Origin of the sequence: Dactylosporangium sp. NPDC006015 (genome assembly GCF_040614215.1) — a bacterium.
Lineage (GTDB): Bacteria > Actinomycetota > Actinomycetes > Mycobacteriales > Micromonosporaceae > Dactylosporangium > Dactylosporangium maewongense.
Window position 1 is genome coordinate 57,672 of the sequence record NZ_JBEXUD010000025.1, and the last position, 57,021, is coordinate 114,692.

Consider the following 57,021-nt stretch of genomic DNA (forward strand, 5'->3'; position numbering starts at 1 on the left):
AGGCGAACATGTCACCGGTACGCCCCAGCCCGGTCTGCACCTCGTCGGCCACGAACACGATGCCATGCCGGTCCGCCAGCTCACGGACCCGCGGAAGGTACCCGGGCGGCGGCACGATGAACCCGCCCTCGCCCTGGATCGGCTCCAGGACGATGGCGGCCACCCGATGGCCGCCGATCTGGGTCTCGACGAGGTCCCGGAGGGCTTCGGCGGCCTCCTCCGCGCAGCGCTCGGGGCCGCCCTGCCAGCGGTAGGGGTAGGGTGCGGGCGCCCGGTAGACCTCCGGTGCGAACGGCCCGAACCCGTCCTTGTAGGGCGCCACCTTCGCGGTCATGGTCATCGTCATCAGCGTCCGGCCGTGGTACGCGTTGCCGAGGACGACCACCGCAGGCCGGCCGGTGGCCACACGCGCGATCTTGACTGCGTTCTCGACGGCCTCGGCGCCGGTGGAGAACAGTGCGGTGCGCTTTTCGTGGCTTCCCGGTGTGATCCGGTTCAATGCCGCGGCGACCTCGACGAACCCGTCATACTGCGTGACCAGGAAGCAGGTGTGCGTGAACCGCTCGGCCTGTTCGCGAATCCGGCGCACGACGTGCGGATGGGACGCGCCGACGGCGGTGACGGCGATCCCGGAGGCGAGATCGACGAGGTGGTTGCCGTCCACGTCCACCACCACGGCGCCACCGGCGCGTTCGACGAAGACCGGCATCGTCTGCCCCAGGCCCGCGGCGACGTGCGTGTCACGGGCCGCTTGCCGTTCGCGGGAGCGGGGGCCCGGAATCTCGGTCCGCAGGATTCGCCGCTGTTGCGGCAGACCTGCCGTGCCGGCGGTCGTCATGCTGCTGTCGCCTCCTGCTGCAGGTAGCGGGGTTCGGCGAAGACTCGGCGCAGCGCCGGTTCGAACGCCTCCAGGGCCAGTGCGTCGTATCCGGGATCGAAGCTCTCCTGGTCGTACAGTTCGCAGAACTCGGCGCAGTCGTCGAACCAGGGAGCGTCGCGGTACCGGTCGCGGGCGTTGCGCGCCTCCGCGGGGAGGTTGGTGTAGTAGTACTGCTGGAAGATCCCGTGGTGGCTGGCGATCCACGTGAGCTGCGGTCGCACGAACGGCCGCACCAATGCTCCCGCCAGCTCGCTGTGCGTGTACGGCGCGAGATTGTCCCCGACGTCGTGCACCAGCGTCATCACGACGTACTCGTCGTCACGGTCGTCCCGTAGCGCGCGGGTCGCCGCCTGTAACGAGTGTTCCAGCCGGGTCACGCGGTGGCCGCTGAATGATCCCGCCAGCTCCCGCAGCGCGCCGAGGATCCGGTCCGGCAGTCCTTCGTTGAACACGCGCTCCTGGTGGTCGAGGTAGTCGTACTCATCCGGGCCGCCGTCCTTCATCCGGACGAACTGCACGGTCATGCGGCTGCCTTCGCGGCCCTCGGCCGGCTGTCGCCGTGGGGGGTCAGCCCCTCGTCGAAGATCCTCATCCAGTTGCCGCCGACGAGCTTGTCGACCTCGGCGTCGTCGAAGCCCCGGTCCCGCAGCCCCTGCTCGAGCGCGGGAAACATCGCGGGGGTCTTGAAGAAGTCGGGCCAGGGCAGCCAGCCCTGCGCGTCCGCGGTCGCCGGGCCGAGCTGGGTCACGTGCGACCACCGGCCCTTGCGGATCCACTGGAGCTTCTCGTCGTTCCACCCGTGGCTGGCGTCGCTGCCGATGCCGACATGGTCGATGCCCATCAGGTCGACCGCGTACGCGACCATGCCGGTCCACTCCTCCAGGCCGACCGGGCCGCCGCCGGTCAGGTGGGCGTACGGTGCGACGCCGAGGACGCCGCCGCGGGCCGCGAGCTTGCGCAGCACCTCGTCGGACTTGTTCCGCGCATGGGGCCAGACCGTCGCGGGGTTCGCGTGGGTGATCGTGACCGGTCTGGCCGAGCGGTCGATGGCGTCCAGCGACGTGCGCTCCCCCACGTGCGACAGGTCGACCAGCATGCCGAGCCGGTTCATCTCCTCGATGACGTACCCGCCGAAGCGCGTCAGGCCGGCGTCCTGCGTCTCGTAGCAGCTCGCGCCGACATGGTTCTGGATGTTGTACGTGAGCTGGGCGACCCGGATGCCGAGGTCGAAGAAGACCTCCACCAGGTCGAGGTCGTCCTCGAACGACGAGGCGTTCTGGAACCCGAGCACGACCGCGACGCGCCCGCCGGCGACCACGTCGCGGATCTCCTGTCCGTCACGGGCCAGGGCGATCAGATCCTCGTTCGCGCGGAACATCCGGTTCCATGCGCCCAGCAGGTCGAGCGTGGTCCGAGCGTCCTCCCAGATGACGACCGTCGCGTGGATGCAGTCGATGCCTCCCGCACGGATCTCCAGGAAGCGTTCTCTGGTGAAGTTGCTGCTCTGCAAGCCGTCGACGACGATCCGGTTGTTGGCGTTCATGACAGGTCGGGTCTCCTCGAAGGGGTTGGGTCGGTCTTGCGGATCAGAAGCTCTGCAGGGGCTGGGGATTGTCGGCCTCGGCCGACAGCCCGTACTTCTCCAGGATCTTGCGGAACTCGCCACTGTCACGCAGCGCCTTGAGACCGTCGTTGATGGCCTCGTTGAGGGTCGTGTTCTGCAGGTTCACGGGGAAGTTGGTCTGCCCTGGCTGCAGGGTCGCCTTGACGGCCTGGTTCGGCTTCGGGACCACCACCTGGACGTCGTTCTGCAGGCCGGCCATCTCGATCTGCCGCACCGCCGTGGGCTGGGAGTTCACGATCGCCTCGATCCGCCCCGCCTTGAGGTCGGCGTAGGAGGCCTCGAGCGTGTCGTAGAGCTTCTGGTTGTTGCCGATGAGCTTGTTGACGTCGTCCACCCAGAGGGACCCGATCGCGGACCCTACGGTGTGACCTCGAAGGTCATCGATCTGCTCGATGCCGCTGCCCTTGCGCGACGCGATCGCCAGGTAGACGGTGATGACGGGGTCGCTGAGCCGGACGACCTTCGCGCGTTCGGCGGTGCGGTACCAGCTACCGAGCGTGGTGTCGGCCCGCCCGGACTCCACCGACGGGATCATGCTCGCGACGTTGCCCCGCACGATCGTGATCGAGAGGCACTCCCGCTCGGCGATCCGGGCGAGGATCTCGCCCTCGGCGCCGGTGAGCTTGTTGCCCTCGCTGTCGGCGAATGGCGGGTTCGGGAAATGCGCGACGGTCAGGGTTCCTTTGGCGACCGTCTGCACGTTCGGGTGCACGGGTGTGCAGTTCTTGTCCGGTGCGGCGGACCCGTTGTCCGCGGTGGGGTCGGCGCAGGCGGCGAGGGCCAGCGAGGACAGCAGGGCGATGACGGCGAGGGCGGTACGGGCTCTCTTCACGGTGGTCTCCAGATATGGCGCGAAGTCGGATCGGAACCACGGCGTCAGGACGCCGTTGGGGGAAATCCCGTCCATGGGGTCAGAGGTGACGGCTGAGCTTCCGCTCGAACCGCCGGACCAGCACCGATGCCACGATGGCGATGGCCGCGTACAGCACGGCCGCGGCGACGAAGGTGCGCAGGTACTCGAACGTCACGCTGCCCCGCAGATACGCGGCCTGCATGACCTCCGAGAGGGTGATGGTGTAGGCGAGAGAGGTGAGCTGGAATGCCTTGATGGCCAGGTTCATCAGCGGTGGGATGGCGATCCGGGCGGCCTGCGGCAGCAGGATGTCGCGATACGCCGACCGCGGCGTCAGCCCCAGCGCCTTCGCGGCCTCGCGCTGCCCGGGCGGGACCGCGTTGAGGCTGGAGCGCATGATCTCGCACGCGTAGGCGCCGATGGACCAGGTGAATCCCACCACTGCCGCCGGCATGGGGTCGAGGGAGACACCGGCCTGCGGCAGGCCGCGGTAGATGAGGTACAGGATGACGAGGAGCGGCAGTCCGCGACCCACCTCGACGACGGTCAGGGCGACGATCCTCACGGCCCGCCGCTTGGCGTCGACGAGCAGTGCGAGCACAAGGCCGAGCACGAAGGCGAGAGCAAGGCTCAGGCCGGCCAGCTGGAGCGCCGTGCCGAGCCCGGGGGCCAGCGTCTTGAAGTCAACGAGAAGTCCGTGCATCGTCGTCTCCTCAGCCGACCGAGAACTTCGCCCGCAGGCGGCTGTCGACGCGGCGCGACCCGTACGCGAGCGGGAGGCTCAGGAGCAGGTACACCACGCCGACGACGACGAATGTGGTGAGGCCGTCGCCGGTCCGCTGGGTCACCAGCCCGCCACGGAAGGTCAGCTCCATCACGCCGATCGCCGACGCGAGCGCCGACTCCTTGAGCAGGCTGATGGCGTAGGTGGCCATGGTCGGGCTCACCACCCGGGCGAGCTGCGGCGCCAGGACGTACCGGCCACGATCCCAGGTGCTCAGGCCCAGTGCTTTGGAGGCCAGCCACTGGCCCTGTCCCAGGCCGCTGAGGCCGCCCCGGTAGATCTCGCCGAGGTAGGCGGAGCTGGTGACGCCCAGCGTGAGGATGGCGGTCGTCCACGGCCCGAGCCGGATGCCGATCTCGGGCAGCCCGAAGAAGACCAGGAAGAGCCAGACGAGGTTCGGGACCGACCTGAACACCTCGATCAGGCTGATGGCCGGCCAGCGCAGGAGCCGATGGGCGCTGCGACTGGCCACCGCCAGTGGCACGCCGAGCACGGCGCCGATCAGGAAGGCCGCCGCAGTGATCGTGACGGTACCGATCGCGCCGGTCAGGATGTATCCGGTGTATTGGAACATCAGCGGTCCAGCACGGCGCTCAGGAAGGTCCGGGTGCGCGGATGGCTCGGACTCGCCATGATCTGGTGCGGGTCGCCCGCTTCGACCACGCCCCCGTCGACCATCACCACGATCCGGTCGGAGACGTCGCGGGCGAACGCCATCTCGTGCGTCACCACGATCATCGTCATGCCGTCGGCGGCGAGTTCTTTCATGACGGCGAGGACTTCGGCCCCCACCTCGGGGTCCAGGGCCGAGGTGGGCTCGTCGAACAGCATCACCGCCGGGTCCAGCGCCAGGGCACGGGCGATCGCCACCCGCTGCTGCTGCCCTCCGGAGCAGCGCCCGGGATAGGCGCCGGCCTTGTCCGCCAGCCCGACGCGTTCGAGCAGCGACATCGACCGCGCCTCGGCTTCGGCCGGGGAACGGCCGAGCACCCGCTCCTGGGCGAGCGAGACGTTGCGCAGCACCGTGAGATGCGGAAAGAGGTTGAAGTTCTGGAACACCATCCCCAGCCGCCGGCGCAACGCCTGAATGTCCCGTTCCCTGGGTGTGGCGCCCGGGCCCACGCTGAGCGAGGTGTCGCCGACCCGCAGCGTGCCCCGCGTCGGGATCTCGAGGAGATTGACGCAGCGCAGGAACGTGCTCTTGCCGGCACCGCTGGGACCGATGATCGAGACGACCTCTCCCCGGGCCAGGCCGAGCGTGACGTCCCGCACGGCGACGTGGTCGCCGAAGCGCATGGTCACGCCCGATGCTTCGAGAAATGCCGGCTCCGCGCGGCGATCAGGCTTCACACTGGTCTCCCTCGTGTCGAGTCCGGGCATCAGCTCGCCCCCGCCGTGCCGAACTCCGTGTAACGGTCGGGGTCGGTGCGATCGGCGAGCAGCCGCCGGGCGGCGTTGCGGCCCGGCAGCCCCGAGACGTAGTTGCCCGGCCAGGTCCCCACGCTGCCCAGGTAGAGACCCGCGACCGGGGTGGCGTAGTGGCTCAGCCCGAACGTGGGCCGGGCGTCGAACATCTGGAACGCGGTGATGTCGCCGTGGGAGACATGGGCGCCCATGAGCCCGAAGTCGCGCTGGAGGTCCTCCGGCGAGAGGGCGCGATACCCCACGATCATGTCCTTGAGACCCCGGAAGTACACCGCGTCGAGATGCTTGATGATGTGGCGGGCGAACCTGTCCTTCTCGACGTCCCAGGTGCTCCCCGACAGCCGCAGCGGCGCGTGGAAGACCGTCAGACTCAGCACGTGCCCGCCCTCGGGCGCCAGCGTGGGATCGATGGAGGACGGGATGAGGCCCCAGATGATCGGCTCGCGCGACCATTCCCCGGCGAGCGCCGCGTGGTACCCCCGGTCCATCCCGGAGATGGTCGTTCCCATGCGGAACCCGCACCGCAGCAGCCTGTCGTTCTCGGCGTCGTCCACGGCGCAGGTGAAGCGGGGCGTGCCGTCCACGGCCAGCATGAGCTTGAAGGCGGTGCCGTCCATCTTGATGGCGCCCGCCTGGGCAGCCAGGTCCTGGCCCAGTTCGTCCGGCGTCAGGAACTGGGTCAGGGTCAGCTTCGGGTTCACCGCCGACAGGACCGCGCCGGCGGTGTACTCCTCCCCGTCGTTCGTCACCACGCCGGCGACGCGGCCGTGCTTGACAACGATGGAAGCCACACCCGACCCGGTACGGATGACCGCCCCGGCGGCGCGAGCGGACGCCGTCATCGCGCGAGCGATCTCCGCCATGCCGCCGATGGGCGCGACCTTGCTGGTGCCCAGGGTGTGGAAGCGTTCGCCGCTGCGGGTCGCCGAGGAGCCTCGGTACAGCGGCCGGTGGAAGAGCATGTAGGCGGACCCCGGCGTGCTCGGACCCAGGTAGTTGCCCGAGATGGCGACCATGCCCAGCAGGGACATCACCTCTTCGGAGGTGATCCGCTCGGCGAGGAAGTCGGTGGCGCTGCCGAACATGAGCCGGTTGAACAGTGCCCGATCCGCGTCGTTGTCGAGCCGGCCGTAGAGGTCGGCGACGCTCGGCGGGGCCTCGTAGAAGGAGACGTCGAGCTTCTCGGCCAGGGTCGACATCGCCTGGAGCGTGGCGAAGTAGCCGTCGACGTCGCCCGCGTTGAGCGACTTGAGCTCGTCGGCCAGGCCGCTGCGGGAGTTGGCGGCGACGAACCGGCGCCCGTCGGCGAAGGCCATGACCGAGCTTGGATCGGGGTGGGCGAACCGGAGCCCGAAGTCCTGCAGTCGCATCTCGGAGACGATGGAGGGCTCGAGGTTGTGGCACGAGTTCGACACCGCGTTGGTTCGGTACCCGGGAACGATCTCGGCCGTCGCCAGGAGCCCGCCCGGATCGTCGCGCTGCTCGAGCACCAGCACGTCGAGGCCCGCCCGGGCCAGATAGAAGGAGGCGACCAGCCCGTTGTGGCCGGCGCCGATGACGATGGCGTCGAAGTTCCTGCTTATCCGGTCCTCGTCAGGCACCGCAACCTCCTCTGAGTAGCGAACGGGATCACGGTAAACCGCCAAGAGGGCTTTTGCTAGACTTTTGACACGACCGATCTGGACCAGGGTCCCGAATCGGGAAACTGCCATGTAGCATCCTGTACTGCTCGGGTTCGCTGCAGAGTTCACCAGGATGGGACTTATGTCTGACTTCAAGGCAGCGGGACGCACGTGACCAACAACGGGGCGGGACTCAAGCGCGTCCGCAAGGCCTATGAACAGATCGCGGACCAGCTCCGCGACAACATCCTGCAAGCGAAGCTGCGCGCCGGTGAACGCCTGCCGCGGGAGGTGGACCTCGCCGAGACCTTCGGCGTCAGCCGGGCCACGGTCCGGGAGGCTCTTCGCGTCCTCGCGAGCGAAAATCTGATCCGCACCTCCAAGGGCGCGACCGGCGGCTCCTTCGTGACGCGCCCGACGATCGACTACGTGTCCGAGTTCATGACGACACAGATCAACCTGCTGACCGCGGCCGAAGAGGTGAGCATCGCCGAAACCGTGGAGTTGCGGGAGCTGATCGAGGTCGAGGCCACTCGGCTGGGAGCGCTGCGCCGCACCGACGAGCAGCTCACGCGGCTGACTGAGACCGTGCCCGATCCCGCCGCCGGCCTGTCCCACTCAGAGATCAGCGACCTCAACCGCGCGTTCCACCTGACCGTGCTGGAGCTCGCCCACAACCGCCTGATGGTGCTCTCCGCCCAGCCCGTGTATGCCGTCCTCGAGGCCCGCTCGGAGCGCAGCCTGCTCAACACCCGCGAACACGACGCCATCCTGCGGGAGCACGCGGAGATCCTTGCCTGCATCCGCGACCAGGACGGGCCTGGTGCAGCCGAAGCCATGCGGAACCATCTCGTCCACCTTCGCCCGCTCTCCGAACGGACCTGGCGAAAGGCCCTTCCCCTAACATGACATCGCAGCTGTTGGAGCACTGCGCGGCGGGCTGACCAGCACGCGAGCGACAACAGCCTCGTCGGCGTACGCGACCTGGCCGCCGGAGCGGACGAGCGCCTGGCGTTCCAGAACGCGCACCCGGGCCGAGAACTGACCTCAGCCGGCCCCGGGGTGGAACGCCGCGGCCGGGGCGAGGCCGGCGAAAGCGAAGCACGTACCGTGGGGTCATGGCTCTGACCGTCGGGGACGTTGAGCGGTTCGAGGTGGCCCGGCCACGGCTGGAGGCCATCGCCTACCGCATGCTCGGCTCCGCGGCGGAGGCCGAGGACGCGGTGCAGGAGACGTTCCTGCGCTGGCAGGGCGCGGACCACGGGCGCATCGAGGTGCTCGAGGCGTGGCTGACGAAGGTCCTCACCAACCTGTGCCTCAACCAGCTCACGTCGGCGAGGGCACGGCGTGAGGTGTACGTGGGGCAGTGGCTGCCGGAGCCGCTGCTCGCGGGGGATCCGATGCTCGGTCCGGCCGACACCGTGGAGCAGCGCGAGTCGGTGTCCTACGCGGTGCTCACGCTGATGGAGCGGCTCACGCCGAACGAGCGGGCGGTGTACGTGCTGCGCGCCGCGTTCGACTACCCGCACCGGGAGATCGCCGGGATCCTCGACATCACGGAGGCCGCCAGCCAGCAGATCTTCCACCGGGCCAAGCAGCACGTCGCCGAGGGCCGGGCGCGCACGGAGATCGACGAGGCCGCGGCGCGGCGGATCGTCGAGGAGTTCCTGGCGGCCGCGACCAGCGGGCGGACCGAGCCGCTCGTGCGGCTGCTCACCGGGGACGCCGTCTCGATCGGCGACGGCGGCGGGAAGGTGCCGGCGCGGGCGAAGGCGTACGAGGGTGCCCTCGCGGTGGCGAAGTTCGTGCGGGGGCTGTTCGCGCCCGGCGAGGCGAAGCGCGCCGCGGCCGGCGGGTCGCCCGGGATCTACGCCACGACCGCCAACGGGGAGCCGGCCGTCGTGGCCGTCGTGGACGGGCGGGTCGTGGGGGTCATGTGCCTGGAGGTCACCGCCGGCGGTATCGCGGCGCTGCGCAACCAGGTCAACCCCGACAAGCTCGACCGCGCGACCGAGCGCTGGACGGCCGCCGGCGACCACGGGAAACCCCTGTTCACCGCGTTTCAGTGAGCATGTGAGCTGCTTCACACCACGTTCCTGTCAGCAAACGGCGGGCCGCCCGGTTCAAGGGGCACACCGCCAGACAGGAGCAGGGACATGCAGCAGCACCGCATCATCGTTCTGGGCGCCGGGTACGCCGGGGCCATCGCCGCCGGCCGGCTCGCCAAGCGGCTGCGCCGCGAGGACGTCGCGATCACCCTCGTCAACGCCGAGCCGGACTTCGTCGAACGGGTCCGCATGCACCAGCTGGCGACCGGCCAGACGCTCAAGCCGCGGCCGTTCAGCGCGATGCTCGCCGGCACCGGCGTCCAGCCGCGGATCGCCAAGATCACCGCCGTGGACGTGGAGCGCAGGACCGTCACAGCCGGCGGCGAGGAACTCGGATACGACACCCTCGTCTACGCGCTCGGCAGCGGCTGGAACGCCCAGGGCGTCCCCGGCACCGCTGAGCACGCCCACGAGCTCGCCAGCCGCTCCGGCGCGCTGCGGCTGCGGGACCGCCTGGCCCGCCTCGACGCCGGGCAGCCCGTGGTCGTCGTCGGCGGCGGCCTCACGGGGCTGGAGGCCGCCACCGAGATCGCCGAGGCCCGTCCGGACCTCGAGGTCGCCCTCGCCGCCCGCGGAGAGCTCGGCGACTGGCTGTCGGACAAGGGCCGCACGCACCTGCGGAAGGTCGCCGCCCGGCTCGGGATCACCGCGCACGAGCACACCGCCGTCGCCCGGGTCGAGGCCGACACCGTCGTCACCGCCGACGGCCGCACCATCCCGGCCGCGGTCACGGTATGGACCGCCGGGTTCGCGGTCCACCCGATCGCGCAGGCGAGCGGCCTGGAGGTCACCGACACCGGCCGGATCGTCGTCGACGGCACCATGCGGTCGGTGTCCCATCCGGAGGTGTACGCCGTGGGCGACGCCGCCTTCGCCATGGGTGCCGGGGACAAGCCGCTGCGGATGTCGTGCGCGTCCGGCACCCCGATGGCGTGGCAGGCCGCCGACGCGATCGCGGCACGCCTGACCGGCGGCAAGCTGCCGAACGTCCCGCTGCGCTACTTCAACCAGTGCATCTCACTGGGCCGCAAGGAGGGCCTGATCCAGTACGTGACCGCCGACGACCGTGCCGTCTCCGCGGTCCTCACCGGCCGGCTCGCCGCGCTCTACAAGGAGCTGATCTGCAAGGGCGCAGCCTGGGGCGTCGCCAACCCGACGCTGGGCCTGCCCACCCGCCGCCACCCCGTCACCGTGGAAAGCACGGTCGGGGCGACGGCGTAGCGCTACCAGAGCCGGGCTCTACCGCGTCTCAGCAGTACACGTTGCCGCGGGTACTGAATGATGAACCCGCTGGACGTCTTGGTGGCGCTCTGCCGCCCTCACCCCGGGACCGTACCTGCACATCGGCGGCGACGAAGCGTCGAGCACGCCGGCGACGGACTACATCGACCTCGTATAGCTGGCGGTCGATGAACGGACACGCCATGTTCATCTTCGGCTACCCGTAGGCAATCCGGCGCTGTAAGTGTGGGCGCGGAAGTGCTCAATGAACGACCATCCGGGCGCTTCGCACGAATGTACGCGAAAGGCTGCGCCCAACGTGAGCTCTGGCGATGCCGCCCGCGACCTCGGCGAACAGCGCGCCGCCCTGCACCGCTACGTGACCCGGCTCGTCGCCCCCGACCTGCACCAGGCCGAGGACATCGTGCAGGAGACCCTGCTGCGCGCGTGGCAGCACGCCGACCAGCTCGACTGGTCCGAGCGGCCGATCCGGCAGTGGCTGTTCAGGATCGCGCGCAACCTCGTCGTCGACGCCTGGCGCAAGGACCGCAGCGTGCCGATCGGGATCGCGGCCGACCTGTTCCCCGAGCGGGCCGACCGCGGCGACCTGGCCGAGACCGTCGCCGACCGGCACCTCCTGGTGCACGGGCTGCGGCAGCTGCCGGCCCGGCACCGCGAGATCCTGGTGCACGTCCACCTGCTCGGACGCGGCGGCGACGACACCGCGGCGGCGCTCGGCATCCCCGGCGGCACCGTGAAGTCCCGCACCCACCACGCGCTGCGGGCCATGCGCGTGGTCCTCGGGGAGGCGGCATGATCGCGTACCTGTCGGCGCACCGCGGGCCGATCAGCGCCCTGCTCGGCGGTCTCGGCCTGCTCGTGCTCGCCCTCGTCCTGCTCCAGCGCGCGGTGCGGCGGGCCGGCGGCTGGCGGGTGGTGCGGCGCCGGTTCGCCCGCGAGGTGCGGCGGACGGCGGCGGCGTTCGGGCGGCCCGTCCGGCGCTGGTGGCGGTACCGGCGACGCCTCGAACTCCTCAGCGGACTGCTCGCCGACCCGCAGACCTGGACGACCGCCGCGGCGGCGCTGCGCGACATTCCGCTGCCCGGCCGGCGGCAGCCCTACGCCGTGATCCTCGCCGGCGACGCCGTCGGCGTGTACTTCGCCGGGGCGCCCTGCAAGGTCCCCGACGACTTGCCGTGGACCGCCGACGAGGACGACCCGCTGCTGTGGTGGACCCCACGGGACCCCGACGCGCCCGGCGACGCGGCCCCGGTGCTGGTGGCGGCCGGCGTGGAGGACGCCCGCGGCGGCGTGGTGTTCCTCGACCTGACCGCCGGCCCCGCCACCGTCGCCACGACCGGCGACGACCGCACCGGCCGCGCGCTCGTGCAGTCGATCGCCGCCCAGCTCGAGGCCCGCCTGCCCGGCGGCGCGGTCACCATCGGCCCCGGCGTGCATCCCGGGTTCGACGGCGAGCTGACCTCGCCGGCCACCGAGTTCCTCATCTGCGCGGGCGTACCCGGCAGCACGCGCACCGAGCTGCGCACCGTCCGCATCGGCGGCGCCCAGGGCCATGCCAGGCTGCTCCTCGCCGACCGCACGGGACTCGTACGCCCGGCCGGCACCCCGCTCGTCCTCGACGTCACCGCGCTGCCGAGATCGGTCGTCCGCACGCTCGCGACGATCCCGCCCGCGCCCCGGCGCCCAGACACCGGCCCGCTCCTGGACGAGGACGCCTTCGTGGCCTCCCTCGACGCCCCGCCGTCCCCGCTGCCGGTCCGAGCGGCGCCGGCTCCGGAGACGGACCCGGAGGCGGCAGCGGCGCCGCCGGGGGACGCGGCGAGTGCCGGAGCGCCGCCGCCCGTCCGGCCGCTCAGCGCCACCACGCACGACGAGGACGAGTTCGACGAACCGGAACGCCCCGCCCCCGGCGTGTCCGCGACCAGGGGGATGCCGACGTGAACCTCACCCTCACCACCGTCGACGGCATCGACGGGACACGCCGGGACCACCTCGTCGACCTGCCCGGCGCCTGCACCGTGGCCGAGCTCAGCGCCGCCCTCGACCGGCCCGCCGACGACGGGGGCGCGGCCAGGTTCCTGGCCGGAGCCGGGCCGGCCAGGAAGGTGTACCTCGACGGCGTCGAGGTGCCCCTCTCCGCCCCGGTGCACGGCTCCGGCATCCGGTCAGGAGCGGTCCTGGGTCTGGGCCGGCCCGTCCGGCGACGGGACCTGGTCCGGCCCGACCCGGCCGACGCCGGCCCGGTGCTCGTCGAGCTGCACGCGGTCTCCGGGCCGGCCGCCGGCCGGAGCTGGCGGCTCACCCCGGGCAGCTGGGAGATCGGCACCGCCGATCACTGCGCGATCAGCGTCGACGGCCCCGACGCCCCCACCGGCGGGCTCTGGGTGACGGTCTCCACCCGGGGAACCGTGACCTGGCACCGCGAGCCCGGCGACGACGGCGAGGTCAGACCGGCGGTCGTGGAGCCGCCGTACGCGTTCGACCCGGACACCGGCATCACCGTCGAGACCGCCGGGCGGCCGTCGGTACCGGACGCGCAGGACGACGACGAACCCGCCCGGCGCTGGGAGCCCGGCACCGATCTCGCCGTCGGTCCGGTCCTGCTGAGGCTCGTCGCCCCGGTGGCGGCCGACGCCGCGGTCACGGACGCCGCCGACGGGATCGGCCTGGACTACAACCGGCCGCCGCGGATCGCGCCGCATCTGGACGCCGAGCGGGTGCGGCTGCCGAACCCTCCGACCAAGCCGCCACGCCAGCCCTTCCCGATGCTGATGCTCGTCGCCCCGATCGTGCTCGGGCTGGTCCTCGTCGGGGTGTTCCGCTCGTACTTCTACCTGGTCTTCATCCTGTTCACGCCGGTCATGGCGGTCACCAACTGGATGGTCGGCCGGCGCGGCAACCGCAAACAGCACGAGGACCAGTGGCGGCGGTACCGGCTACGGATGGACTCCCTGCAACGCGAGATCCACGACGCGGTCCGGCAGGAGCGGCACGTGCGCTGTGTGACCGGACCCGACCCGGCGACGCTCGGCCTCGTCGCGACCGGCCCCGGGGTGCGGCTGTGGGAGCGGCGCCGGCGGGACCCCGACCACCTGCTGGTCCGGCTCGGCACCGCCGACCTGCCGTCCGTGAAGGAGATCGACGACCCGGGCCGCGACGAGAACCACCGCACGGTGCGCTGGAACATCCAGGACGTGCCGGTCGGCCTGGAGCTCGCCGAATACGGCGTCATCGGCGTCGCCGGCCCGGCCGCGCCGGTACAGGCGCTGGCGCGGTGGTTCGTCGCGCAGAGCGCCGTCCTGCACAGCCCCCGGGACCTGCGGGTGGTGGTGCTCACCGAGCCCCAGCGCAGCGACGGCTGGAGCTGGGTCCGGTGGCTGCCACACCTGCGGCCCGCCGGTGGGGGCGGCCCGATGGTCAGCGTCGGCAACGACCCGGAAAGCGTCGCCAACCGCGTCGCCGAGCTGGTCGCCCAGGTGCAGGCGCGCCAGCGGGCACTCGGCTCGTCGCTGGGCAAGGCCATGTTCACCGACCCCGACGTGCTCGTCATCCTCGACGGCGCCCGCCAGCTGCGGGATGTCCCGGGCGTCGTGCAGCTGCTCACCGAGGGCCCGCGGGTCCGCCTGTTCAGCATCTGCCTCGACGAGCAGGAGCGGCTCCTGCCGGAGGAGTGCACCGCGGTCGTCGTGGCCGCCGCGACGACCGTCACGCTGCGCCGCACCGGCAGCGCCGACCTCACCGGCATCCGCGCCGACCTGGTCGACGTCGGCTGGTGCGAGTGGCTCGCCCGCGGCCTCGCCCCGCTGCGCGACGTCAGCCCCGAGCACGACGCCGGGCTGCCCCGCGAGGTGCGGCTGCTGGACCTGCTGGACCTCGAGCCGCCAGACCCCGCCGAGCTGCTGCGCCGGTGGGAGAAGCGGCCGGCCAGCACCACGTTCGCGCTCGGCCGCGGCTACGACGGGCCGCTCGCGCTGGACCTGGTCCGCGACGGGCCGCACGGGCTCGTCGCCGGCACCACCGGGTCCGGGAAGTCGGAGCTGCTGCAGGCGTTCGTGGCGTCGCTCGCCGCGGCGAACCGCCCCGACGAGCTGACCTTCGTCCTCGTCGACTACAAGGGCGGCAGCGCGTTCCGGGAGTGCGCCGAGCTGCCGCACACCCTGGGCATGGTCACCGACCTCGACGCGCACCTCGTGCAGCGGGCGATGGACTCCCTCGGCGCCGAACTCCGCCGCCGGGAGCGGATCCTCGCCGGCGCCGAGTGCAAGGACCTGCCCGCGTACCGGGCGAAACGCGCCGCCGACCCGGCGCTGCCCCGGCTGCCGCGGCTGCTGCTGGTGATCGACGAGTTCGCCACCCTCGTGCGTGAGGTGCCGGACTTCGTGCCCGGCCTGATCGGCATCGCGCAGCGTGGCCGGTCCCTCGGCATCCACCTCGTCCTCGCCACGCAACGGCCGGCCGGGGCGGTCACCCCCGACATCAAGGCCAACACCAACCTGCGGATCGCGCTGCGGGTCACCGACACGGTGGAGAGCCAGGACATCATCGACACCGGCGAGGCCGTCACCATCTCGCCCGGCAACCCGGGCCGGGCGCTGGTGCGCGCCGGGCACCGCACGACCGTGCCGTTCCAGGCCGCGTGGGTCGGGGCCGGCCGGCACCCCGAGGGCACCGCGCCTGTCGCCGCGGCGCCGCTGCGCACCGCGGAGCTGTCGTGGCAGCGGCTCGGTCGCCCCGTCGACCTGCCCGTCGCCGACGTCGACCCGCACGCCCCCACCGCTCTCGTGCCGACGGACCTGCAGGTCTTCGTCGCCGCCGTGAATGAGGCCGCGGCCGGCCTCACCGACCTGGTGCCGCAGCCGAGCCCGTGGCTGCCGGCACTGCACGAGCGGGCGCTGCTGGCGGAGCTGACCGTCCAGCGGGAGACGCCCGTGCACGAGAGCGTGCCGCCGCTGATCCCGTACGCGCTCGAAGACGTCCCGCAGCTCCAGCAGCGCCGGGTCGCGACGGTCGACCTCGGCACGTTCGGCCATCTCTACGTGATCGGCGCGCCGCGCTCCGGACGGACCCAGGTGCTGCGGACCATCGCCGGCGCCGCCGCGCAACGGACGAAGGTCCGCGACGTGCACCTCTACGGCATCGACGCCGCGGGCGGCGGCCTCACCGCCCTCGAAGCGCTGCCGCACTGCGGCGCGGTGGTGTCGCGGCACGACATGGAACGCCTCGAACGCCTCCTGCGCCGCCTCGGCCGGGAGCTCACCGAGCGGCAGGAGCGCTGCGCCGCGCTCAGCTGCGCCGGGCTCGTCGAGCTGCGCCGGCGGCTGCCCGCCGCGGAGCGGCCGCCGCACATCCTGCTCTTCATCGACGGCTGGGACGCCCTCGCCCCGGTCCTCGACGAGCACGACCAGGGCCGGCTCCTCGGCGACGTCACCAGGATCGTGCGGGAAGGCGCCGCCGCCGGCATCCACGTCGTCGCCACCTCCGAGCGGGCCCTGCTCGGCGGCCGGCTCGCCGCGCACAACGACCACAAGCTGCTGCTGCGCCAGGCCGACCGCAACGACTACCAGCTCGTCGGCATCCTGCCGAGCAAGGTCCCGGCGACGATCGTGCCCGGCCGCGGCTGGCACGTGCTGTCCCGCACCGAGACGCAGGTCGCGCTCCTGGACCCCGACGACAGCGGCCAGGCCCAGGCCGCCGCCCTGCGCAGGATCGGGGCCGCGGCCGGCGCCCCCGGGCGGGAACGACCGTTCGCCGTCGCCGGCCTGCCGACGACCGTCGCCTTCACCGACGCCTACGAGCAGGTCCCGGCGCCCCTGCGCCGCCCGATGTGGGGGCTGCTCGGTGTCGGCGGCGACGACGGCACCGCGGTCGGCGTCGACCTCGCCACCACGTCGGCGTTCTACGTCGGCGGCCCGCCCGGCACCGGCCGCAGCAACGCCCTGGCCACCCTCGCGGTGTCGCTGCTGGCCGGCGGCACCGGCCTGATCGTGTTCACTCCGCGGGAGTCGCCGCTGCGCGCCCTCGCCCGGCACGCCCAGGTCCGTCTCTTCACCGAGCCGGACCCGGCCAACGACGCCGTGCAGGCGGCGCTCACCGATCTGCGCGGTCCGGCGGTGCTCCTGGTGGACGACGCCGACCTGCTCACCACCCCCGCCGCCGACAAGGTCCTGCGGGCCGTCGCCACCTCGGGCCGCGACCACGGCCAGTCCATCGTCTACGCCGGTGCCGCCGACGCCCTCTCGATCGGCCTGGGCGCCTGGCTCACCGCCGCCCGCCGGGCCCGCCGCGGCCTGCTCCTGTCCCCCAGGTCAGTCACCGAGGGCGACGCCATCGGCGCCCGCCTGACCTCCAGCCAGGTCCGCGGCGCCGCCCCGGTCGGCCGCGCGTACACCTCGGGCCCCGCCGGCACGGCAGTCGCCGTCCAGGTCCCCCTGACCGTCCTGCGGGACTGAGGGGAGTCCAGCGATCAGCGCCAGAACCATTTCTGGTTGTCCTGGCCGTTGCACCAGTAGAGCTTGACGGGGCTGCCGGTGGTCGTGCGGCGCTCGATGACGTCGGCGCACTTGTCCGCGTTGACGTTGACGAGGTCGTTGGAGGCGTTGAGGCGCCATTGCTGGGCGCGGTTGCCGCTGCAGTAGGCGACCTGGACGACGGTGTAGACGTCCGTGCCGGCCCAGGCGGCGTCCATGCAGAGGCTCACGGAGCGGATGGTGCCGTCGGGGAGGGTCTCCCAGTGCTGGGCGGCGGAGCCGTTGCAGGTGGCGATCACCAGGGCGGTGCCGTCCTTGCCCGCGGCGGCGCTGAGGCAGAGGCGGGACTGGACGCCGACGATCGCGCGACCGGGGATCGCGGGCGGCGGGGCGGCGGCCTTGGCGGTGGTCTTCGCCGGGGCGGCGGCCGTGGTCGTGGTGACGCCCGCCTGGGCTCCGGTCGCCGTGCCGCCGGAGCCCGACCCGCCCGCACCCGACCCGCCGGCACCTGACCCGCCGGCACCCGCACCGGAGCCCGACCCGCCTGAGCCGGGCCCCGGCCCGGTTGAGCCGTTGCCGCCCGAGCCGCCGGGGGGCGTGGGAGAGCTGGAGGCGGCAGGACCGGCCGTGGGAGCGGGCGGCGTCGCGGAGGTGGAGGTCACCGCCGCGGGGCGGGGAGCGGAACCCGGGCCGGCGGTGCGGCCGGCGTCGGCCGCGGGACCCGAGGGTAGGACGAACGGCAGGGCCGCCACGGCCAGTACCACACCCGACACCACGAACACGCGGGGTGCCGGGATGAAGCCCCGGCGGGGCACGGTGGGACGGCGGGTGAAGGCGTCGGCGAACGGGGACATGGCTGCTCCAGTCGGGGCTATCGGGTGGGCAGGTCTTCGGGGGCGAGCAGGACGAGGTCGTCGCCGGTGGCGTCGGGGAGTTCGGCGACGCGTTGGGCCTGGCGTTCGGTCATCTCCTGGAAGACCTGGCGGGCCAGGCGGCCGTTGCCGAAGCCAACGCCCCGGGGCAGGGCGGTGAAGTAGTCGACGAGGCCGCCGCGGGCGGCGTCGGTGAGCTCGTACCGGTGTCCGGCGGCCTGGTGCTCGACGATCGCGACCAGCTCCGGGGTGTCGTAGTCGTCGAAGTGCAGGGTGCGGGTGAAGCGTGAGGCCAGGCCCGGGTTCGCGCCGATGAAGCGGTCCATCTCGCCCGGGTAGCCGGCGACGATGACGATGACGTCGTCGCGGTGGTCCTCCATCATCTTGACGAGGGTGGCGATGGCCTCCTGGCCGAAGTCGTTGCCGCCGTAGCGGGGCACGAGCGAGTAGGCCTCGTCGATGAACAGGACGCCGCCGAGGGCGCTGGTGACGGCGGCGGCGGTCTTCGGGCCGGTGTGGCCGACGTATTCGCCGACGAGGGCGCTGCGGTCGACCTCGACGAGGTGGCCGCGGCGCAGCAGGCCGAGAGCCTTGAGCAACCGGCCGTAGAGGCGGGCGACGGTCGTCTTGCCGGTGCCGGGGTTGCCGGCGAAGACCAGGTGCCGGCTCAGCGGCGGGGCGGGCAGGCCGGCCTCCTCGCGGCGGCGGACGGTCTGCATGAGCTTGACGAGCGTGCCGACGTCGCGTTTGACGCGGTCGAGGCCGACCAGCTCGGCCAGCTCGCCGAGCAGGTCGTCGAGCGACAGCTCGTCGGGGGCGGGGACGGCGGTGACCGCCGGGGAGCTGGCCGGCGACGCGAGCGCGGTGACGGCGTCGTGGATGCGGCAATCCTCAAACATCGGGTCGGCGGCGGTGTCGACGTGCAGGCCGGCGAAGCCGGTCGCGGTCACGTCGCACCGGGTGAACTGCCCGCCGGCGCCCTGGGCGACGTAGATGCCGTTCTTCGCGACGCCGTCGACGCGCAGCCCTTCCACCTGTGGGCGGGAGCCGGTCCACGCGACCAGTCCGGAGCCTCCCCCGCCGGTGACGTCGGCGGCGGTGATCAGGACCGGGGCGGCCGTGTCGATCACGATGCCCGCGGCGCCCGCGTCGGTGACCCGGCCGCCGGTCAGGGTGAGCGCGCCTCCGGCGACGACCTCGACGCCGACCTCTTTGGGTCGCAGGACGGCGCACTGGCGCAGGTCGGCGGGGGACGAGGAGGCGATCCGCACGCCGGTGGCGACGTCGGCGATCGTGCAGCCGGCCGCGGTGAGGGAGGCGCGGTCGCCGACGTGCAGGCCGGTCAGGGTGAGGTCGCGCAGGTCGCAGTCGGTGAGCGTGACCCTCGACTGCTCCACGGCGTGGACGCCGTGCTCGGCGCCGTGCCGCACCCGGCAGGCGGTGAGCTGCACGTCGGCGGTGCCGCCGGTGTGCACGGCGCTGAACCCGGCGCTGGTGAGGTGGCAGCCGTCGAGGACGGCCCGGGCGGCGCCGACGGCGAGCAGCGCGTTGGCGGAGGTGTCGCGGACGGTGCAGCCGGCCGCGGTGAGCTCGGCGTCGTCGGTGACGACGAGACCGCTGGCGCCCGGCCCGGTGATGCGGCAGTCGGTGAGCCTGACCCGGGCGGCGCCGGACACCTGGACGGCGGCGGCGCCGGACATGTCGATGCGGGACTCGTCGGCGACCACGGCCGCGGCGTCCTCGACGAGGAGCCCGTCGCGGCCGGCCCGGTCGATTCGGCAGTCGGTGAGACTGAGCCGGGCGGTGCCGCGCACGCGGATCCCGGACCCGTCGGTGGCGCGGACGAGGAGCCGGACCGCGGCGAGCTGGGCGGCGCCGGACAGCACGATCCCGACCCCGGCGACGGCCTCCAGGCGCACGTCGGACCCTTCGGCCTTGACGTCGCCGGCGAGGTGCAGCGCCGTGCCGGCGGCGCCGTGCACGGCGACGTCGCGCAGGACGACGGCGGCGACGGCGTCGACCGCGCGGGCCTCGATCCGGCCGCCGTGCACCTCGACGTGGTCCAGGATCGCGCCGGCGCCGTCCTGGACCGACACGGCGGGGCGGGACGGGTCGGCACCGCGCACGACCAGCCCGGTGACGGTGGCGGCCGCGGCGGTGAGGGTCAGGGTGCCGATCTCGACGCTGCCGGTGCCGTGTTCCGGGCGCAGGTGCACGTCACGGTCGAGCTGGACCGGCTCGGGATAGCGGCCCGGCGCGACCGCGATGGTGTCGCCGGGCGCGGCGGCGCGCACGGCCTCGGCGATCGTCCGGTGGGTGCCGCGGCCGCCGCGGGCGCCGGAGACGGTCAGGACCCTGGTCATTTCGCGTAGTACCAGGGGTTGTCGTGCATGCGGAACTCCTTGAGGAGCTGCGACGTGACCGTCTTCTCGATGATCTTCCAGGGCAGCTGGAGCGCGAACTCGGCGACCCCCTGGCGGTGGAACGCCCGGCCGCCGAGGCCGGAGTTGAAGAGCGTCTTGGCGATGCTGGTGGTGACGGCGCCGGTGACGCCGGCCGCGGCGGACAGCAGGCCGTCGTAGACGGCGGCGCCGCCGGTGAGGTAGACGGTGTTGCCGTTGGCGTCGGTGATGCCGAAGACGGCCGCGTTCATGCTGCCGTTGACGAAGCCGGTGAGCCCGGCGACGGGCACGTTGAACGCGAAGTCGTAGGTGCCGCCGCGCCAGCGGGTCGCGGTCTCGTTGCCGGCCCACTCGTTGGACCAGTGCTTGTCGTGGTTGAGCGGCTTGCGGTGCCAGCCCTTGCCGCCGTCGATGTTGGCGAGACCGGCCTTCCAGTCGCCGGAGCGTTGCATGGCGCCGAACTTGTTGTCGTGCACGAGCGAGCCGACGGCCTGTTTCACGGCCGCGCCGACGGCGGCGTTGGCGAACGCCTTCAGCACGTCCTTGCCGTTGAACTCGGTGCCGGCGATCGCGTCGACGATGCCGTTGACGGCGAGGTTCGCGGCGAACTCGAGCAGGAACTCCTGGGAGAACTCCAGGGCCGCCTTCTGCAGGGCGAGTTTCCAGTACGGCTCGTACAGGGCCTCGGTGTGCGTGCCGAGCCGCAGCTCGCCGCCCCACTCCATGCGGTTGGCCTCGCGGATGCGCCGGTTCCAGCCGCGCACCTCGGTGACGCCGCCGCGGTGGTCGAGCTCGCGGCCGACGCGCTGCCAGCCCCCGCCGGCGCCGCGTTCGAAGACGTAGCCGTCGTCGGTGCGGCGGGCGATGGTGAGCCCGGTGGCGTCGTACTCGCGCCACTGCCCGCGCCAGGCGTCGCGCTCCAGGAACCCGGTGCCGAACTGCGAGCGGTCCCGGACGGTGGCGCCCATGTCGAACTCGCGCCACGCGCCGGGGGTGCCGAGGGTGTACTCGCGGATCCGCCCGATCTCCGCGCCCGCCGGGATCTCCCGGACCACGACCGCGGCGCCGGCGCCGTCGGTGACCTCGTCGCGGAAGCGGGTCGCGCCGCCGAACCAGTCGGCGACCCAGCCGCCGGCGCCGTTGCCGGCGTTGGTGTCCCACCAGCGGCGCAGCGGGTTGGCGCCCGGGGCCGCCGCGACGTTGCCGTACTTGTCGATCTTCCGCCACTGCCATTCGTGCCCGCCACCGGGCAGGTCGACCCGCCACGAGTCGACGTAGCCGCCGCCGTCGAGCATCCGGCGCTCGCGGATGAGGACCTGGTGGCCGTCGGCGCCGCGGACCGTGTCGCGGAAGGAGTCGTCGTACGTGGTGTGCGGGCCGTTGAAGCCGCGCCCGTATTCGCGCGTGCCGGTCTGGCCGGCGCCGTCGCGCCACTGCCAGGTGCGGCTGTCACTGCGCGCGTCGTAGCCGGACCAGCTCCATGTGCCGGCGCGCTCCGGGGCGTCGGCCTCGACCCGGTGGACGCCGCCTGCCGGGTCCGGCCATTCGTCGGCGCGACCGATGACCACGCCGTGCGGGTCCTTGCGCACCCAGACGCCGGTGCCTTCGTGGGCGGCACCGCGGCTGGCGGACCCGCCGTCGGCGGCACCGGCGGCGGGCGGGCGGTGGAACTCCTTGATCGAGCCGTCGGCGTACCCGGCGCGGGCGACGGAGTGCTGCTGGCCGCCGAACTCGTACCAGTTGCCCTGCTGCTGCCCCGGGACGAACCGGTCCTCCCAGATCCGGCCGTCGGGGTGTGGGCCGACGTTGACACGGTGCCCCGACAGGTTGCCGTTGCCCTCGGTCCACGGGATGCGGTTGGCGTCGCGGACCGCTCCGTTCGGGAGCGGGACGGTGTCGTGGCCGACCTTCAGGGTGTTGCCGTGGTCGAGCTTGGCGCTGGAGCGCACGAACCGGCCGGCGTTGGTGAAGTCGTAGGAGGCGTCGTTCATGCCGACGAACCGGAAGCCCTGCGCCCGCACGTTGCCGTGGGCGTCGAGGCGGCGCCACTCGTAGAGCTGGAAGCGGGTGTCGGTGCGCAGGTGCGGGTTGGCGCGGAACACGTCCTCGTCGACGCCGGCGAGGAACCTGCGGGCCCACTGCGGCGGCCGCTGCTCCGACCACCGGCGGGTCTCCAGGCGGTCGCCGCCCGGCAGCGCCTCGAGCTTCCCGGCGTCCTTGCCGTGCGGGGAGTGCGTCTGCCACGTGTCCCGGCGCACGCCGCCGGCGCCGAGGTCGAACTGCTGATACACGCCGGCGTTCGCGGGGCCGTGCGCGGTGCCCCACTGGCGCTGCACGACCAGCCCGGGGTTGCCGCCGGCCGGGGGCAGCCGGTCGGTCCAGCCGCCGTCGCGGTCCAGGGTGCGGGGGCCGTGGCCGAGCCGGTTGCCGGCGTTGTCGAAGCGGTGCCAGGTCCAGTCTCCGAGGGCACCGCGCAGCCCCACGACGTCGCCGCCGCCGAGGCCCTGCCGGAACTCGTGCACGAGCCGGCCGCGGTGGTCGACGTCCCGCCAGCCGACGGCGTTGGTGTCGAACCTGCGGACGCCGTGGTCGACGACCCGGCCGTCGGGGGTGAGCTCCACCCAGTGCGGGCGCTGCGCGGTGCGGCCGAAGTCGCCGTCGATGCGGCGGAACACGTCGAGGCTGGTGCCGCCCGGGATCGGGCGCCGGTCGAAGACCTCGACGCCGGACCGGTTGAGCAGCCGGACCCGCCCCGAGCCGGCGGCGGCCGCGTCGACGGTCCCGGCGTGGAACGCGCCGGCGGGCAGCCGCACGCCGTTGTCGGCGAGGTGCCAGGTCCGGCCGGTGGCGTTGACCACGAACTGCCGGGTGGTGGGTGCCGCGTCGCGCAGCACGTTGAAGGACTGCTCCAGGAGGTTGCCGGCGGCGCCGTACCGGCGGAACTCCCCGGCGTGCAGGCCCAGCTGGTCGGTGACCCGGTAGCCGGCGCCGTCCGCGGCGACCTGGAGGCCCTGGAGCCGCACGCCGGCCAGGTCCTCGACGTGCCCGGCACCGCCGGCGGCAGGGGTGACCACGACCCGGTCGGCCCGGCCGGCGAGGTCGTGCACCGGCGTGCCGGTCTCCAGGTGGGTGCCGGCGCCGTCGAAGCGCTGGAACGCGTTGCCGCCGAGCGTGTCCGTGATCTGCGTCCCGCCGCCGTGCGCCGTGACCGTGAACCGGGGGTCGGTGACCTCGATGCGGGCGGCCGCGCCGCCGGTCGGCTGGACGTGGAACCGGTCGCCGAGCACGTTGCCGCCCACGTCCCGCAGCGGCCGGCCGGTCTCGGTCAGCGCACCGGTGCCGTCGAAGCGCTGGAACCCGTGGTGCGCCGCGGTGTCGGTGAGCTGGAACCCGCCGCCGTGCGCCGCGACCGTGTATCTGGGGTCGGTGACCTCGATCCGGCCGCCGGCGCCGTGCGCGTCCGTCACCCAGAACCGGTGGTCGAGGACCCCGCCGCCGGTGTCGGTGAGCGGGCGGCCCGTCGCGGTCAGGGTGCCGGCCTGGTCGAAGCGCTGGAACGCGTGGTGCGCCGCGGTGTCGGTGATCTGGAACCCCGGGCCGTGCCCCGCGACCGTGAATCTGGCGTCGGTGACCTCGATCCGGGCCGGCGCACCGCCGACCGGCTGGACGTGGAAGCGGTCGCCGAGCACGCCGCCGGCCGCGTCCCGCAGCGGCCGGCCGGTCTCGGTAAGCGCGCCGGTGTGGTCGAAGCGCTGGAAGCCGTGGTGCGCGGCGGTGTCCGTCACCTGGAACCCGCCGCCGTGCACGGCCGTGGTGAACCTGGGGTCGGCGACCTCGACGGTGTGCCCGCCGGCGCCGTGGGTGACGACGAACTGGCCGCCGACGGGGGCGCCCGTCGCGTCCCGCAGCGGGCGGCCGGTGGCCGTCGCGGTGCCCGTGGCGTCGAAGCGGTGGAAGCCGGCGCCGTCGGCCACCTGGAAGCCGGCGCCGTGCCGCGTGATCGCGTGGCCGCCGGTGCTCTCGATCCGCACGCCGCTCATGGCGTACCCGCCGACCGGCTCCACCACGAACCGGCCCTGCAGGTCGTGCCCGTCCAGGCCGCGCAGGACCGTGCCGACCTCGGTCAGGTCGCCGTCGGCGTCGAAGCGGCGGAACCCGGTGCCGCCGCCGATCTGGTACCCGCCGTCGAACTCCGTCACGGTCAGGTGCGGCACCACGGCGCCGTCGTCGTCGATCAGCCGCAGCTGCACCGCACCGGCGGCGTCGACGTGCTCGTCGATCCGCAGCCCGAGCCCCCCACCGTCGGCGCCGCGGAGCACGACGTGCCCGTCGATCGGCGCGCCGGCCCACAGGTCGTTGACCATCCGCGAGAGGTTGCCGCCGCCGCCGAGCAGCCGCGGCCGGTCCCGCAGCGAACTGGCGGTGAGCTCGGAGATCCGGGCGTCCATCGCGGCCGGGTTGACGCCGAGGCCGCGCAGCTCGGCCTCCAGGCGTTCGACGCGCATCAGGGCGGCCTGGTGGGCGTTGCCGGCGTGCACGTGGGCGACACCCGGGCCGCTGGACGACTGCCCGGGCCGGGCCTGGATGTCGTTCCAGAGTGCCTCGACGCGGCCGAGTTCGTTGCGGGCTCCCGTGTACTGGCCCCAGGTGTCCAGGCGTTGCCGGCGCAGCGGATCGTCCATGGCGCCGAACAGTCCGGCGATGCGGTTGCTGTCACGCTGCCAGGCGGCGTCCAGCTGCGCGCCGGTCGGTCGGGCGTTCGACGCCGGCGGGGGCAGGGTGATGCCGGCGTCCCGGACCGCGGCGCCGCCGGCGTGCGGCGCGCCCCGGCTGAGCTGGGTCTGCAGCAGGCCGAGCGCGAGGGTGACGGTGACCGGGTCGACGCCGGCGTCCGCCGCTCCGCCGCCGGGCGGGGTGGCCGGCCCGGGGTCGGCGTCGCTGCCGGCCCGTCCGCCCGGACCCAGGTCGACGCCGGCGCCGGCCCATCCGCCCGGACCCGGGTCGACGCCGGTGCTGGTCCGGACGGCGTTGTCTGCGCCGTTCAGGGCTCGGACGTCGACGGCGAGCTGGGCGACCGGGGGTGGGGGCTGCACACCGGCGAGGTGGGCGGGGCTGCCCGAGGCGCCTGCGGGCACGTGGACCGTGGGTGTGCCGGCATGGTGCGGGCCGTGGATCGCCGGGGCACCGGGGTCGCGCGGGGGCGGGGCGTGCAGGGCGGACGGATCCGCGCCGTGCGGCACCGGGGTGTGCGGGACGACGAGGTCACCGTCGTGCGGTGCCGCGTGCAGCGCGCCGTTCACGTTCGGCGGGGTGCCCGCGACGTGCGCCGGGGTGGGGTGCAGGCCCGCGGCGCCGGTCAAGCCGGGCGGGGAGCCTGCGACGTGCGCCGGGGTGGGGTGCAGGCCCGCGGCGCCGTTCAGGCCTGGTGGGGAGCCGGCGAGGTGGGCCGGGGTCGTGGCCGGGGCGCCGGGGTGGGCGGAGACGCCGTCGAGGCGGGTGACGACGAGCTGGGACACCGGCGGGGTGTCGAGGCCCCGGCTCAGGGCGCCGAGGTCCTGCGACACGTGCTGGGCGCCGATCGCGAGGCCGGTGTGGTCGCCGATGCGGGCGCCGGCGCCGTTGACCGCGCCGCCCGGGGTGCCGATCAGCGTGTGCGCGGTGGGCGCCGCACCCGGGTGCTGGGCGAGCAGGTCCATCGCCCCGGCGTGCGCCGAGGGCGGCGGGCCGAGGTGCAGGCCGTTGTGGACGGACGGGGCCGGGGTGGCGTGCGTGAGGGCGCCCGGTGTGATCGCGTCCCCGAGCGCGACCGGCGCGGGACCGCCGTGCGTGAACCCGCCGGGCGCCGGCACGCCGTTCGCGATGACTGCCGGCGGGGGCGCGGCGTTCGCCAGTACCGGCGAGACACCGGCATGCGTGAGACCCGTCGGTGGCGGCACGGCCGTCGCGAGCACCGGCGTGGCGCCCGCGTGGGTGAGACCCGCCGGAGGGGGGACGGCGTTGGCGAGCACCGGGGAGGCGCCGAGGTGCGTCACCGCGGCCGGCGGGGGCACGGCGTTGGCCAGGACGCTCGCCGGTGGGACGGCGTTGTGGGTGACGGCGCCCGGCGGGGTCAGGTGGACGGCGCCCGCCATGGAGCCGGTCTCACCGAGGTGGATGCCGCCGAGCAGGGAGCTCGGCGGCGGGGCGGTGACCGCGGAGATGGCCGGCAGGTGCAGGTTGCCGGCGGCGCCCGCGTGCTGCGCCGGCGACACCGGCTGCAGGTGTACGCCGGCGCTGACGCCCGTGCCGGGGTCGAAGGTGTGCAGGGGCGGCATGCCGATGCTCATGCCCTCCAGCCGCACCCGGGTCAGCGTGTCCATCGGCGACAGCATGATGGCGTCGATGCTGCGGACCGCGTCGCCGCTGAAGTGGAAGCCGTCGCCGATGGTGCTGTGCAGCTGCATCGCCGGCGGGGTCGGGGTGATCTTGCCGATGCCTTCGAACGATCCGACGTTGACTGTCTCGATCCGGGGCGGGACGGTGAGGTTGCCGGTGCGCACGTCGTTGAGGTCCAGGTGTACGCCGCCGCCCCCGCTCTCCGGGAGGAAGACGTGCGGGCGGGGCAGACCGTACAGGTGATGGCCCAGGACGCCGCGGTCGAAGACGGCGAGCTTCATCGCCTTCCACACGCCGAGGTGCAGCTCGTCGGCCTCGGCGGGCAGGAAGAGCCGCAGCCAGCGGTTGCCGCCGAACTCGGTCTTCAGGAACGTCCAGGTGCTGGCGCCGAACTTGGCGACCATCGAGGGCACGCTCGTGGCAAACGCCTGGATACCGCGGACGCCGTTGACGACGAAGAGCCCCGCCTTCGACAGCGCGATGCCGGTGAGGGCGGGCAGGTCGGTGATGCCGGTCCGCAGCCACAGGGCGCCGTTGCGGATCCAGGTGCCGGCGACGGTCGCGATGTCGTGCAGTCCGGGGAAGATCACGAACGGGTGGCTGATGATGCCGCGGAACGCGTTGCCGAAGAACTTGAACACCGCGAACGCGCCGGCCTTCAGCCCGTTCCAGGCGAACTTCGCGCCGGCGGCGATGATCTGGAAGATCGGCACGGCCCGGGTGGTCGGGGCGAGAATGCCCAGGGCGGAGAGGAAGAACTCCAGCGCGGTGGCGTTGCCGTGGGCGAAGTCGACCGCGGTCTTGATGAACAGGGCCAGGTTGACGCCGATGGCCACGAGCGCGATCGGGCCGCCGAAGACCAGCGCCGGCAGGATCAGGGCGATCGCGATCCACTTGAAGATCTCCCAGAACTCCTCGCAGCCGGACACGGGCTGCTTGATGTTCTGGTACGCCTCGACGATCCGGTTCGACGCGGTGTCGGCCGCGGCGCTCTGCTGCTCCCCCGCGGTGCGGGCGGTGTCGGTGAGCGCCGGCCGGCCAGGGTCGTCCTCAGCCATCCCGCGGGCCTGGGTGAGTGCCTGGTCGGCGCGCCACTGCTCGTCGCGCATCACCGCCACGTAGGTGGTGAGCGCCGCCGCCGACCACTCGAACGCCTCGGCGAGACTCTGCACGAAGCCGCGCAGCCGGCCACTGATCTTCTCCCGCAGCGCCTCGGCGGTCTTGCCGGCGAACGCCTCCGGGCCGGCGGTGTCCAGGACGGCGGCGAGCGCGGTGTCGACCTCGCGGGCGACGGTGCCGAGGCTGCGCAGCGAGGCGATGACCTCGTCGATCCGGGCGGGGTCGCCGGGGGTCGGGTCGCCGCCGAGGCCGACCTTGTCCCAGTCGGTCGGTCGTGGCACGCGGACACCCCCTCGCAGCGGATCTGCATGACCACGTGTGAACCCGCCGGACGGTTCACACGTGGTCGAGGCGGGACCACGAGAGGAGGCCGCGTTGCCCGACTTCGCCATCGACTACGGGCTGTTGCACGAGGCCAAGAAGGACCTGCACGATCTCGCCGACCGGATCGGGCCGAAGCTCGGCGACACGGTGTTCTCGCAGGTCGGCAGCATCGAATACGAGGACTCGGACGCGGTGTTCGGCAACGACGGGCTGGCTGGGTCGTTTCGCAGCCTGTACCGGATGGCCCAGCACCCGATGAGCAAGGCCGAGGACGACCTGCGGGAGCTCGGTGACATCTTCGGCGCGGTCGCCGACGGGTACTTCGACGTCGACGCCCAGATCGCCAACGGGATGGGCATGATGGGCGCCAGCCTGGACCTGGACCGCTGGAAGGACTCCAAGGACGCCTGGGACTACCTGCAGGCGCACCGCGGTGACTGCGTGCCGGGGCCGGACGGGTCGATGCCGGGCTTCTGCTCCGCGACCGACCCGGGCCCGCCGCCGACCGACTCGACGATCACGACCGAGACGGGATCGGTGCACACCCACCTGACGCTCGACGAGAACTACAACGTGATCAAGGAGGAGACCACGGTCGTCAACGGCGACCAGCGGTACACCTCGACCACCACGTATTCGGCGGATCGCACGTCGTACACGACGGACACCACCTACAGCGACGGCAGCACGACCCACTCGGTGACGACGACGGGTGAGCACGGCTCGTCGGTGACCGACACCACGGCGGGCGACGGCTCGACCACGCACACCGTCATCGCCCTGAACGAGGGCGGCGGCGGCACGATGACCGTGACCGAGAGCGACGGCACGGTGACGAAGTACACGCGCGGCGATCAGTACGCGCGCTGGGACGAGGTCGAGAAGACCACGCCCGAGGACGAGACCGACTACTCCAGCTACCCGATCGGCGTCTGACCGAAGGAGCCCGCCATGCCCAACATCTCACTCGACTACGACAAGATCGAGGCGACCTCGACCCGCCTCGACGGCGCCGTCCGCGACATCCTGCCGATGCTCGAGTCCCTGCGCAGCGACGTGTCCAACCTGCTGGAGGACGGCCTGGTCTTCCAGCAGTCCAGCCCCGCGATGAAGGAGTCCTACGACAAGTTCAACACCAGCCTCCTCGCCGCGATGAAGGGCATCAACGACTTCGCGAAGCAGTTCCGCGACATCCGCACCTCGATGGAGGAGATGGACGTCGACATGGCCGGCAAGATCCGCTCCGCCGGCTCCTGACCCACCGCCGTTGCTGGTCCGCTCCCGGGCGGACCAGCAGGTGGTCGCCGCTGATGCCCTGCGGTTCAGTCGGTGCGCGGCCCGGCAGGTCCACCCCCACGATACTTAACCCTTGCGCTAAGTATCTGGACGAAGAATACTTAGCCGCGTGGCACAGTATTCGGCGCAGCTCGACGGCGTGTTCGTCGCCCTTGCCGACCCGACCCGGCGCGGCGTCATCCAGCGCCTCGGCCGGGGCCCGGCGAGCGTCGGCGAGCTCGCCGGCGAGTTTCCGATGACCCTTCCCTCGTTCATCAAGCACCTGCGGACGCTCGAGGCCAGCGGGTTGATCCGCACGGCGAAGTCCGGACGGGTGCGCACCTGCACGCTCAACCGCGAACGCCTCGCCGTCGTCGACGACTGGCTCGCCCAGCAGCGCGGGATCTGGGAAGCGCGCACCGACCGCCTCGAACGCCTCCTCACCGATCCGAAGGAGCACCGGCAATGAATCCCGACCTCGACCCGGACCTGGACCTGGACCTGCAACGGGTGATCCGCGCGCCCCGTGCCGCCGTATGGACCGCGTGGACCGACCCGTCCCGTTTCGAGCAGTGGTGGGTCCCGGCTCCGACCCTGTGCCGCGTCGACCGCCTGGACGTGCGGCCCGGCGGCGCGCTCGTGACCCGGCTCAGCGACGACGGGGTGACGTTCGCCCCGCACCTCGACGCGTGCTTCCTCGTCGTCGACGAACTCGAGCGGATCGTGTTCACCAACGCGATCGACAGCGCTTGGCGACCCACGAACCCCTCCCCTGTCCCCATGACCGCCGAGATCACCCTGAGCGATCACCCCGACGGCACGGACTATCGCGTCATCGTCCGCCACGGCGATCCGGCCGATCGAGACCATCACGAGAAGCTCGGTTTCGCGGACGGCTGGGGCTCGGTCACCGAACAACTCGCCCGGGTCGCCGAACGCCGGGGATGAGCGGCCGTCCGCGGTACGTTCCCGTGCCCCCACGAGCCCCTTCACGCCAACACGCGTCAGGCGGTGTTGGTGACGGCCGTCAGTAGCCGCTTGAGCGGCGCGACCAGTTGATCGTCGCCGCTGGTGACCACCCGGTCGTCGCCGGCCCGGTTGTAGAGCCAGTACAACAATCCACCAGGCGGTGTCTCTGGCTGACACGGCCACCACATTGCCGTCCCAATCGTTCAGGTGAGCGGCGAACTCCTCAGGAGACCGCCGGGTAAGTTCGCCGAGAAAGCCCGTGAGCGGAGGCGGACACATGATGAGAATGGCGGCCGAGCGGCAGGCGCTGCGGGAGCTGGTTGCCGGGCTGGTTCCGTTCGACGACCGTGAAGCCGCCGACCGCGACGACGTCCTGGCGTGGATCGACAGCGGCGCCGAGGTGTACCGGCGGGTGCCGCCGGACGTTCCGCCGAAGCACCTCGTCACCTACTTCCTGCCGTACGACGAACGCACCGACCGGGTGCTCCTCGTCGAGCACCGCAAGGCCGGGCGGCTGCTCCCGCCGGGCGGGCACGTCGAACCCGACGAACACCCCTGGGTCACCGTCGCACGGGAAGCCGGGGAAGAACTCCAGGCGGCGGCGCATCCGCATCCGTGGTGGCCCGGCGGACGGCCGCTGTTCGTCACGGTCACGCAGACCGTCGGCCCGCACGTCCACACCGACTGCACCCTGTGGTTCCCGATCGCGCTGGACGCTGACCGGCCGATCACACCAGATCCGGGCGAGTTCGCCGGCTGGGACTGGTACCCCCGCGCCGAAGCCATGACCTGGCCCACCGAACGCACCGACCCGCACCTGCCGAGGTTCCTCACCAAGTTCACCCGCACCGCACCAGGCGAATGGGCTCCGCATGGCGACAGGTAGCCCACCCGGCGGGATCGGCGCCGACGTGGCCGGCCAGTACGCGATGCCGACCGTCCTGGGATTCCGCCGCCTGCATGCACCCGCCGTACGCGCTCACATCGCCGCACACGGCGGCCACGCGCTGCTGATCGAGGCGACCACCCGCCGGCAGGTCAACGAGCTCCTCGCCAGGCTCGGCAGATCCGCCTCCGGAGCTGCGGATGGTTGACCGGTACGCGACCGATCCGGCGATGCGCGCCACCACGTTCGTGGTCCTCGACTTCGAAGGTACCACCCCGACCGGAGCACCGGCCGAACCCATCGAGGTCGGCGCCGTCCTGCTCCAACTGCACGGCGGGCCGGAAGGATGGCGGCTCGGCGAGACCGGCCGGTTCGAGGCACTCATCCGGCCACCGGCCCACGCCCCGGTCACCGCGCTCGACACCCGCCAGACCGGCATCACCCCGGCGATGGTGACCGGAAGACCGGACGCCGCAACGGTCCTCAGCCAGTTCGACGCGACGCTCACCGCGCCGCCGTACGTGACGGTCGCGCATCACGCCGCCACCGAGGCCGGCATCCTGCGCCGGTACGCCACCGCCTGCCCGAGCCTCGCCACCGCCCCGATGCTCGACACGATCCGGCTCGCCCAGCACACCTGCCCCGGCCTGCCGAACTACCAGCTCGACACCGTCCTCACCCACCTCGGCATCCCGGTCCCAGCTGGACGGCACCGAGCCCTGCCGGACGCCTCGGCGACCGCCACCGCGTTGCGGCACCTGCTCACCGCCGGCAGCACCTGGCTGGCCTGGTCCCGGCTGTCGCACCTGCACGCCATCGCCGGCGCCGCACCACCGCACCAACCCGATGCCCAGCAGCCGCTGTTCTGACCACGCCGAACCCGACTGGCGCCACCTACGAACGCGTCCTGGCCTCCGACGTGCGGTACCGGATGGGGTCGACGGCCCGTCGAGGAGATGCTGTCGGGCGCGTTTCCGGCTCAGTCCGCCGGCGGCTCCTTGCCGGACTGGCCGCCGGCGTCGCGGGGGGCGAGCGCCTGCGCCATGCGGCTGAGAAGGAGTTGCCGTTCCTGTCTGGTCGGTGCGAGTTCGGCCGCGCGTTCCAGCTCGGCTGCGGCCTCGGCGTGGCGGCCGAGCCGGATGAGGATGTCCCCGCGCACCGCGCCCAGCAGGTGGTAGCCGGCCATCCGGCGGTCGGCGAGCAGTGGTCGGGTCGTGGCGAGTGCGGCTTCGGGTCCGTCGACATGGAGTACGGCGACCGCGCGGTTGAGCTCCACGACGGGTGACCGGGTGATCTGGGTGAGGGCGTCGTACAGCGCGAGGATGGCGACCCAGTCGGTGACTGCGAACGTCGCCGCGCGGGCGTGGCAGGCGGAGATGGCGGCTTGCAGCGAGAACACACCGAGGGGCCGCGCCAGGTCGAAGGCGCGGTCGAGCATGCTGAGGCCGTGCTCGATCAGCGTGCGGTCCCAGAGCCGGCGGTCCTGGTCCTCGAGCCGGACCGGGATGCCGGCAGCGTCGACACGGGTCCGGAAGCGGGAGGCCTGCAGCTCCATGAGGGCGACCAGTCCGAACACTTCGGGCTCGGTCGGGGAGAGTCCTGCGAGGACCCGTCCCATCCGCATCGCCTCGACGGCGAGGTCGGCGCGGACGAGGTTCGTGCCTGACGAGGCCGAATAGCCCTCGTTGAAGATCGCGTAGAGCACATCCAGCACCGCGCGCAGGCGTTCGGGGAGTTCCCCGGCCGACGGGGCCTCGATCGGCACCCGTGCCTCGGCCAGGGTCCGCTTGGCGCGTGAGATCCGCTGCCCGATCGTCGCAGTGGGCACGAGGAAGGCACGGGCGACCTCGTCGGTCGTCAGTCCGCCGAAGAGCCTCAGTGTGAGCGCGACCCGGGATTCGGTTGAGAGCACGGGATGGCACGTGGTGAACACCATGGTGAGCAGGTCGTCCGGGATCGGATCGAGTGCCTCGTCCGCGACATCGGCGAGTTCGCCCTCGTGCCCGGCGACGAGGAGCGGCGCCTTCTTGCGGGCCGTCTCCTCGCGCCGGGCACGGTCGATCGCCTTGTGCCAGGCGGTCTTCATCAGCCAGGCACCCGGATTCGGCGGGATGCCGTCAGCCGGCCACTGCTCCAGTGCCGACACGAACGCCTCGGACGCGAGATCCTCGGCGATGTCGAGGCTCCCGATCCGGCGGGCGAGCGTCGCGATCAACTGGGGCGCCTCGATCCGCCACAGCGCCTCGACCGACTTGCGCAGGTCCATGGCCGGGTCCGGTTCAGTCCGAGGTCGGGTCGAGCAACCGCTCGCTCTTGGCGAGCGCGTCAGCGTCGACGGTCTGGGCGAAGTCGGCCATGTCGAACAACGGCCGGATCTCCAGGATCTGCGAGTCGCCGTAGGACGGGTCGAACGGGCACCTCTTCGCCCACTCGATCGCCTCGGCCAGCGAGCTGACCTCCCAGATCCAGTAGCCCGCGATCACCTCTTTCGACTCGGTGAACGGGCCGTCGACCACCGTCGTGCCCGCTGTCGAGAACGCGACCTTCGCCCCGGCGGCGCTGGGCTGGAGTCCCTCGCCGCCGAGCATGATGCCGGCGTTGACGAGTCGTTCGTTGAAGACCCGCATCTTCTCGAACATCTCGGTCGTCGGCTCACCGTTGTCCTCATCGGCGGCATCGCCCTTGGTCATCACCATCACACGCATGAGAAGGATCCTCTCGGTTGATCTTGTCTCAGTCCAGGCCGGTGGTCCGGCGCAGCAGGCCGGCGATGAAGTCGGTGTCGACCGTGTCGCCCTCGGCGAGGTCGACGACCTTGCGGTCGCCGTTGCCCATCGACCGCAGCACTCCCGGCACCGGGTCGACCTCACCAGCACCGAACACCATGAACGAGACCTTGGCGGCGGCCACGTGCAGCACTGCGGTGTTCTGGCCGGCGAGGTTGAAGTGCGGCTTGCCGTACTGGATGGCCTCCTCGACGCCGGGGACGGTGTCGAGAACGGTCCGGCGCAGCGTCGCGCACAGGTCCTGCTGCCACGGCTTGGTCTTGGCGAGGTAATCGGTGACGTCCTGGCTCATGTCGTCGCTCATCTCGGTACTCCTGGTTCAGGCGGTGGTGACGCGGTAGGTCGACACGACCACCCCGGACTCGAAGGTGGTGGTCTCGAAGTGCTGGAGGCCGGTTCGGCTCTCAGCGCGGAACAGCGGCTCGCCACTGCCCTTGAGGACCGGGTAGGTCCAGATCTTGTACTCGTCGAGGAGGCCGGCCGTCGCGAGTGCGTCGGTCAACCGGCCGTTGCCCCAGATCAGGATGTCGGTGCCATCGTTCTCCTTGAGCGCCTTGACAGCGGTCAGCAACTCGGCGCCGGCGATGACGGTCGTCGGGTTCCAGGCGCTGGTGTCGACCGGCTGGGAGGCGACGACGTACTTGTGCATGGCGTTGACGTGGTCGGCGTACGGGTTGCCACCCATGTTGGGCCATGCCTGCGCCATGCCCTCGTAGGTGATGCGGCCCAGGATCAGCGCGTCGGCCCTGAGCGTCAGGTCCAGGGCGTACCGCATGGCCGCCGGGTCGTTGTATGCCAGCGACCACTCGTGGGGGTTGTCGATGAAGCCGTCGACAGTGGTGTAGGTCGAAGCGATGATCCGTCGCATCAGGTCTCCCCCGGTGGTGGGCCGGCTGTTCCGGCCCGCACCCGTCCTTCGCGCGACAGCGCGCCGTTTCGACATCAGAGCCAAAGAAACTTTTTTGGTTCTCCGCGTCGCCCGACACGGCCCTCGACGTCTCGCTGTTCGGTGTCGCGATCGCGGCCGGGACTGCGCTCCTCCGCATGGCCGCCGGCCTCGCCTCGGGCCGACACCACACCCACCCCGCGTTGGTGGTCTGGTCCGCGGCCATGAGTGCCGTCTTCCGGCTGCGGCTCTACGACCGTGTCCTCGGCCTCGAGGAACTCCACCCAGCTGCGGATCTGGGAACAGATCCTCGACAACACCGATATCGAGGTCTTCTACGGCAACGTCGCCATGGTCGTCAACCAACGGCCGAGCACCGAACACCATCATCGCATACGGGCGTGCGGCAGATGATCATCTGCTCTTCCTGACCGAGTCCGACACCGACCCAGGGGCACTCCGTGACGGGAGCGCTGCCCACAGAATCTCGGACGCCCCGTGCGGCCGACCATTGTTGCCCTTCAATCAGCTCCCCAGCGGGGACACGGGCGCTCCGCTGAAACCAACCGCCACTGGTCGAAGCGATTCACCGGACTCGTTGGGCGATCCTCAGCTCAGTCAGGTAGCGCTTGACAATTTGACCCCCGTAGTCCACGTCGATCAGCCGCGCGATGGAGTTCAGCAGTGCGCTCCGCTGCACGTCCGGCAAGGCACGGTGTCCGGAGTAGGTCAACAGCAGATCCAGGTAGTCAGCTGTCGAGTACGGCAGCTCCCACTCGTATCGGTAGAACTTCGCAGGCCCGAATCGCCCCGACGAGGTGAGCTCCCGATCGTCTTCGACGATGTCACGAGCAGTCTCAAGACGCAGGCCCGGTGGGGTCGACGGATCGAAGCGCTCGTAGCACTTCTGGGTCTCAACGAAGAATGCCTCGGTCCAGGTGCCGCCAGCGATGTGGTGGGTTCCCACGGTGGCCAGCAGGCCACCGAGACGCAAAGCGTCAGCAGACTTCGACACCCGCACGGCGGGGTCGATCCAGTGAAACGCGGTAGCGGAGAACACCACGTCGAACGGTTCACCGGGCAAGGGCCACTCCTCGAACGCCGCCGTAACGACCTCCACCGCGTCGAACGCGGCAAGATTTCGCCGAGCCACAGCCGCCATGTCGGTGCCCAACTCGACAGCCACGATGCGGTAGCCCCGCTCGGCCAACGGCACAGTCGCCTGCCCAGTGCCACAGCCGATTTCCAGCACTCTTGCCCCAGGCGCTACCCCGGCCGCAGCGAGATCATCAAACATCTGCACTGGGTATCGGGGGCGGGCACGGTCATACCGTGCAGCGTCCTCATTGAAGGTCTCTCGCAACCTCACGTAGTCATTGCTATCGCTCACCAACAGAGAGTACGAGCGCAGCTCCTACGACAGGCACCCAATTCTCGATGCCACGCACGGCAGGGTCCAGCAGCTCGCCCGCCTGCCGATCGTTACCGGAAAAGGGGCTCCAGCATCCATTCGTGCCATTCAATCGTGTCCGCCCAGGCAGCGGACCTGGGCCCCCGAGCACCTTGGATGGCAAAGAACAGGCGTCGCACCAGCCGGGCCATGACCTGCAGGCCCCGGCCGGGCGCGTCCGCTATGTGTCCCGTGTACGTGCAGCGTGACCGTCCTGGGTTGGCCGGGCGGCCTGGGCGATCGGGGTGTACTGCGTGCCGAGCCCGTCGATAGTGGTGGTCATCGTCTGGCCTGGTTTGAGGTAGTGGTCGGTGTCGGTGCCGAGGGCGGTTCCGGCCGGCGTGCCGGTGGTGATGATGTCGCCGGGGTGCAGCGTCATGAACTGGCTGATGTAGGCGATCAGCTGGTCGATCCGGTGGTGCATGTCGCCGGTACTGGCACGTTGCCTGGTCTCGTTGTCGACGCAGAGTTGCATGGCGAGGCCGTGCGGATCGGGGATCTCGTCGGTCGTGACGAGCCAGGGCCCGATGGGGGCGAACGTGTCGTGTGCCTTGCCCTTGTCCCAGGTGCCGCCGCGGTGCAGCTGCCACGTGCGTTCGGTGATGTCGTTGACGATGCAGTACCCGGCGACGTGGCCCATCGCCTCAGACGTCCGGGCCTGGCGCGCCGTGCGGCCGATGACGACGCCCAGCTCGACCTCGTAGTCGGTGGTCGTGCTCAGCGGCGGCAGGAGCACCGGGTCGTTCGGGCCGCTGACGGCCGACGCCGGCTTCAGGAAGAGCAGCGGCTCGTCCGGCAGGGGCATGCGGGCCTCGTCCGCGTGCGACCGGTAGTTGAGGCCGACCCCGACGATCTTGCCGACCCGGCCGAGGCACGGTCCGATGCGGGTCGGGGTCGGAACCGCTGGAAGCCGGTCGACGTCGAGCCGCGCGAGTTGCGCGAGCCGCTGCGGGGCGAGGCCATCGGGATCGATGTCGGCGATGTGCGCGGACAGGTCCCGAACCGCGCCCGCCGCGTCGAGGACGCCCGCCCGCTCGGCGCCGGGTGGTCCGTAGCGAACGAGTTTCACGACAGCGCCTGGTCGAGGTCCATGTTCAAGTCGGCCGGGTCCTCCAGGCCGACGGCGAGCCGGATGAGCCCGGCCGGCACCAGGTCCTCCACGGTCGCGCTGCCCATGCCGGACCACATCCGGGCCGGGAGGACCACCGCGGCGGTCGGCCCGCCGAAGCTCGCGGCCCGGGAGGGAAGTCGCAGGCGGGAGACCACGCGCTCGGCCGCTTCGAGCCCGCCGCGGACCTCGAAGCTGAGCACGCCTCCGGGGCCGGTCATCTGGCGGGCGATCAGCTCCGCCTGCGGGTGGTCGACGAGGCTGGGGTGGTGCACCCGGACGACGGCCGGATGCTCGGTCAGATGGGCCGCGACGGCTGAAGCCGACCGGTTGTGCTGCCGCATCCGTACCGGCAAGGTGCGCAGGCCGCGCTGCAACATCCACGCGTCGTGGGCGGACAGTGTGGCGCCGAACAGGTAGGCATCGCTCCACAGCCGGTCGGCGAGGTCGTTGGAGGTGACCGCGACGCCGGCGGTGAGGTCGCCGTGGCCGCCGAGGTACTTGGTGGCGCTGTGGAGCACGATGTCGGCCCCGAGCCCGAGCAATTGCTGGTTGACCGGTGAGCCGAGCGTGGCGTCGACCGCCAGGACCGCCCCGGCACGACGGGCCAGCGTTGCGATCGCCGCGATGTCGGTGACGCGCAGCAGCGGGTTCGTCGGCGTCTCGAGCAGCACCAATGTCGCCGGGGTGCGCAATGCCTGGTCGAACCCGGCCAGGTCGTCGTGGTGGACGAAGTCGACGCCGATGCCGAGCCGCGGAGCGATGCTGTCCAGGAAGCCGGCAGTCCCCCCGTACAGCTCGCGTTGCGCGACGACCCGCGCGCCGGTGCCGAACGCGACGATCGTCGCGGTGATCGCGGCCATGCCGGAGGCGTACAGCAGCGCCGTTTCGCCGCCCTCGAGCGCGGCGATGACCGAAGCGGTCTCGGCGTGGTTCGGGTTGCCGTAACGGGTGTAGAAGTCGATGGCCCGCCGCCGGACCGCCAGGTCGGCGAACGCGGCGGCGGTCGGAGCGGCGAACGCGGCGGTCGGATGAATCGCCGGCGCGACGTCGACGCCGACGAGTCCCCCGACAGGGCGCCGCTGGGCGGCGACGGTGTCCGCCTGCCAGGTGTTCATCGGGCCGCCACGCATTCGATCTCCACCCGCGCGCCCAGTGGCAGCGCGGCGACCGCGACGGTGCTGCGGGCCGGATACGGCCCGGGCATCACCTCGGCGAAGACCGCATTCATCGATCCGAAGTCGGCCATGTCGACGAGGAACACGTTGCACTTCACGACCGAGGCGAAGTCCAGGCCCGCCGCGTGCAGCACCTGCAGCAGGTTGGCGAACACCTGGCGGGTCTCGGCGGCGACGCCACCGCCGACGATCTCGCCGGTGGAAGGGTCCTGTCCGGTCTGTCCGGACACGTAGACGAGATCGCCAGTACCGATGACCGCATGCGAATACGGTCCGGCCGGAGGGGCGATCTGCGGGCTGGTGACAATTTCGCGCATGCAGGCCAAGGTGCTCCCGATTGGCCCTCGCCTCAAGGGCCATTTGCCGCGAAAGTGGTCCAGGTGAGCGTGCCTGATCTCGTGCCCCTGCTCGCCGACTGGCGCAGCCATCGCGGCCCCCTGCACCAGTGCCTCGCGCTCGCCGTGACATCGCTCATCGAGGCCCGGCTGCTGCGACCAGGCGACCGCCTTCCGTCCGAACGCGCGCTCGCCCGCCGTCTCGGGATCAGCCGTACCACGGTCGCCGGTGCCTACGACCTGCTGCGCCAGCGCGGAGCGGTGCACAGCGTCCGTGGGAGCGGCACGACCGTGACCGGCGACCGGACCTTGCGGCACGATCCGGCCATCGCGGCCCTGGCGGCCAACCCGTTCATCCGCAGCACGCACCCACGGCATTCGACCGACTCCGTCGACCTCACGGTCTGCCGGTTCGACCCGCCCACGATCCTGGCCGAGACGCTCGCCCACTCCGCCGACACCCTGCTCGACCTGATCGGCAGCGGACACGACACGGCGGGCCTGCCGGAACTACGATCCGCACTCGCCGACCACCTCACCGGTCACGGTCTGCCCACCCAGCCGTCACAGCTGCTGATCACCACCGGCTCCCAACAGGCGCTGGCGCTCATCGCCTCCGATCTCGAACGCAACGACCGCGTCATGATCGAGGACCCCACCTACTTCGGCGCGCTGCACGCCTACCTCCAGCGCCGCGCCAGACTGCTGCCGTGCAGCGTCGATCACCTCGAGCGGGCCGCCGGTCTCGCCGCGAACGAGCACCGGGTGGATCTCGTCCATGTCACGTCCGCCGTGCACAACCCCACCGGCCGCCAGCTCGACGACGCGACCGGCCGACGGGTCGTCGAGCTGGCCGGACGTTGGGGCGCCACCCTCGTCGACGACCAGGCCCTGCGGTTCCTCGCCGACCGGCCGCCGCCCTTCCTCGCCACGCACGACCCCCACGCGGACATCATCACCATCGGCACGTTCAGCAAAGTGCTGTGGTCCGCCCTGCGAGTCGGCTGGCTCCGCGCACCGGCGCCGGCAATCGCCCGGTTCAGCGCGCGCAAGGCCGCGCTCGACCTCGCCACACCCGCCCTCGACCAGGCGCTCGTCCTGCACTGCCTGCCACACATCGACGCGCTCGCCGCACACCGGCGCCAGCAGCTCACACATCAACGCACCCACCTGCGGCGCCGGCTCCGACAAGACCTCCCCCTCTGGCACGACGCGAGCGGCGACAGCGGACCGTTCCTCTGGGTCCGCACCCACCTCGACGACGCCGACCCCATCGTGCAAGCCGCCGCCAGAGTCCAGGTCGGCATCACCGCCGGGCGCACCCTGACCCCGACCGACCGCTGGAACTCCCACATCCGGATCGCCGTCACGACCACCGACACCGCCCTCGACGCCGCAGTCGACCGACTCGCCGATCTCGCCCGCACCTTCGACGACGGTGCGCCGCTTACGGCGCCGGCTTCGTCGATGACCACGCATCGTCTGCGCCCCTGACTCACCGCAACACAGCGTGACGATCGCCGGGCCGGCTGCTGAAAACTTGCCTGCCGCCGTTCGTATCAGGACCGTGCCCGGCTCCGTCCTCCCCCCCGGATGCCAGTGAAACGGACGAGGGAGACCGACATGAACGGCAATCGTGCTCAGGGTCGTTGGCGGCGCGCGATGGCTCGCGCAGCCGTGGTGATGCTCGGAACGGCCGGCCTGGTCGTCGTGGGTGCCGGCGCGGCGCAGGCCGCCTCGGCGGAGTTTCAGGCCTGCACCAACGCGGGCGGGCAGCCGGTCTCGCTCGCCCGGGGCTGGATCACGCAGTGCACCCTGGGCAAGGGCACCCACACGTACACCGCGCCGCCTGGCGCCCGTACGGTCACCTTCGACCTGTACGGCGCGCAGGGCGGCAACCCCGACGGTGGGGTGCCCGGCTCCGGCGGTGCGGTCCGCGGCACCCTGCCCACATCCGGCGACACGTTTCAGATCAACGTCGGCGGCCAGGACGGCAGCAGCGGCCCATTCGTCGCCTACCAGCGGGTCGTGCACGAGGCCGGCTCGGCCGGCGTCCACATGGAGGACGGGCCGCAGCCCTTCGCCGGCGGCGCGAGCTCGGTGGGGCCGACCACCGGCAGCGGCGGCGGCGCCACGGTCCTGTTCGCCGCGGGCGCTCCGCTGACGCAGCCGCTGCTCGTGGCCGGCGGCGGCGGTGGCGCGGGCAACCACGGATTGATCTTCACCGCCAGAACCGGAAGCAATGAGTGGTCCCTCTTCCCGTACGGCGCCAACGGCGGCAATGGCGGCCTTGCCACCACGAACGGGCAGTCGGGCGGCAACCTCACCCAGTGCGGCCCGGCCGGCAGGTGCCAGACCCTGGTGCCGGGCGGTGGCGGCGGCTACGGCGGGTCCGCCGGCGGGGGCGGCGGCACGTGCGCGGCGAACTGCAGCACCGCCCCGGCCGGCCGCGACGTCGGCCTCGGCCAGGGTGGCGAGGGCGGCTCAGGCGGCTGGGGCAACGGGGGCGGCGGCGGGGGCGGCTACATCGGCGGCGGCGCCGGCGGCTCCAGCATGAACCATTCCAGCTACGGCGTGAGCGGTACTGGCGGCGGTGGCGGCGGCACGAGCTGGGCCTCCCCGACCGTCACGAACGTCAGCTACCGCGACGGCGTCCGCACCGGCGACGGCGCGGCCGTCATCACCACCACGAACGCGAACTTCGGCAAGTACAACGCGAACGGCTTCGCGTTCGGCGCAGGCGAGGTCTTCATCTCCGGCGCGGCGTACACCACCGACAACTTCGCCCTGATCATGCAGACCGACGGCAACCTGGCCATCTACAACCGCGACGGCGGCGTGGTCTGGTCGTCCGGCACGAACGGCTGGCCCGGCGCCCTGGCGCAGCTGCAGACCGGCGGCAACTTCGTCATCTGGCCGTACCTGAACGCGGTCAACCCGAGCTGGACGACCGGCACCAGCAGCACGGGCAACCAGCTGCGCTTCAGCCCCAACGGCACCCTCACCGTCACCAACGCCGCCGGCACCCAGATCTGGACCACCACCAACGTCTTCACCGCGGGTATGACGCTCCAGCCCGGCACGCAGTACTACGCGCAGAACGGCTACTACACGCTGCTCATGCAGAGCGACGGCAACCTGGTCGAGTACAACCGGTTCGGCCAGCCGCTCTGGGCCTCGAACACGGCGGGGTACCCGGGCGCCACCGCGACCATGCAGGGCGACGGCAACTTCGTCATCTACCAGGCCGGCCGCCCCCTGTGGGCCACCGGCACCAACGGCAGGGGCGGCACCATGTTCGCCTTCCAGGGCGACGGCAACCTGGTCGTGTACACGGCCGCCGGCGCCGCGATCTGGGCCAGCAACACCGCGGGCAGATAGCCACGTGGCCCGGTGGGAAACCGCCGGGCCACGTGCAATGCAACGTTCTCAGCGATGGACGCCAGAGCTGGCGACCATCGGCTCACCCGCGACTTCTATCGACGAGTCGATGGCACCCGGCACCTCGACTCATCCGCCTGACCGGCGTGAGCACGCCGCGGCGTAGAGCGAATCACTCAGTCGCCGACAGGGCGTGACCAATGCGTTAGGCACCTGATCGGGGCACTCCGTCGCGGCGCTCAACGGGCCATGAGCGGATGGTTCGACATCGGATTGCTAGCTCTTCAACGGCCAGCGCTGAGACCAGCCGCCGTGCGGTGGTGTCAGCCCGACCTCCTGGTCGAAGATCTCGGCGCACTTCGCGACGCACACCTGGCAGATGATCGGCCCGGCCTCGGTGGCTACAACCCGGACATGCCGGTTGTGGCGGCCGCACAGAGAACAGGTGACGTCGCTGAACTTGGACGGATCATCCACCACCCGACGAGAGTATCGGCCTCGGGGCAGCGAGCGTTGTCCGCGGCATGAGCGTGCGGCCGAAGGGACTCGCTCGAGATAGGGCAAACTTCGTTCATGACCAACGGAACCCAGGTGTCCTTGGCAGACCTCCGGAAGGCCCTGACGCAGCTACTCGACGCGGTCGAACGGCAGCACGGGCCGACTGTCGACTTGAAGGCGGACTACTACTGGACCATCGGTCCGGCGGACGCGTTCCGCTTCGATATCACCGGCTGTCCCGAGCCCACAGTGGGCACGTTGACCGACGATGTCCAATCCATGCGAGACATCCTGAAGACAACGCACGACGAGCCGATAGCCGTGTGGCATGACCTGGCCCACGTCATCGGCATCCTCAACCGACTCGCCGCACTCGACCTGCCGGGGACGGTCAATGGTCGCCTCTGACTCACCAGCCTGCGACGCACAGGCGAGCGCATCGTGTCAGGTCCGGACGTCTGGCCTGGCCGATTGATTGTGGTAACGGTGATGATGATCTACGCTGCCGAATCGTGAGCCTGCGAGTCCTGTCCATGCGCATCTGCGCCGCCGTCACCGGTGTTGTCACCTCGACCGCCGCTGGCGCTCCGGCCTAGGCCGGCGGCTCCGGGGCACAAGGGTCCAGAGACGCAGCGGAAGATATCGCATACTCGCTCGGCCGCCTGACCAGCACCCTGTGCTGCATCGCAGTCGTTGTCGGCGTTGTCGTCTTCTTGGTCCGCCGCAACAGGCGCTGACGACCCACACCACCCAGAGCGCAAACACCGAGATTGACCAGCACCCAGCTGGCCCGGGCCTGCGGCGCGCCCTTGGGCACGCTACCAATCAGCGGCGCTCCGTCCTGCCACAATGATCGGCCCGACCAAGCCGTCAAAGATCCCTGAGCATTGAGGGCCGAGGCGGGCTCCGTCAGCGGCATGAGTGCTCGCTCGTCACGGAGTCCTGGGCGGTATCCCGCGGAAGAACTCGGCCAACGTTCGGCCGGACTCTGCGAGCTGTCGTTCGAGGCCCTCCTTCGCTTGCATGAGGGAGGCTTGCGCGGCCTCGGGCGTGGCCTGGGATGGACCGGCCTGTGGAAACATCGCGGCGAGTCGCGGCAGCCGCTGACGGGACTCTGCCGGGTCGTGGTGATCCCAGCGTTCTTCCTCGACGGGCTGCGGCATTGGCTCGGCGGTGGTCAGCCGGGACGTCTGCGCGTGGTAGATACTCGCGCAGTCACCGTAACGGCGCTCGTACTCATGGACGGCAACGAACTCCAGTTCCTCCCAATAGGGCCATTCCTCTTCCGCCCAGGTGCGCGAGTGCCGGCCGGCCAGGCGCTGTACCTCTGGCTGGTCAGCGAGCCGGTCAGGGTCGTCAGCAACCCGGTCGAACACGACGGGACCAAGTCCGACCAGCCACGCGCGGAATCCGCTGAAACCATCATCGCTGCACCCGTCCTGGATCAGGCTGGCCGCGTGCCACATCAACCAGGTGCTCACCCGATCTGTCTGGGCGTCGAGGTGATCCTGGAAGTCGATCAATTCTTCATCCGCGAGCCCGGTCAGTGCCTCTGCGAGCGAGTCGCCTCGCTCGATCGGACCGGTGGTTTCCTGCGCCGAGCGCTCGATGAGCGCCCAGAATCCAGCAAGATCCATGTGCCGCATTATGTCGTACGAGACGCACGCTCATCGGCATGTCTGCGCACCGGATGGCGCAGGACGCCCGTCACACCGAGTGATGGGCCTACGCGCTCGGTCGGCGGCAGATCCGGAAACGTGATCAAGCGGTCGGGGCGGCCTCTGTTATCCGGTTGGCGTTCTCGGAGAAGGCCTCGAGACTAAGGACCATGTTGGACTGGCGCTGTCCCGGCTGCGGCGTACGTTGCCGGACAAGTCTTCCTGACCGCGTCAACACGGTGTGCAGCTTCTGTGCCGCCGCCGTGACCTGGGAGCGGCTGCCGGCCAGCACGCAGACGATGATCGACGACGCCATCCGTCGCGGCAACATACCGGGCCTCCTTGCGATGCGTGCAGCCGATCCGCCCATCAAGTTGCCCCATGCGGCGGACGTACTCGCGCTCCGGCATAGAGCAGGCATCCACCACGACGCCTCACGCTGACAGCTTCGGGCTCCATGAACCGACCGGAGCGCCAGCCGCCGGGGCATGTCGCAGGTTGGGCGACGAGCGCCTCGCGGCATGTGCGGATGGCGCTCGCCTGGTACGCCACAACGGTGAATCATCGATCCGACACGCCGCCCTGGCGCGGCTGGCGGCGACCGACGGCGAGGGCAGCGTGGAGTTCACGGTTCGGGACGTGATGGACCGGGCGGCAGCCGTCGGCCGTGACGTGGAACTGGCCGACGTCCATGGGATCTTTCGGCACGGCGGTCCCAACCCGGGCGCGGATCCTACGGAACTGGCTGCGCTCAGGCAGCGCGTCGACCTGCCCCCGTCGTACGTGGAGTTTCTGACTTACTGCGATGGATGGGTCGGGCTCGACGGGCAGACGGACATGTTCCCGATCGCCGAGCTGCTCGACGGGCCGGCGACCGAACGAGCATGGGTGATCGTCGAGGCGTACGACGAGGGCAGCGGCTGGCAGTTCGGGTTCTCCCGCGATCGATACGTCGTCATCGGTGCGGCCGAGTCGAGCCTGAGCGTCGTCCTGCTCGACATCACATCGGCGCCCCAGGTGTGCTGGCTCACCCAAGGGGGCGTGGAGGACTTCCCGACCCTCGACGCCCTCATGACGACTGCCACCGAATACCAGCTGGAGACCCTCGCCGCCCTGCAGGCGGACCCGTGGCTGGGCATCGCAGACGATGACGGCAGGACGCACTGACATCGGCATGGTCGGAAGCCCGGCTCGTTTAAGTCACTCACCGTCGATAGCACCCTGGCTGGCGCCGAGCACCCGCAGGACGTGCGCGAGAGGCTGCGCCGACCCGCCTGAGACCTTCTTTCCGTCACGGCGTGATCACAGAGACGATATCGCCCGGGATGGGTCCGCGCGCCTAGTCTCTCCTTATTCTGATCACCCGTGGCGTGAGCGGTCGATGCCCGCCGGGTGATCCCTCATGGGGAGGAACCACCATCAACACAGAGGGCACGCAGAGTGCTGTCCACAGCCGGCTCGCGCGTGGGCCGCGGCGCTGGGCCATGGTGGGCGTCTCGACGCTCGCCGCCGCGGGTGTCGTGCTCGTCTCGGGCGCGCCAGCGTCGGCGGAAGCGGTGAAGCCGGCCGCGGGTGAGGTGCTGGGCAACCAGGAGCAGAGCCTGCCGGGCAGCTACATCGTCCAGCTGAAGAACACCGCCTTCGGCGGTCTCAACACGGCGCAGGCGAAGGCCAACGTCGCCACCGCGGCCCGGGCGCTGACGACCCGGCACGGCGGCAAGATCACCAACGAGTACAGTGTCACGCTGAAGGGCTTCGCGGTCGGCGGGCTCTCCGAGGACCAAGTCGCACGCCTGGCGGCCGACCCGTCGGTGGCGTCCGTGTCGCGCGATGCGTTACAGCACAAGTCGGACACTCAGCAGTCCCCGGTCTTGAACCTGGACCGGATCGACCAGCGCCAGTCAGCGCTGGACTCCGCGTACACGTATCCGAACACGGCGTCGTCGGTGACGGCGTACGTCCTCGACACCGGGTTGTACAAGGAGCACACCGAATTCGGTGGCCGGGCGTCGTGGGGCCGCAACTTCGTCGACCGGGTGGCGAACCCGATCCCGGACACCCCGTACAACACGCCCGAGCACAATCTGCCCGACAACGTGTCCGACTGCAACGGGCACGGCACGCACGTAGCCGGCACGCTCGGCGGCACCAGGTACGGCGTGGCCAAGGAAGTCAAGATCGTCGCCGTCCGGGTGCTGGACTGCTACGGCTACGGCTGGACCTCCGAGGCCCTCGCCGGCGTCGAGTGGGTGACGGCCAACGCTGCGAAGCCGGCCGTGGTCAACGTGAGTTTCGGCGGCAGCGGCGTCGACCCGGCGGAGGACGAGGCGATCCGCACGTCGATCGCGTCAGGCCTGACCTATGCCATCGCCGCCGGCAACGGCGACGAGACCGTCAACCCGATCGACGCCTGCAGCCAGTCGCCGGCCCGGCTCCCCGAGGCGCTGACGGTCGGGGCGTCGTTTCGGTACGGCAACGACGACGTCCCCGTCAGCTGGTCGAACTACGGACCGTGCGTGGACCTCTATGCACCGGGCGGTTACGTCAGATCTGCCTGGAACGACTCGAGCTCCGGCACCAGGGACCTGCACGGCACGTCGACAGCCGCCGCGCACGTGGCCGGTGCGGCCGCGCTGATCCTGCAGGCGAACCCGGCCTACACGCCCGCACAGGTCAGCCGCGCGATCGTTCAGGGCGCCACGTCAGGCGCGCTGAACATGGGCGTGATGTACCCGCCACACGCCGTGAACAGCACCGCGAACCGCCTGCTGTACGTCCGTCAGAACACCCCGCCGAAGATCGCGTCGAAGCCGGCCGGCATCAACAACCAGCGCTTCGGCACGACCGAGGTCTACGGCCGCACCACGGACAACAAGATCGTGTACGCGTACAGGGCCGGCGCGAACTGGTCGGAGTGGGCCGACCTGGACGGCAACGCGCAGGGCGACCCGGCTCCGCTGTACAACCCCCGCTTCGACACGACCGAGGTCTATGCCCGCACGTCGAGCAACACCCTCGCGTACCGCTACTACCAGAACGGCTGGTCCGGCTGGATCGACCTCGGCGGTGACCTGGCCGGCAGCCCGGCCATCCTGTACAACCCGCGCTTCGGGACGACTGAGGTGTACGCCCGGTTCGCAGACGGCACCCTGAACTACCGTTACTACTCCAACGGCTGGTCGCAGTGGTTCAGCCTGGGCGGCAACGTCGCCAGCGACCCGGCACTGCTCTACAACCCGAAGTTCGGCACCACCGAAGCCTACGTCCGCACCACGGACAACAAGCTGCAGTACCGGTACTACTCAGCGGGCTGGTCCGACTGGCTCGACCTGGGCGGCACCCTCGCCGGCAACCCGGGCGTCATCTACAACCCGACCTACGGCACCACCGAGGTGTACACCCGCACGTCGACCAACACCCTCGCCTACCGGTACTACTACAACGGGTGGGCGAACTGGATCGGCCTGGGCGGCAGCCTCGCCAGCGACCCCGGAGTCATCTACAACCCGAAGTTCGGCACCACCGAAGCCTACGCAGCGACCACCGGCGGCCAGACCCAGTACGTGTACTACTACAAGGGCTGGTCCGGCTGGAACAACATCGGCGGCGCCGCCGCATCAGCACCCTCGGCGATCTACAACGCGTCCAACCGCACGACGCAGGTCTACACCCGCAGCGGCGACAACCACGTCAACTTCGCCGAGTACAACAACGGCTGGGCCCCCTGGCTCGACGTCTCAGCGTGACACGACAGCACCGCTCGGCACCCCACACAGGGTGCCGGGCGGTGTGCCGTTCACCGACAGGTGACGTCCCTCGCGGGCAGCGCGCCGTCGAGGAGGCAGCGCTCGCCCGTCCACGTCGCCACAGACCCCTGACGGACAGCCCAACATCCCAAGATCACGTGCTCGCTCATCGGCATGGTCGTGCGCACGACCGGCAGGTCCCCGGTCTGTCAGGCCGTGTACAGACCGGGACGATGGCCAGCGCGCCGCAGCGCCCGATCGGCGGCAAAGTAATGCACGTGATGTTGAGGCGAGCGACTTCCCTGAGGAGGACTACGAGCGGAAGTTGGCCCGACCGTTTCCAGCACGGCGACCTCTGCACGACCGACCGTCGCGGCCTCGTGTACGCCGGTGCGGCTCAGCCGATGAACATGATCAGGCCGGTGCAGGTCGTCGTCCACCCTGGGCGATCTTCAAGCCGCAGCGGCAGCTCGAAGACCCGGTTCCCGTCCGGGTCGGTCACGACTCCCCCATCGCTTGCGGGCCTGAGTTGGCCGTGGAAGTCGTCCGGCGGGATCATGCCGAAGCCGCCCGGCTTGGTCCGAAAGTCGAAGTCCGCCGGGATGCCGACGAACCGGAACACGTAGACGCCGGGGCCGGTCAGGTCGACCGGCTCGGAGGCGAGCGCCCAATCGGTACCGTTCGCCGGATTCTGGTAGTACGGCGACGCGCTGCGCGTCATCTCGGTCTTCTGGGTGATGATCTGCTGGACCTTCTGCAGCGGGTCGACGGTGGTGCAGGGCGCGACGGACGGCGCCTTGTCCAGCGGTACGACGTGCGCCCGTGGCCGGGCGTCCAGCTGTGTCACGGCGACGGCCACCGCCACGGTCATCACCGCCGTGGCTGCGGCCGCGCCGGCCAAGGCCGCGCGCCGCCGTCCCTGCAGCCGGCGGCCCGCGGCGACGGCGTCCTCGACGTCGTACGGAGCCGGCGGCATGGTCGCCTTGGCGTCCCGGAGGAGCTCAGACAGGTCGGATCTCATGATGTACCTCCGCATCCTCATCGGCCACGAGCTCGACGCCCAGGATCTGGCGGAGCCCGTCGAGCCCGCGTGACGTGTACCCCTTGACCGTTCCCTCAGGGCATGCCAGCACCTCGGCGCTCTGCTGAACGCTCAGGCCCTCCAGATACCGCAGCACCAGCACCGCCCGATGCCGCGGCGGCAGCTTCAGCAGCGCCGCCCGGATCCGAAGCCGCTCGTCGACGACGCTGGTGCCGTCGTCGGGGCCGGGCGGATCGGGCATGGCGTGGCCGACCGACTCCTCCCGCCGCCACCACGGCCGCCGGGTCTCGTCGATCGCCGCGCGTACCACGGCGGTACGGGCATAGGCGAGCGGGTTGTCGATGTGCCGCCACCGCACGTAGAGCCGGGCGAGAACGGTGAGAACCGCGTCCTCGCCGGTCTGCCAGTCGCCGCACGCCAGGTACGCCAGCCCGCGCAGCGGCTCCATCTGCACCCTGACGAAGTCCCGGAACTCCGCCTCGTCGTCGCTCACACCAACTAGACGAACGCACCCGGGTCCGCGGTTACAACCTGCCGTTGATGCTCACGGTGAAACGCATAGGACCAACCCGTCGTCCCGCAACATCGCCGCCGGCTCAAACACACTGACATCGGCAGGACAGGAAGTTTTGGACTCGCCGCACTGGTCACCCGCTGTGACGTGCACGGGCCTGCCGCCGCGCACCAACGGTGGCAGATGAGGACGGGTTCGGCGTCCAGCGGTCGGCCGCTCGCGGGTCAGACCCGTGGCACACCCGCAGTACGAGCAGGCCCTGCACTCGATACGTGAATGTCTACCCAGTCGGCCTCAGCCATCGGCTGGCCTGGTAGATCGATCTTTGGGCTGTCGCCATCCAGCGGGAACTCGGTCATCGGTGATATGCCGATTGGGGGTCGGCAGGTGCCGGTCCTCGATCCGGACCACGTAACGATGCCAACCCGACTCCGCATGAAACCGTGCCAACCAGAGTTCCATCGTGCCCACTGGTTGGTCACGTGGTTGGTCACGGTCCAGCCGTGCCCTGCCCCGGAACCACACGTCCGAGATGCCCTGTGGGAGGACAAGATCATCGACGGGCTCAGTTGTCCCGTCGTCATCAAGATCGGACAGCCGGAAGAAGTAATGCTCTTCCTCGTGACGCCGCCCAAAGAGGAATAGGTGCCGCTCATCGGCCGGTTGGGCCAGGAGCTTATCGATGTTCTCCCGGGCCCAGTCCGCCGCGAGCATCTCATCGCACACCTGCGCGAGCTCGTTCAAGCGCAAGGGGATCGATCCGCTCTCGGTCAGGGGCAGTCCTGCCTTTTTCGCACGCACCCACCGCACCATCAGACGTGCGGCCGGGGGCGAGGTGACCTCGACAATGCCGTGGCGCTCCTGGCCGTCAGGGTATACCCAAGAGCCGTCGGGCATCTTGTTGCCGGCGCCGGCATCCGCGAGCTTGATGTCGACCCCGAGCACCTGCTCCATGGCCAGGAATGCGATTTCTTCCTCGCGGGTCGCCTTTGCCCCGGCCGCGTTGCTCATGGCTCGCAGAGTAGTCGGTCGAGGGTAGAGCGGACACGAAGAGCGGTTCCCGGCATGGTGCGGGTCCCGCCGTCACCGGTCAGCGGCATGTCCGGACGGGTTGAGGAGGGCGGCCGTCCCGGGTGTCAGGTCGACGGTTCGAGGCTGACCAGGAGGTATGCGACGTCGAGGCCGGTGCGAAGGTACTCGACGAACGTTTCGTTGTTCAACGCCCTGGGCGAGCGGCGGCGGCGAATCACGCCGATGACATCGTCGGGCTGGTGGCCGAGCAGCACCAGCGCGTGGGCGACGACCAGGCCGGAACGGTTGTACCCGCGGTGGCAGCGCACGAGCACGCACCGGCCGGCATGAACGGCGGCCGCGGTCAACTCTGTCATGCGGCACACGGCCTCGATCTAACTGGCGCGCAACGGCTGGTCGGGAACGTCAACGTAGTAATGCTCCACACCGACAGGCGGGCCATACCCATCTCGCTGGTGAAGGCTGACCACAATGTCGAACTCTTCGCCGACGACGACCGGCACCACGCTACCGCTGCCGTCGACGTAGTGGTGACCACCCATCCGAAGCCCCGTGACGATCTCATTCCATGGAGTGTCGGGGAACGGATCTCCGCGGTCCTTGGCGCGAGTCCTCACCGCTTCCTCTGCTCGACAGCCCACCCAGCCGAGCTGATCAGCACCGGCCAAACCAACCGTACCGACCGATGTCGACACCTGCACCAACCCGTTCGCGTGGATCGCAGCCCGGCAATACCTCGCAGCGCGCAGAAGGCGGCATGAGCGTGTACTGCGCAAGCGTGCGGATATTGCGGGCAGCAGTTGGGTCGGTATCGAATCGCCGGACATGCATATAGAGAGGCTGGGCGGCTCGGTGCTGGTCCCTGGTACGGCCGGGCAGATCTGCCGTTCGGCAGATGTTGGCGGCTGGCCCCGGCGGCAGGCTGACGGACATGAGATCAGCATCAGCTCAGTTCGGTGCGGCGTGCTGGGTGCTCGCCGCCGTCGTGTTCCTCGCCGCGCACCTGGTGGTGCAGGCGGCCTGGATCCGGCCATACAGTTGGGTCCACCACAACATCAGCGACCTCGGCAATGTGACCTGCGGGCTCTGGGGCGACGACCGACGGTACGTATGCTCGCCGCGGCATGCCTGGATGAACGCCGCCCTGATGGTGTCCGGCCTGCTGCTGACGGCCGGGGTGCTGCTGCTGCGGCGGTATTGGCGGACCCGTACCGCGCCAACCCTGCTGCTCGCAGCGACCGTGGGCTGGGTGCTGGTCGGGTTCGCGCCGGCCGACGTGCACCTGGAGTGGCATCTGCTCGGCGCGGTGCTGATCTTCTTCGCCGGCAACGTCGGCCTGCTCCTGGCCGGTCGCAGTGGCTGGCCCGCTCCGCTGCGCCGGTTGGCGGTGGTGACCGGCGCGTTGGGTCTGGCCGCGGCGGCGCTGCACCTGTCCGGCACGTACTTCGGGCTGGGCATGGGCGGTACCGAGCGGGTTACCGCCTTCGCCGTGCCGGTGTGGATGGCCGCCGCCGGTCTCGCCGTGCTGCTGGGCCGTGTCGCCGTGCCGGACGCCGGCAAGATCTGATGCACACAATTCGGCACGAGCGTGTGCTGACAGCCGAACTGCGGCCAACACGGAGCGTGACGGTCTTCGGTTCGATCGCCGCGCGAGACCTGCGGCATTGCGGATGACCAACGGGCATGCGGGAGCTGCCACCACCTACGCTGCCGGATGCTCGCCGCTCAGTTCGCTCCGTTGAATCCGCCCAAGACCGCGATGCCGACCACACTGCACCACACGATCATGAACAATCCGTAGAGCACGCTCAGGATCCAGCCAGCAATGACACCCACGTTGGCCAGTTCGATCCCGCGTTCTCCGCTCTGCGCGATCTGCTCCTTGGCCTTACGCCCGAAGTAGATCCCTAGAGGTGGGAAGACGACGAAGGCGAACACGGCAGCGAGGATGGCGTACGTGTTCACGGGCGGAAGCGGGACGTACTGGAACTTCGGTGGTTCGGTCATTTGCCCGTCAGCTCCCACAGGACGATCACACCATCATGGCCCGAGCAGTATCGCAGCCCTTTGATCACCAGGACATCGTTCTTTTGGTACGGCATAACATCTCCAGCCAACCCGAGGACGGCTGGGTTGTACGCAGCATGAACGGGCTCCGGAGTGACCGTCGGCACCACTGGGCGGTCCGGGCGAGGTCGAGTACATCACGACCGGCGACAAGCTCGATCGGGCGAAGGCGCTCCTCGCCGTCGTGCGCGAGCGGATCTTTCCGGTGGTCGGCTTCGTTCCCGAGCGCCGCGCGAGGTCTGCGGCAGATGCGGATGTTGGCGGGTCAGGCGCTGTCGGCGGTGGCGTGGACGGCGAGGGCTTCGCGCAGGTCGTCGGCCGCCGTGGCGTAGTCGCCGGTGGCGAGGTGGCCCATGGCCTGATCGGTCAGTGCTCGGACCAGTCGCCGGATGGTTTCAGGGCCGGGCGCGGTGCGGTGCAGTTCGCGCTCGAGTTCGACGCTTCGGGCCAGCGTCAGGGTCATCTCGTCGTGGACGTGCCGGGGCAGGTCGAAGAGTACCGAGGCGCGGATGGCGCGGCGGCGGATCAGGGTGCCGAGCTCGGCGAGGCGGTCCGTGTCGGGTGGGAGGCGATCGGCATGGGCCGCGATCGCTTCGTCGATGTCGAGGAGGCCCGCGTGGTACGTCTCTCGGAGGCTGAAGGCCCACCGGTGCAAGCTCAGCCCGGCGACTGGTTGCAGGCGCGCGTGCGCCGCGACGCCGACCGGGGCCGAGCTGCCGGCTCGGGGCCGCTCGTCCCGGGTGCCGGATCGGGCGAAGAGTGCCCCTTGGACGGCCCGGCGGAACTGGTAGTTGGCGTCGCTTCCGGCGGAGGGGAGTTGCTCGCAGGCAGCGACGGATTCCCGGAGGAGTCCGTGCGCGATCTTCGGGTGGCCGTTCTCGGCGAACCAGACCGACGATCCCGCCGTCCAGATCGCCAGGATCGGCAGGCATCTGGGATCTGTTTCGGCCTCGTGGCGTTGCTGTGCGAGGATCGCGCGCTCGACGTCGAGGCTCGCGTCGGTCTCACCGGCAAGGTCGAGATAGATGGCCAGGTACAGCTGCGCCCACATGATCAGAGTCGACTGGTCAGGGCCGTTCTGCGGTCCGGCCGTACGGTAGCTGTCGACGACCTCACGCTGCACGGTCGCGGCCTGCGCGAACTGCCCGGCCTCGGCAAGCCCGGACGCGAGCGCCATGAGGACCCTCGTGTCGACATCCGCCGGTTGTGGGCTAGCCCGCCGGGCGTACGCCGCAGCCTGGTGCCGTGCGGCCAACGCGCGCTCGTCGTCGTGGACGTACGAGTACAGCTGGGCCAGCGAGGCAAACGCCCGCGACGCGCTGGCCAGATGCGCCGCGGCTCCATCGGCCGCCAGGACCCGCCAGAGGTCGGCGGCCTCCTCGAAGTACGGGAGGCTTTGCGGTGGCCGCTCGCGTCGAACCTGCCAACCGAACCTGTTGAGGCCGTGAGCCAGCTCGGGAACGCCGACGGCCGGGTCGAGCCTCGCCAGCTCCCGACACTCGGCGATCATGTCCTCGGTGACCAGCTCAGTCCTCATCGAGGCCTCCGTGTCGCTCGGCGAGTGCGATCGACAACGGTACCCGCACACAGCACAGCCGCCGGCCGCCGTTGCCCGGTCGACCGGTGCACGCACAACCGTCGGCGTGCTACGCGCTCGCCCGCGCACGCCTTCGCCGGTCGTTGCTGCCAATGAGCAGGCCGGCTCCGAGAAGCAGACCCCACACGAGAAACAGCGGATCCCAAAGGTAGGCGTGGCCGAGCATCGCTTGCCGATCGAAGCCACCCTCCGGTCGCAGCACACCACCCAGAACGAGCCAGGCCGCGATGGAGTTCAACGCCCCGTATCCGGTGAGCACGATGGCGGCCAGCCACGCGAACGCTCGCCACGCGCCCGGGCGAGGGAGCGACCTTCTGCTGGTCACCAGAGGCACGACCACGACCGTGCACTTCACCGCAGCGACGGCGACCAGCAACAAGCCGGCAGTGACTGGCGATTCTCGCGCAACGGTCACTGCCCACTGGCCGACCGTCGGAAGCAGCCAGCGACCACCGAACGCCCAGTAGAGACTGAATCCGGCATGGAGTAGGCCCGCGGCTGCGGCTCCCATGAGGAGACGGGCTTCTGCGTGCTTGTCTGCCATGCGCTACCAGCACACGCTGAGGTCGACGCTGCCCCGGGCGACGCAGCCGTAGTAGTACCTGATCTGCGCTTCGAACTGCTCGATGATGCGGTTGGTCAGCTCGGGGTAGGCGGCGAGGACACGTTCGATCTTGTCCCACACGGAGGCCAGAACCTCGGCTGTGCGGTACTCACCGATGCCGTAGCAGGGCACGTTCGTGTGGAAGCCGTACTCGGTGTCTCCTGTGCGGTAGGCGCTGTGGTGCGCGACGTGGGCCGGCACCTGCACGATCTTCTCCCAGGCGGCGTTCCGCTCGTCCCAGTCGTCGCTGAGCACGCCTTCCAGATCGATCCGTTCTGGAGTGTCGGCCGCGAAGAGGAAATGGCTGAACCAGTCCGGATCCGGGTACTTGCCGAGGTCGAGGGCGCCGAGTCGGCGCCGCTGCGCGGCAGAGAAGGTCAGGTGGGGCCAGGTGAAGCGCGCGCGAAGCTCCTCGTCAGTCAGGGTCGAGCAACTCGCCGCCGCGCTCCAGCCCGGCGCAGTAGTCGAGTCCGGATCACCGGCCTCGAACAGGAGCCCGTCGACCCACTCCTCGTCATCGGGGTGTTCGAGCAGCCGGGCGAGCAGGGCCGCAGGTATCTCTTTGTACTCCGGGTACATTCCCATCGCGCCACGCTACGGTCCGCCCTCTACCGACACTCGGCGGCCTCCCCCGCCTGGCTGGCCCGCGCCACGTTCCAGCCAACGCTCATCATCGCCGAGACATCATCGCGACGCCGCCGATGACGAGTCCGAAGAAGCCCGGTTGTTGATGCTCCAGGACAGCTTGGCATCGGCCGCGGCGAGCATGTCGCGGGTCCTGGCGTTGACCCGTTCGCCACCGTACGAGCTGGTCCGCGACCCGGTGGGTCATCATGGCTGAATGGGCGACGACAGCACGGGCATGGCGGTGCGGCTGCACGGCGTCGGCGCGCTGCGCGGCACCAGCGAACCTCGCCCGGTCCCCGGCGATGGCATGAGCCTGGTGCGGGTCACCGCCGTCGGGCTGTGCGGCTCGGACCTGCACTGGTTCACCCACGGCGGGATCGGCGACGCGCAGCTGACCCGGCCGGTCGTCCCGGGTCACGAGTTCGCCGGCGTCGTGGCGAGCGGTCCGCTGCACGGGCGCCGCGTCGCCGTCGACCCGGCCATCCCGTGCGGGCGGTGCGCCAGGTGTCTGGAGGGGTACGGCAACCTCTGCCCCACCGTCCGCTTCGCCGGGCACGGCGAGCTCGACGGCGCGCTGCGCGAATGGCTGGCCTGGCCGACGAGCCTGCTGCACCCGCTGCCCGACAACCTCTCCGACACCGACGGCGCGATGCTGGAGCCGCTCGGCGTCGCGGTCCACGCGTTCGACCTCGGTCACCTGCGGCTCGGCGGGTCGGTCGCGGTGGTCGGCTGCGGGCCGATCGGGCTGCTGCTGGTCCAGCTCGCCCGGGTGGCCGGCGCGTCCCGGGTGGTGGCGATGGATCCCCTCGTACACCGGACGGAGGCGGCACGACGGTTCGGCGCCGACGAGACGGTGACGGCGGACGCGGCGGACCGCTTGGACGGCGTCGACGCCGACGTGGTGTTCGAGGTGGCCGGCAACGACCGGGCCGTGCATGCGGCGGTGGTCGCGGCCCGACCCGGCGGGCGGGTCGTGCTGGTCGGCATCCCGGACGAGGACACGACGACGTTCCCCGCAGGGGCGGCCCGGCGCAAGGGCCTGACGTTCGCGATGTGCCGGCGGATGAACCACGTCTATCCGCGCGCGATCGACCTCGTCCAGCGCGGGCGGGTCGACGTCGCGTCGCTCGTCACACACCGCTTCCCGCTGACCCAGGCCACGGAGGCGTTCCGCACCGCGGTCCGGCGCGCCGGACTGAAGGTCGTCGTCACCCCCTGAGCCCGGTGGCCTGCCGTAGGCCGTGCTTCAGGAACCAGCCGCGGGCCTGCCGGGCGGCGGTGGTCA

General features: G+C 71.1%; 51 protein-coding genes (1 of these 51 cut by a window edge). 20 read left to right on the top strand and 31 right to left on the bottom strand.

What is annotated here, in order from left to right; all coding sequences use genetic code 11:
- From gabT to ABZ321_RS35045, 8 genes are all read right to left on the bottom strand, one after another.
- Positions 1-838 carry the 5' portion of a 4-aminobutyrate--2-oxoglutarate transaminase gene (gene gabT, locus ABZ321_RS35010; RefSeq protein WP_344511292.1) on the bottom strand. The gene continues 512 nt to the left of window position 1, outside the view, so 838 of the gene's 1,350 nt are visible here — the first part of the coding sequence; it begins with the start codon at positions 836-838; the stop codon falls past the left edge of the window.
- A complete protein-coding gene (locus tag ABZ321_RS35015; RefSeq protein ID WP_354899356.1) occupies positions 835-1,404 on the bottom strand; it encodes a phosphohydrolase in 570 nt (189 codons plus the stop codon). The genes gabT and ABZ321_RS35015 overlap by 4 nt, the downstream gene beginning before the upstream one ends.
- Positions 1,401-2,423 (bottom strand): membrane dipeptidase, encoded by a 1,023-nt coding sequence (locus ABZ321_RS35020; RefSeq protein WP_344511288.1) that lies wholly within the window; start codon positions 2,421-2,423, stop codon positions 1,401-1,403. Before ABZ321_RS35020 ends, ABZ321_RS35015 begins: the two co-directional genes overlap by 4 nt.
- A gap of 43 nt (positions 2,424-2,466) precedes the next feature.
- A complete protein-coding gene (locus tag ABZ321_RS35025; RefSeq protein WP_344511286.1) occupies positions 2,467-3,336 on the bottom strand; it encodes a transporter substrate-binding domain-containing protein in 870 nt (289 codons plus the stop codon).
- Positions 3,337-3,415: 79 nt separating this feature from the next.
- A complete protein-coding gene (locus ABZ321_RS35030) occupies positions 3,416-4,060 on the bottom strand; it encodes an amino acid ABC transporter permease (protein WP_344511284.1) in 645 nt (214 codons plus the stop codon).
- 10 nt (positions 4,061-4,070) lie between these two features.
- Positions 4,071-4,715 carry an amino acid ABC transporter permease gene (locus tag ABZ321_RS35035; protein WP_344511282.1) on the bottom strand — a complete coding sequence of 215 codons (645 nt, stop codon included), beginning with the start codon at positions 4,713-4,715 and terminating at the stop codon, positions 4,071-4,073.
- A complete protein-coding gene (locus tag ABZ321_RS35040; protein ID WP_354899361.1) occupies positions 4,715-5,521 on the bottom strand; it encodes an amino acid ABC transporter ATP-binding protein in 807 nt (268 codons plus the stop codon). Before ABZ321_RS35040 ends, ABZ321_RS35035 begins: the two co-directional genes overlap by 1 nt.
- On the bottom strand, positions 5,521-7,167 hold the full coding sequence (locus ABZ321_RS35045) for an NAD(P)/FAD-dependent oxidoreductase (protein ID WP_354899364.1): 1,647 nt from the start codon (positions 7,165-7,167) through the stop codon (positions 5,521-5,523). The genes ABZ321_RS35040 and ABZ321_RS35045 overlap by 1 nt, the downstream gene beginning before the upstream one ends.
- Before the next feature lie 192 nt (positions 7,168-7,359).
- Here ABZ321_RS35045 and ABZ321_RS35050 point away from each other — a divergent pair, with 192 nt between their 5' ends.
- The 6 genes from ABZ321_RS35050 (at position 7,360) to ABZ321_RS35075 (ending at position 16,987) form a co-directional block, all read left to right on the top strand.
- The gene (locus ABZ321_RS35050) at positions 7,360-8,097 is read left to right on the top strand and encodes an FCD domain-containing protein (protein WP_344511278.1); all 738 of its coding nucleotides are present in this window, start codon (positions 7,360-7,362) and stop codon (positions 8,095-8,097) included.
- Positions 8,098-8,306: 209 nt separating this feature from the next.
- On the top strand, positions 8,307-9,257 hold the full coding sequence (gene sigJ / locus ABZ321_RS35055; RefSeq protein ID WP_354899368.1) for an RNA polymerase sigma factor SigJ: 951 nt from the start codon (positions 8,307-8,309) through the stop codon (positions 9,255-9,257).
- 87 nt (positions 9,258-9,344) lie between these two features.
- Positions 9,345-10,517 carry an FAD-dependent oxidoreductase gene (locus tag ABZ321_RS35060; protein ID WP_354899371.1) on the top strand — a complete coding sequence of 391 codons (1,173 nt, stop codon included), beginning with the start codon at positions 9,345-9,347 and terminating at the stop codon, positions 10,515-10,517.
- A 319-nt stretch (positions 10,518-10,836) separates the two neighbouring features.
- The gene (locus ABZ321_RS35065; protein WP_344511272.1) at positions 10,837-11,334 is read left to right on the top strand and encodes a sigma-70 family RNA polymerase sigma factor; all 498 of its coding nucleotides are present in this window, start codon (positions 10,837-10,839) and stop codon (positions 11,332-11,334) included.
- Positions 11,331-12,479 carry a hypothetical protein gene (locus ABZ321_RS35070; RefSeq protein ID WP_354899374.1) on the top strand — a complete coding sequence of 383 codons (1,149 nt, stop codon included), beginning with the start codon at positions 11,331-11,333 and terminating at the stop codon, positions 12,477-12,479. The genes ABZ321_RS35065 and ABZ321_RS35070 overlap by 4 nt, the downstream gene beginning before the upstream one ends.
- The gene (locus ABZ321_RS35075; RefSeq protein WP_354899377.1) at positions 12,476-16,987 is read left to right on the top strand and encodes an FtsK/SpoIIIE domain-containing protein; all 4,512 of its coding nucleotides are present in this window, start codon (positions 12,476-12,478) and stop codon (positions 16,985-16,987) included. The genes ABZ321_RS35070 and ABZ321_RS35075 overlap by 4 nt, the downstream gene beginning before the upstream one ends.
- A gap of 14 nt (positions 16,988-17,001) precedes the next feature.
- On the opposite strand, the gene ABZ321_RS35080 is transcribed toward ABZ321_RS35075, so the two are convergent.
- The 3 genes from ABZ321_RS35080 to ABZ321_RS35090 are packed head-to-tail and all read right to left on the bottom strand — an operon-like array spanning position 17,002 to position 28,054.
- Positions 17,002-17,859, bottom strand: coding sequence for an RICIN domain-containing protein (locus ABZ321_RS35080; RefSeq protein WP_354899381.1), 858 nt, complete (start codon positions 17,857-17,859; stop codon positions 17,002-17,004).
- A 17-nt stretch (positions 17,860-17,876) separates the two neighbouring features.
- The gene (locus ABZ321_RS35085) at positions 17,877-20,240 is read right to left on the bottom strand and encodes a right-handed parallel beta-helix repeat-containing protein (RefSeq protein WP_344511264.1); all 2,364 of its coding nucleotides are present in this window, start codon (positions 20,238-20,240) and stop codon (positions 17,877-17,879) included.
- Positions 20,237-28,054 carry a hypothetical protein gene (locus tag ABZ321_RS35090; RefSeq protein ID WP_354899384.1) on the bottom strand — a complete coding sequence of 2,606 codons (7,818 nt, stop codon included), beginning with the start codon at positions 28,052-28,054 and terminating at the stop codon, positions 20,237-20,239. The genes ABZ321_RS35085 and ABZ321_RS35090 overlap by 4 nt, the downstream gene beginning before the upstream one ends.
- A gap of 94 nt (positions 28,055-28,148) precedes the next feature.
- On the opposite strand from ABZ321_RS35090, the gene ABZ321_RS35095 reads away from it, so the two are divergent.
- The 7 genes from ABZ321_RS35095 (at position 28,149) to ABZ321_RS35125 (ending at position 32,096) form a co-directional block, all read left to right on the top strand.
- A complete protein-coding gene (locus tag ABZ321_RS35095) occupies positions 28,149-29,033 on the top strand; it encodes a hypothetical protein (protein WP_344511260.1) in 885 nt (294 codons plus the stop codon).
- 15 nt (positions 29,034-29,048) lie between these two features.
- Positions 29,049-29,354 carry a hypothetical protein gene (locus ABZ321_RS35100; protein WP_203844309.1) on the top strand — a complete coding sequence of 102 codons (306 nt, stop codon included), beginning with the start codon at positions 29,049-29,051 and terminating at the stop codon, positions 29,352-29,354.
- A 148-nt stretch (positions 29,355-29,502) separates the two neighbouring features.
- Positions 29,503-29,841, top strand: a complete 339-nt coding sequence (locus tag ABZ321_RS35105) for a metalloregulator ArsR/SmtB family transcription factor (protein ID WP_344511255.1) — start codon at positions 29,503-29,505, stop codon at positions 29,839-29,841.
- Positions 29,838-30,320: an SRPBCC domain-containing protein gene (locus ABZ321_RS35110; protein WP_354899387.1), complete on the top strand. Its 483-nt coding sequence runs from the start codon at positions 29,838-29,840 to the stop codon at positions 30,318-30,320. Before ABZ321_RS35105 ends, ABZ321_RS35110 begins: the two co-directional genes overlap by 4 nt.
- Before the next feature lie 298 nt (positions 30,321-30,618).
- Positions 30,619-31,227 (top strand): NUDIX domain-containing protein, encoded by a 609-nt coding sequence (locus ABZ321_RS35115; RefSeq protein ID WP_354899390.1) that lies wholly within the window; start codon positions 30,619-30,621, stop codon positions 31,225-31,227.
- Complete coding sequence (locus tag ABZ321_RS35120) at positions 31,214-31,435, top strand: hypothetical protein (protein WP_354899393.1); 222 nt, start codon at positions 31,214-31,216, stop codon at positions 31,433-31,435. The genes ABZ321_RS35115 and ABZ321_RS35120 overlap by 14 nt, the downstream gene beginning before the upstream one ends.
- Positions 31,428-32,096: a 3'-5' exonuclease gene (locus ABZ321_RS35125; RefSeq protein ID WP_354899396.1), complete on the top strand. Its 669-nt coding sequence runs from the start codon at positions 31,428-31,430 to the stop codon at positions 32,094-32,096. The genes ABZ321_RS35120 and ABZ321_RS35125 overlap by 8 nt, the downstream gene beginning before the upstream one ends.
- 110 nt (positions 32,097-32,206) lie before the next feature.
- On the opposite strand, the gene ABZ321_RS35130 is transcribed toward ABZ321_RS35125, so the two are convergent.
- The 8 genes from ABZ321_RS35130 to ABZ321_RS35165 form a co-directional block, all read right to left on the bottom strand.
- Positions 32,207-33,493 carry an RNA polymerase sigma factor gene (locus tag ABZ321_RS35130; protein WP_354899399.1) on the bottom strand — a complete coding sequence of 429 codons (1,287 nt, stop codon included), beginning with the start codon at positions 33,491-33,493 and terminating at the stop codon, positions 32,207-32,209.
- Between the two features lie 13 nt (positions 33,494-33,506).
- Positions 33,507-33,932: a YciI family protein gene (locus ABZ321_RS35135; RefSeq protein WP_344511243.1), complete on the bottom strand. Its 426-nt coding sequence runs from the start codon at positions 33,930-33,932 to the stop codon at positions 33,507-33,509.
- A 28-nt stretch (positions 33,933-33,960) separates the two neighbouring features.
- Positions 33,961-34,317, bottom strand: coding sequence for a DUF1801 domain-containing protein (locus tag ABZ321_RS35140; protein ID WP_344511241.1), 357 nt, complete (start codon positions 34,315-34,317; stop codon positions 33,961-33,963).
- 15 nt (positions 34,318-34,332) lie between these two features.
- Positions 34,333-34,881, bottom strand: a complete 549-nt coding sequence (locus ABZ321_RS35145) for a dihydrofolate reductase family protein (RefSeq protein WP_354899402.1) — start codon at positions 34,879-34,881, stop codon at positions 34,333-34,335.
- 604 nt (positions 34,882-35,485) lie between these two features.
- A complete protein-coding gene (locus ABZ321_RS35150; RefSeq protein WP_354899405.1) occupies positions 35,486-36,289 on the bottom strand; it encodes a class I SAM-dependent methyltransferase in 804 nt (267 codons plus the stop codon).
- 241 nt (positions 36,290-36,530) lie between these two features.
- Positions 36,531-37,418, bottom strand: coding sequence for a fumarylacetoacetate hydrolase family protein (locus ABZ321_RS35155; protein ID WP_354899408.1), 888 nt, complete (start codon positions 37,416-37,418; stop codon positions 36,531-36,533).
- Positions 37,415-38,575 (bottom strand): aminotransferase class I/II-fold pyridoxal phosphate-dependent enzyme, encoded by a 1,161-nt coding sequence (locus ABZ321_RS35160; protein ID WP_354899411.1) that lies wholly within the window; start codon positions 38,573-38,575, stop codon positions 37,415-37,417. The genes ABZ321_RS35155 and ABZ321_RS35160 overlap by 4 nt, the downstream gene beginning before the upstream one ends.
- Positions 38,572-38,952, bottom strand: a complete 381-nt coding sequence (locus ABZ321_RS35165; protein WP_344511233.1) for a Rid family detoxifying hydrolase — start codon at positions 38,950-38,952, stop codon at positions 38,572-38,574. The genes ABZ321_RS35160 and ABZ321_RS35165 overlap by 4 nt, the downstream gene beginning before the upstream one ends.
- A gap of 63 nt (positions 38,953-39,015) precedes the next feature.
- Here ABZ321_RS35165 and ABZ321_RS35170 point away from each other — a divergent pair, with 63 nt between their 5' ends.
- Positions 39,016-40,464: a PLP-dependent aminotransferase family protein gene (locus ABZ321_RS35170; protein ID WP_354899414.1), complete on the top strand. Its 1,449-nt coding sequence runs from the start codon at positions 39,016-39,018 to the stop codon at positions 40,462-40,464.
- A 168-nt stretch (positions 40,465-40,632) separates the two neighbouring features.
- On the top strand, positions 40,633-42,351 hold the full coding sequence (locus ABZ321_RS35175; RefSeq protein ID WP_354899417.1) for a hypothetical protein: 1,719 nt from the start codon (positions 40,633-40,635) through the stop codon (positions 42,349-42,351).
- Positions 42,352-42,627: 276 nt separating this feature from the next.
- Here ABZ321_RS35175 and ABZ321_RS35180 read toward each other — a convergent pair whose 3' ends face one another.
- Positions 42,628-42,831: a ClpX C4-type zinc finger protein gene (locus ABZ321_RS35180; RefSeq protein WP_344511227.1), complete on the bottom strand. Its 204-nt coding sequence runs from the start codon at positions 42,829-42,831 to the stop codon at positions 42,628-42,630.
- A 93-nt stretch (positions 42,832-42,924) separates the two neighbouring features.
- Between ABZ321_RS35180 and ABZ321_RS35185 the strand changes: the two genes are divergently transcribed.
- Positions 42,925-43,257, top strand: a complete 333-nt coding sequence (locus tag ABZ321_RS35185; protein WP_344511225.1) for a hypothetical protein — start codon at positions 42,925-42,927, stop codon at positions 43,255-43,257.
- 524 nt (positions 43,258-43,781) lie between these two features.
- Here the strand turns inward: ABZ321_RS35185 and ABZ321_RS35190 are convergent.
- Both ABZ321_RS35190 and ABZ321_RS35195 read right to left on the bottom strand, forming a co-directional pair.
- Complete coding sequence (locus ABZ321_RS35190; RefSeq protein ID WP_354899421.1) at positions 43,782-44,486, bottom strand: DUF4240 domain-containing protein; 705 nt, start codon at positions 44,484-44,486, stop codon at positions 43,782-43,784.
- Positions 44,487-44,610: 124 nt separating this feature from the next.
- Complete coding sequence (locus tag ABZ321_RS35195; RefSeq protein WP_354899423.1) at positions 44,611-44,823, bottom strand: hypothetical protein; 213 nt, start codon at positions 44,821-44,823, stop codon at positions 44,611-44,613.
- A 182-nt stretch (positions 44,824-45,005) separates the two neighbouring features.
- Between ABZ321_RS35195 and ABZ321_RS35200 the strand changes: the two genes are divergently transcribed.
- Both ABZ321_RS35200 and ABZ321_RS35205 read left to right on the top strand, forming a co-directional pair.
- Complete coding sequence (locus tag ABZ321_RS35200) at positions 45,006-45,674, top strand: SMI1/KNR4 family protein (RefSeq protein WP_354899426.1); 669 nt, start codon at positions 45,006-45,008, stop codon at positions 45,672-45,674.
- A gap of 317 nt (positions 45,675-45,991) precedes the next feature.
- Positions 45,992-48,253, top strand: a complete 2,262-nt coding sequence (locus tag ABZ321_RS35205; protein ID WP_354899429.1) for a S8 family serine peptidase — start codon at positions 45,992-45,994, stop codon at positions 48,251-48,253.
- Between the two features lie 397 nt (positions 48,254-48,650).
- Here ABZ321_RS35205 and ABZ321_RS35210 read toward each other — a convergent pair whose 3' ends face one another.
- The 5 genes from ABZ321_RS35210 to ABZ321_RS35230 form a co-directional block, all read right to left on the bottom strand.
- A complete protein-coding gene (locus tag ABZ321_RS35210) occupies positions 48,651-49,274 on the bottom strand; it encodes a hypothetical protein (protein WP_354899432.1) in 624 nt (207 codons plus the stop codon).
- Positions 49,255-49,788, bottom strand: a complete 534-nt coding sequence (locus ABZ321_RS35215) for a SigE family RNA polymerase sigma factor (protein ID WP_354899435.1) — start codon at positions 49,786-49,788, stop codon at positions 49,255-49,257. Before ABZ321_RS35215 ends, ABZ321_RS35210 begins: the two co-directional genes overlap by 20 nt.
- Positions 49,789-50,103: 315 nt before the next feature.
- Positions 50,104-50,820, bottom strand: coding sequence for a hypothetical protein (locus ABZ321_RS35220; RefSeq protein ID WP_354899438.1), 717 nt, complete (start codon positions 50,818-50,820; stop codon positions 50,104-50,106).
- A gap of 125 nt (positions 50,821-50,945) precedes the next feature.
- On the bottom strand, positions 50,946-51,197 hold the full coding sequence (locus ABZ321_RS35225) for a hypothetical protein (RefSeq protein ID WP_354899441.1): 252 nt from the start codon (positions 51,195-51,197) through the stop codon (positions 50,946-50,948).
- 18 nt (positions 51,198-51,215) lie between these two features.
- Complete coding sequence (locus ABZ321_RS35230) at positions 51,216-51,536, bottom strand: hypothetical protein (RefSeq protein WP_354899444.1); 321 nt, start codon at positions 51,534-51,536, stop codon at positions 51,216-51,218.
- 236 nt (positions 51,537-51,772) lie between these two features.
- Here ABZ321_RS35230 and ABZ321_RS35235 point away from each other — a divergent pair, with 236 nt between their 5' ends.
- A complete protein-coding gene (locus tag ABZ321_RS35235; RefSeq protein ID WP_354899447.1) occupies positions 51,773-52,408 on the top strand; it encodes a DUF998 domain-containing protein in 636 nt (211 codons plus the stop codon).
- Positions 52,409-52,566: 158 nt separating this feature from the next.
- On the opposite strand, the gene ABZ321_RS35240 is transcribed toward ABZ321_RS35235, so the two are convergent.
- The 4 genes from ABZ321_RS35240 to ABZ321_RS35255 all read right to left on the bottom strand — a co-directional run bounded on the left by ABZ321_RS35240 (position 52,567) and on the right by ABZ321_RS35255 (position 55,688).
- Complete coding sequence (locus tag ABZ321_RS35240) at positions 52,567-52,848, bottom strand: DUF4190 domain-containing protein (RefSeq protein ID WP_344511206.1); 282 nt, start codon at positions 52,846-52,848, stop codon at positions 52,567-52,569.
- Positions 52,849-53,173: 325 nt separating this feature from the next.
- Positions 53,174-54,598: a hypothetical protein gene (locus ABZ321_RS35245; RefSeq protein ID WP_354899450.1), complete on the bottom strand. Its 1,425-nt coding sequence runs from the start codon at positions 54,596-54,598 to the stop codon at positions 53,174-53,176.
- Positions 54,555-55,049: a DUF3995 domain-containing protein gene (locus tag ABZ321_RS35250; protein ID WP_344511202.1), complete on the bottom strand. Its 495-nt coding sequence runs from the start codon at positions 55,047-55,049 to the stop codon at positions 54,555-54,557. Before ABZ321_RS35250 ends, ABZ321_RS35245 begins: the two co-directional genes overlap by 44 nt.
- Positions 55,050-55,052: 3 nt before the next feature.
- On the bottom strand, positions 55,053-55,688 hold the full coding sequence (locus ABZ321_RS35255; protein ID WP_354899453.1) for a hypothetical protein: 636 nt from the start codon (positions 55,686-55,688) through the stop codon (positions 55,053-55,055).
- A 262-nt stretch (positions 55,689-55,950) separates the two neighbouring features.
- On the opposite strand from ABZ321_RS35255, the gene ABZ321_RS35260 reads away from it, so the two are divergent.
- Positions 55,951-56,955: an alcohol dehydrogenase catalytic domain-containing protein gene (locus tag ABZ321_RS35260; protein WP_354899456.1), complete on the top strand. Its 1,005-nt coding sequence runs from the start codon at positions 55,951-55,953 to the stop codon at positions 56,953-56,955.
- Positions 56,956-57,021: the final 66 nt, after the last annotated feature.

What these genes read in the sequence shown, in the direction of transcription:
- ABZ321_RS35210 (WP_354899432.1), bottom strand. Translation starts at nt 49,274, where the DNA reads ATGAGATCCGACCTGTCTGAGCTCCTCCGGGACGCCAAGGCGACCATG.
- ABZ321_RS35110 (WP_354899387.1), top strand. Translation starts at nt 29,838, where the DNA reads ATGAATCCCGACCTCGACCCGGACCTGGACCTGGACCTGCAACGGGTG.
- ABZ321_RS35070 (WP_354899374.1), top strand. Translation starts at nt 11,331, where the DNA reads ATGATCGCGTACCTGTCGGCGCACCGCGGGCCGATCAGCGCCCTGCTC.
- ABZ321_RS35135 (WP_344511243.1), bottom strand. Translation starts at nt 33,932, where the DNA reads ATGCGTGTGATGGTGATGACCAAGGGCGATGCCGCCGATGAGGACAAC.
- ABZ321_RS35205 (WP_354899429.1), top strand. Translation starts at nt 45,992, where the DNA reads ATGGTGGGCGTCTCGACGCTCGCCGCCGCGGGTGTCGTGCTCGTCTCG.
- ABZ321_RS35060 (WP_354899371.1), top strand. Translation starts at nt 9,345, where the DNA reads ATGCAGCAGCACCGCATCATCGTTCTGGGCGCCGGGTACGCCGGGGCC.
- ABZ321_RS35085 (WP_344511264.1), bottom strand. Translation starts at nt 20,240, where the DNA reads ATGACCAGGGTCCTGACCGTCTCCGGCGCCCGCGGCGGCCGCGGCACC.
- ABZ321_RS35185 (WP_344511225.1), top strand. Translation starts at nt 42,925, where the DNA reads ATGACCAACGGAACCCAGGTGTCCTTGGCAGACCTCCGGAAGGCCCTG.
- ABZ321_RS35235 (WP_354899447.1), top strand. Translation starts at nt 51,773, where the DNA reads ATGAGATCAGCATCAGCTCAGTTCGGTGCGGCGTGCTGGGTGCTCGCC.
- ABZ321_RS35225 (WP_354899441.1), bottom strand. Translation starts at nt 51,197, where the DNA reads ATGACAGAGTTGACCGCGGCCGCCGTTCATGCCGGCCGGTGCGTGCTC.
- ABZ321_RS35020 (WP_344511288.1), bottom strand. Translation starts at nt 2,423, where the DNA reads ATGAACGCCAACAACCGGATCGTCGTCGACGGCTTGCAGAGCAGCAAC.
- ABZ321_RS35035 (WP_344511282.1), bottom strand. Translation starts at nt 4,715, where the DNA reads ATGTTCCAATACACCGGATACATCCTGACCGGCGCGATCGGTACCGTC.
- ABZ321_RS35145 (WP_354899402.1), bottom strand. Translation starts at nt 34,881, where the DNA reads ATGCGACGGATCATCGCTTCGACCTACACCACTGTCGACGGCTTCATC.
- ABZ321_RS35240 (WP_344511206.1), bottom strand. Translation starts at nt 52,848, where the DNA reads ATGACCGAACCACCGAAGTTCCAGTACGTCCCGCTTCCGCCCGTGAAC.
- ABZ321_RS35260 (WP_354899456.1), top strand. Translation starts at nt 55,951, where the DNA reads ATGGGCGACGACAGCACGGGCATGGCGGTGCGGCTGCACGGCGTCGGC.
- ABZ321_RS35040 (WP_354899361.1), bottom strand. Translation starts at nt 5,521, where the DNA reads ATGCCCGGACTCGACACGAGGGAGACCAGTGTGAAGCCTGATCGCCGC.
- ABZ321_RS35125 (WP_354899396.1), top strand. Translation starts at nt 31,428, where the DNA reads ATGGTTGACCGGTACGCGACCGATCCGGCGATGCGCGCCACCACGTTC.
- ABZ321_RS35165 (WP_344511233.1), bottom strand. Translation starts at nt 38,952, where the DNA reads ATGCGCGAAATTGTCACCAGCCCGCAGATCGCCCCTCCGGCCGGACCG.
- ABZ321_RS35160 (WP_354899411.1), bottom strand. Translation starts at nt 38,575, where the DNA reads ATGAACACCTGGCAGGCGGACACCGTCGCCGCCCAGCGGCGCCCTGTC.
- ABZ321_RS35130 (WP_354899399.1), bottom strand. Translation starts at nt 33,493, where the DNA reads ATGGACCTGCGCAAGTCGGTCGAGGCGCTGTGGCGGATCGAGGCGCCC.
- ABZ321_RS35140 (WP_344511241.1), bottom strand. Translation starts at nt 34,317, where the DNA reads ATGAGCGACGACATGAGCCAGGACGTCACCGATTACCTCGCCAAGACC.
- ABZ321_RS35100 (WP_203844309.1), top strand. Translation starts at nt 29,049, where the DNA reads ATGCCCAACATCTCACTCGACTACGACAAGATCGAGGCGACCTCGACC.
- ABZ321_RS35015 (WP_354899356.1), bottom strand. Translation starts at nt 1,404, where the DNA reads ATGACCGTGCAGTTCGTCCGGATGAAGGACGGCGGCCCGGATGAGTAC.
- ABZ321_RS35255 (WP_354899453.1), bottom strand. Translation starts at nt 55,688, where the DNA reads ATGTACCCGGAGTACAAAGAGATACCTGCGGCCCTGCTCGCCCGGCTG.
- ABZ321_RS35190 (WP_354899421.1), bottom strand. Translation starts at nt 44,486, where the DNA reads ATGGATCTTGCTGGATTCTGGGCGCTCATCGAGCGCTCGGCGCAGGAA.
- ABZ321_RS35175 (WP_354899417.1), top strand. Translation starts at nt 40,633, where the DNA reads ATGGCTCGCGCAGCCGTGGTGATGCTCGGAACGGCCGGCCTGGTCGTC.
- ABZ321_RS35250 (WP_344511202.1), bottom strand. Translation starts at nt 55,049, where the DNA reads ATGGCAGACAAGCACGCAGAAGCCCGTCTCCTCATGGGAGCCGCAGCC.
- ABZ321_RS35115 (WP_354899390.1), top strand. Translation starts at nt 30,619, where the DNA reads ATGATGAGAATGGCGGCCGAGCGGCAGGCGCTGCGGGAGCTGGTTGCC.
- ABZ321_RS35080 (WP_354899381.1), bottom strand. Translation starts at nt 17,859, where the DNA reads ATGTCCCCGTTCGCCGACGCCTTCACCCGCCGTCCCACCGTGCCCCGC.
- ABZ321_RS35120 (WP_354899393.1), top strand. Translation starts at nt 31,214, where the DNA reads ATGGCGACAGGTAGCCCACCCGGCGGGATCGGCGCCGACGTGGCCGGC.
- sigJ (WP_354899368.1), top strand. Translation starts at nt 8,307, where the DNA reads ATGGCTCTGACCGTCGGGGACGTTGAGCGGTTCGAGGTGGCCCGGCCA.
- ABZ321_RS35220 (WP_354899438.1), bottom strand. Translation starts at nt 50,820, where the DNA reads ATGAGCAACGCGGCCGGGGCAAAGGCGACCCGCGAGGAAGAAATCGCA.
- ABZ321_RS35195 (WP_354899423.1), bottom strand. Translation starts at nt 44,823, where the DNA reads ATGGCGTCGTCGATCATCGTCTGCGTGCTGGCCGGCAGCCGCTCCCAG.
- ABZ321_RS35030 (WP_344511284.1), bottom strand. Translation starts at nt 4,060, where the DNA reads ATGCACGGACTTCTCGTTGACTTCAAGACGCTGGCCCCCGGGCTCGGC.